At 59.6% G+C, this 56,492-nt stretch carries 59 protein-coding genes and 1 pseudogene (2 of these 60 cut by a window edge); 12 read left to right on the plus strand and 48 right to left on the minus strand.

What is annotated here, in order from left to right:
- Positions 1-256 carry the 5' portion of an alkaline phosphatase family protein gene (locus tag WKF55_07545; GenBank protein MEJ7759434.1) on the minus strand. The gene continues 1,229 nt to the left of window position 1, outside the view, so 256 of the gene's 1,485 nt are visible here — the first part of the coding sequence; the start codon lies at positions 254-256; its stop codon lies off the left edge, out of view.
- Positions 257-564: 308 nt separating this feature from the next.
- Here WKF55_07545 and WKF55_07550 point away from each other — a divergent pair, with 308 nt between their 5' ends.
- A complete protein-coding gene (locus tag WKF55_07550) occupies positions 565-1,671 on the plus strand; it encodes a hypothetical protein (protein ID MEJ7759435.1) in 1,107 nt (368 codons plus the stop codon).
- Between the two features lie 151 nt (positions 1,672-1,822).
- Positions 1,823-3,676: a M2 family metallopeptidase gene (locus WKF55_07555; protein ID MEJ7759436.1), complete on the plus strand. Its 1,854-nt coding sequence runs from the start codon at positions 1,823-1,825 to the stop codon at positions 3,674-3,676.
- Here WKF55_07555 and WKF55_07560 read toward each other — a convergent pair.
- Both WKF55_07560 and WKF55_07565 read right to left on the minus strand, forming a co-directional pair.
- Positions 3,630-4,481 carry a hypothetical protein gene (locus WKF55_07560; protein MEJ7759437.1) on the minus strand — a complete coding sequence of 284 codons (852 nt, stop codon included), beginning with the start codon at positions 4,479-4,481 and terminating at the stop codon, positions 3,630-3,632. The genes WKF55_07555 and WKF55_07560 overlap by 47 nt on opposite strands.
- Positions 4,482-4,539: 58 nt before the next feature.
- Positions 4,540-5,478: an energy transducer TonB gene (locus WKF55_07565; GenBank protein ID MEJ7759438.1), complete on the minus strand. Its 939-nt coding sequence runs from the start codon at positions 5,476-5,478 to the stop codon at positions 4,540-4,542.
- 388 nt (positions 5,479-5,866) lie between these two features.
- On the opposite strand from WKF55_07565, the gene WKF55_07570 reads away from it, so the two are divergent.
- Positions 5,867-6,226, plus strand: a complete 360-nt coding sequence (locus tag WKF55_07570; protein ID MEJ7759439.1) for a hypothetical protein — start codon at positions 5,867-5,869, stop codon at positions 6,224-6,226.
- Positions 6,227-6,287: 61 nt separating this feature from the next.
- Here the strand turns inward: WKF55_07570 and WKF55_07575 are convergent, their stop codons facing one another.
- From WKF55_07575 to WKF55_07625, 11 genes are all read right to left on the minus strand, one after another.
- Positions 6,288-7,997 carry a D-aminoacylase gene (locus tag WKF55_07575; protein MEJ7759440.1) on the minus strand — a complete coding sequence of 570 codons (1,710 nt, stop codon included), beginning with the start codon at positions 7,995-7,997 and terminating at the stop codon, positions 6,288-6,290.
- Complete coding sequence (locus WKF55_07580) at positions 7,994-8,647, minus strand: class I SAM-dependent methyltransferase (protein MEJ7759441.1); 654 nt, start codon at positions 8,645-8,647, stop codon at positions 7,994-7,996. The genes WKF55_07575 and WKF55_07580 overlap by 4 nt, the downstream gene beginning before the upstream one ends.
- Positions 8,644-9,843 (minus strand): MFS transporter, encoded by a 1,200-nt coding sequence (locus WKF55_07585; protein ID MEJ7759442.1) that lies wholly within the window; start codon positions 9,841-9,843, stop codon positions 8,644-8,646. Before WKF55_07585 ends, WKF55_07580 begins: the two co-directional genes overlap by 4 nt.
- Positions 9,828-10,820: a sugar phosphate nucleotidyltransferase gene (locus WKF55_07590; GenBank protein MEJ7759443.1), complete on the minus strand. Its 993-nt coding sequence runs from the start codon at positions 10,818-10,820 to the stop codon at positions 9,828-9,830. Before WKF55_07590 ends, WKF55_07585 begins: the two co-directional genes overlap by 16 nt.
- Positions 10,817-11,236, minus strand: a complete 420-nt coding sequence (locus WKF55_07595) for a cupin domain-containing protein (GenBank protein ID MEJ7759444.1) — start codon at positions 11,234-11,236, stop codon at positions 10,817-10,819. Before WKF55_07595 ends, WKF55_07590 begins: the two co-directional genes overlap by 4 nt.
- A 50-nt stretch (positions 11,237-11,286) precedes the next feature.
- Positions 11,287-11,832 (minus strand): F0F1 ATP synthase subunit delta, encoded by a 546-nt coding sequence (locus WKF55_07600; GenBank protein MEJ7759445.1) that lies wholly within the window; start codon positions 11,830-11,832, stop codon positions 11,287-11,289.
- Entirely contained in the window at positions 11,832-12,419 is a 588-nt protein-coding gene (gene atpF, locus WKF55_07605) for a F0F1 ATP synthase subunit B (protein MEJ7759446.1), read from the minus strand. Before atpF ends, WKF55_07600 begins: the two co-directional genes overlap by 1 nt.
- Positions 12,420-12,479: 60 nt before the next feature.
- Positions 12,480-12,800: an ATP synthase F0 subunit C gene (gene atpE, locus WKF55_07610; GenBank protein ID MEJ7759447.1), complete on the minus strand. Its 321-nt coding sequence runs from the start codon at positions 12,798-12,800 to the stop codon at positions 12,480-12,482.
- Between the two features lie 94 nt (positions 12,801-12,894).
- Entirely contained in the window at positions 12,895-13,743 is an 849-nt protein-coding gene (gene atpB, locus WKF55_07615) for a F0F1 ATP synthase subunit A (protein MEJ7759448.1), read from the minus strand.
- Positions 13,733-14,086 carry a hypothetical protein gene (locus WKF55_07620; protein ID MEJ7759449.1) on the minus strand — a complete coding sequence of 118 codons (354 nt, stop codon included), beginning with the start codon at positions 14,084-14,086 and terminating at the stop codon, positions 13,733-13,735. The genes atpB and WKF55_07620 overlap by 11 nt, the downstream gene beginning before the upstream one ends.
- 7 nt (positions 14,087-14,093) lie before the next feature.
- The gene (locus tag WKF55_07625) at positions 14,094-14,363 is read right to left on the minus strand and encodes an AtpZ/AtpI family protein (protein ID MEJ7759450.1); all 270 of its coding nucleotides are present in this window, start codon (positions 14,361-14,363) and stop codon (positions 14,094-14,096) included.
- 222 nt (positions 14,364-14,585) lie between these two features.
- Here WKF55_07625 and WKF55_07630 point away from each other — a divergent pair, with 222 nt between their 5' ends.
- Together WKF55_07630 and WKF55_07635 are read left to right on the plus strand one after the other, a co-directional pair.
- Complete coding sequence (locus WKF55_07630) at positions 14,586-15,041, plus strand: BsuPI-related putative proteinase inhibitor (protein ID MEJ7759451.1); 456 nt, start codon at positions 14,586-14,588, stop codon at positions 15,039-15,041.
- A 170-nt stretch (positions 15,042-15,211) separates the two neighbouring features.
- Positions 15,212-18,409, plus strand: a complete 3,198-nt coding sequence (locus tag WKF55_07635) for an AAA family ATPase (GenBank protein MEJ7759452.1) — start codon at positions 15,212-15,214, stop codon at positions 18,407-18,409.
- A 150-nt stretch (positions 18,410-18,559) separates the two neighbouring features.
- Here the strand turns inward: WKF55_07635 and WKF55_07640 are convergent, their stop codons facing one another.
- Positions 18,560-19,054, minus strand: coding sequence for an HD domain-containing phosphohydrolase (locus WKF55_07640; GenBank protein ID MEJ7759453.1), 495 nt, complete (start codon positions 19,052-19,054; stop codon positions 18,560-18,562).
- A gap of 39 nt (positions 19,055-19,093) precedes the next feature.
- Between WKF55_07640 and WKF55_07645 the strand changes: the two genes are divergently transcribed.
- The 3 genes and pseudogenes from WKF55_07645 to WKF55_07655 all read left to right on the plus strand — a co-directional run bounded on the left by WKF55_07645 (position 19,094) and on the right by WKF55_07655 (position 20,307).
- Positions 19,094-19,252, plus strand: coding sequence for a transposase (locus WKF55_07645; protein ID MEJ7759454.1), 159 nt, complete (start codon positions 19,094-19,096; stop codon positions 19,250-19,252).
- Between the two features lie 370 nt (positions 19,253-19,622).
- Positions 19,623-20,009, plus strand: a pseudogene (locus WKF55_07650) (IS3 family transposase).
- Between the two features lie 37 nt (positions 20,010-20,046).
- Positions 20,047-20,307: an integrase core domain-containing protein gene (locus tag WKF55_07655; protein MEJ7759455.1), complete on the plus strand. Its 261-nt coding sequence runs from the start codon at positions 20,047-20,049 to the stop codon at positions 20,305-20,307.
- A gap of 395 nt (positions 20,308-20,702) precedes the next feature.
- Here the strand turns inward: WKF55_07655 and WKF55_07660 are convergent, their stop codons facing one another.
- From WKF55_07660 to hslV, 11 genes are all read right to left on the minus strand, one after another.
- Positions 20,703-21,428: a hypothetical protein gene (locus WKF55_07660; GenBank protein ID MEJ7759456.1), complete on the minus strand. Its 726-nt coding sequence runs from the start codon at positions 21,426-21,428 to the stop codon at positions 20,703-20,705.
- An 85-nt stretch (positions 21,429-21,513) separates the two neighbouring features.
- The gene (locus WKF55_07665; GenBank protein MEJ7759457.1) at positions 21,514-23,103 is read right to left on the minus strand and encodes a sigma-54 dependent transcriptional regulator; all 1,590 of its coding nucleotides are present in this window, start codon (positions 23,101-23,103) and stop codon (positions 21,514-21,516) included.
- The gene (locus tag WKF55_07670) at positions 23,100-23,615 is read right to left on the minus strand and encodes a MogA/MoaB family molybdenum cofactor biosynthesis protein (protein ID MEJ7759458.1); all 516 of its coding nucleotides are present in this window, start codon (positions 23,613-23,615) and stop codon (positions 23,100-23,102) included. Before WKF55_07670 ends, WKF55_07665 begins: the two co-directional genes overlap by 4 nt.
- Positions 23,616-23,618: 3 nt before the next feature.
- Positions 23,619-24,734 carry a glycine cleavage system aminomethyltransferase GcvT gene (gene gcvT / locus WKF55_07675; GenBank protein MEJ7759459.1) on the minus strand — a complete coding sequence of 372 codons (1,116 nt, stop codon included), beginning with the start codon at positions 24,732-24,734 and terminating at the stop codon, positions 23,619-23,621.
- Positions 24,735-24,857: 123 nt separating this feature from the next.
- Positions 24,858-25,931, minus strand: coding sequence for a hypothetical protein (locus tag WKF55_07680; protein ID MEJ7759460.1), 1,074 nt, complete (start codon positions 25,929-25,931; stop codon positions 24,858-24,860).
- 448 nt (positions 25,932-26,379) lie between these two features.
- Positions 26,380-26,937, minus strand: a complete 558-nt coding sequence (locus WKF55_07685) for a hypothetical protein (GenBank protein ID MEJ7759461.1) — start codon at positions 26,935-26,937, stop codon at positions 26,380-26,382.
- Positions 26,938-26,940: 3 nt separating this feature from the next.
- The gene (locus WKF55_07690) at positions 26,941-27,456 is read right to left on the minus strand and encodes a helix-turn-helix domain-containing protein (GenBank protein MEJ7759462.1); all 516 of its coding nucleotides are present in this window, start codon (positions 27,454-27,456) and stop codon (positions 26,941-26,943) included.
- Positions 27,457-28,071: 615 nt separating this feature from the next.
- Positions 28,072-28,623, minus strand: coding sequence for a pyridoxamine 5'-phosphate oxidase family protein (locus WKF55_07695; protein MEJ7759463.1), 552 nt, complete (start codon positions 28,621-28,623; stop codon positions 28,072-28,074).
- A gap of 14 nt (positions 28,624-28,637) precedes the next feature.
- Positions 28,638-29,558 (minus strand): ornithine carbamoyltransferase, encoded by a 921-nt coding sequence (gene argF / locus WKF55_07700; protein ID MEJ7759464.1) that lies wholly within the window; start codon positions 29,556-29,558, stop codon positions 28,638-28,640.
- 1 nt (position 29,559) lies between these two features.
- On the minus strand, positions 29,560-31,011 hold the full coding sequence (gene hslU / locus WKF55_07705) for an ATP-dependent protease ATPase subunit HslU (GenBank protein ID MEJ7759465.1): 1,452 nt from the start codon (positions 31,009-31,011) through the stop codon (positions 29,560-29,562).
- Positions 31,008-31,559 (minus strand): ATP-dependent protease subunit HslV, encoded by a 552-nt coding sequence (gene hslV, locus WKF55_07710; protein ID MEJ7759466.1) that lies wholly within the window; start codon positions 31,557-31,559, stop codon positions 31,008-31,010. The genes hslU and hslV overlap by 4 nt, the downstream gene beginning before the upstream one ends.
- Positions 31,560-31,583: 24 nt before the next feature.
- Here hslV and WKF55_07715 point away from each other — a divergent pair, with 24 nt between their 5' ends.
- A complete protein-coding gene (locus tag WKF55_07715) occupies positions 31,584-31,970 on the plus strand; it encodes a hypothetical protein (GenBank protein ID MEJ7759467.1) in 387 nt (128 codons plus the stop codon).
- A gap of 30 nt (positions 31,971-32,000) precedes the next feature.
- Here WKF55_07715 and WKF55_07720 read toward each other — a convergent pair whose 3' ends face one another.
- The gene (locus WKF55_07720; protein ID MEJ7759468.1) at positions 32,001-32,234 is read right to left on the minus strand and encodes a hypothetical protein; all 234 of its coding nucleotides are present in this window, start codon (positions 32,232-32,234) and stop codon (positions 32,001-32,003) included.
- A gap of 207 nt (positions 32,235-32,441) precedes the next feature.
- Between WKF55_07720 and WKF55_07725 the strand changes: the two genes are divergently transcribed.
- Positions 32,442-33,278, plus strand: a complete 837-nt coding sequence (locus tag WKF55_07725; protein ID MEJ7759469.1) for an alpha/beta hydrolase — start codon at positions 32,442-32,444, stop codon at positions 33,276-33,278.
- Between the two features lie 71 nt (positions 33,279-33,349).
- On the opposite strand, the gene WKF55_07730 is transcribed toward WKF55_07725, so the two are convergent.
- From WKF55_07730 to WKF55_07820, 19 genes are all read right to left on the minus strand, one after another.
- The gene (locus tag WKF55_07730) at positions 33,350-33,505 is read right to left on the minus strand and encodes a hypothetical protein (GenBank protein MEJ7759470.1); all 156 of its coding nucleotides are present in this window, start codon (positions 33,503-33,505) and stop codon (positions 33,350-33,352) included.
- A 15-nt stretch (positions 33,506-33,520) separates the two neighbouring features.
- Entirely contained in the window at positions 33,521-34,060 is a 540-nt protein-coding gene (locus WKF55_07735; GenBank protein ID MEJ7759471.1) for a molybdopterin-dependent oxidoreductase, read from the minus strand.
- Positions 34,057-34,920 carry a cytochrome b/b6 domain-containing protein gene (locus WKF55_07740; protein MEJ7759472.1) on the minus strand — a complete coding sequence of 288 codons (864 nt, stop codon included), beginning with the start codon at positions 34,918-34,920 and terminating at the stop codon, positions 34,057-34,059. The genes WKF55_07735 and WKF55_07740 overlap by 4 nt, the downstream gene beginning before the upstream one ends.
- Positions 34,921-35,005: 85 nt before the next feature.
- Complete coding sequence (locus WKF55_07745) at positions 35,006-35,965, minus strand: tyrosine recombinase XerC (GenBank protein ID MEJ7759473.1); 960 nt, start codon at positions 35,963-35,965, stop codon at positions 35,006-35,008.
- Between the two features lie 10 nt (positions 35,966-35,975).
- On the minus strand, positions 35,976-37,328 hold the full coding sequence (trmFO, locus tag WKF55_07750) for a methylenetetrahydrofolate--tRNA-(uracil(54)-C(5))-methyltransferase (FADH(2)-oxidizing) TrmFO (protein ID MEJ7759474.1): 1,353 nt from the start codon (positions 37,326-37,328) through the stop codon (positions 35,976-35,978).
- Positions 37,325-39,772: a type I DNA topoisomerase gene (topA, locus tag WKF55_07755; GenBank protein ID MEJ7759475.1), complete on the minus strand. Its 2,448-nt coding sequence runs from the start codon at positions 39,770-39,772 to the stop codon at positions 37,325-37,327. The genes trmFO and topA overlap by 4 nt, the downstream gene beginning before the upstream one ends.
- 3 nt (positions 39,773-39,775) lie before the next feature.
- Entirely contained in the window at positions 39,776-40,036 is a 261-nt protein-coding gene (locus tag WKF55_07760) for a DUF494 family protein (GenBank protein ID MEJ7759476.1), read from the minus strand.
- Between the two features lie 40 nt (positions 40,037-40,076).
- A complete protein-coding gene (locus tag WKF55_07765) occupies positions 40,077-40,610 on the minus strand; it encodes a shikimate kinase (protein MEJ7759477.1) in 534 nt (177 codons plus the stop codon).
- On the minus strand, positions 40,600-41,787 hold the full coding sequence (gene aroC / locus WKF55_07770; protein ID MEJ7759478.1) for a chorismate synthase: 1,188 nt from the start codon (positions 41,785-41,787) through the stop codon (positions 40,600-40,602). The genes WKF55_07765 and aroC overlap by 11 nt, the downstream gene beginning before the upstream one ends.
- 93 nt (positions 41,788-41,880) lie before the next feature.
- Positions 41,881-44,298 (minus strand): hypothetical protein, encoded by a 2,418-nt coding sequence (locus WKF55_07775; protein MEJ7759479.1) that lies wholly within the window; start codon positions 44,296-44,298, stop codon positions 41,881-41,883.
- Positions 44,299-44,301: 3 nt separating this feature from the next.
- Entirely contained in the window at positions 44,302-46,335 is a 2,034-nt protein-coding gene (locus tag WKF55_07780; GenBank protein ID MEJ7759480.1) for an AMIN domain-containing protein, read from the minus strand.
- Complete coding sequence (locus WKF55_07785; GenBank protein MEJ7759481.1) at positions 46,332-46,907, minus strand: hypothetical protein; 576 nt, start codon at positions 46,905-46,907, stop codon at positions 46,332-46,334. Before WKF55_07785 ends, WKF55_07780 begins: the two co-directional genes overlap by 4 nt.
- Positions 46,907-47,533 carry a type 4a pilus biogenesis protein PilO gene (pilO, locus tag WKF55_07790; protein MEJ7759482.1) on the minus strand — a complete coding sequence of 209 codons (627 nt, stop codon included), beginning with the start codon at positions 47,531-47,533 and terminating at the stop codon, positions 46,907-46,909. Before pilO ends, WKF55_07785 begins: the two co-directional genes overlap by 1 nt.
- Before the next feature lies 1 nt (position 47,534).
- Complete coding sequence (locus tag WKF55_07795) at positions 47,535-48,311, minus strand: PilN domain-containing protein (protein ID MEJ7759483.1); 777 nt, start codon at positions 48,309-48,311, stop codon at positions 47,535-47,537.
- A gap of 21 nt (positions 48,312-48,332) precedes the next feature.
- Positions 48,333-49,364: a type IV pilus assembly protein PilM gene (gene pilM / locus WKF55_07800; GenBank protein MEJ7759484.1), complete on the minus strand. Its 1,032-nt coding sequence runs from the start codon at positions 49,362-49,364 to the stop codon at positions 48,333-48,335.
- A gap of 83 nt (positions 49,365-49,447) precedes the next feature.
- On the minus strand, positions 49,448-49,891 hold the full coding sequence (locus tag WKF55_07805; GenBank protein ID MEJ7759485.1) for a hypothetical protein: 444 nt from the start codon (positions 49,889-49,891) through the stop codon (positions 49,448-49,450).
- Positions 49,888-50,856 carry a type II secretion system protein gene (locus WKF55_07810; GenBank protein MEJ7759486.1) on the minus strand — a complete coding sequence of 323 codons (969 nt, stop codon included), beginning with the start codon at positions 50,854-50,856 and terminating at the stop codon, positions 49,888-49,890. The genes WKF55_07805 and WKF55_07810 overlap by 4 nt, the downstream gene beginning before the upstream one ends.
- On the minus strand, positions 50,847-51,221 hold the full coding sequence (locus WKF55_07815; GenBank protein MEJ7759487.1) for a prepilin-type N-terminal cleavage/methylation domain-containing protein: 375 nt from the start codon (positions 51,219-51,221) through the stop codon (positions 50,847-50,849). The genes WKF55_07810 and WKF55_07815 overlap by 10 nt, the downstream gene beginning before the upstream one ends.
- A 200-nt stretch (positions 51,222-51,421) precedes the next feature.
- The gene (locus WKF55_07820; GenBank protein MEJ7759488.1) at positions 51,422-51,784 is read right to left on the minus strand and encodes a prepilin-type N-terminal cleavage/methylation domain-containing protein; all 363 of its coding nucleotides are present in this window, start codon (positions 51,782-51,784) and stop codon (positions 51,422-51,424) included.
- A gap of 228 nt (positions 51,785-52,012) precedes the next feature.
- Between WKF55_07820 and WKF55_07825 the strand changes: the two genes are divergently transcribed.
- The gene (locus WKF55_07825) at positions 52,013-53,398 is read left to right on the plus strand and encodes a hemolysin family protein (GenBank protein ID MEJ7759489.1); all 1,386 of its coding nucleotides are present in this window, start codon (positions 52,013-52,015) and stop codon (positions 53,396-53,398) included.
- Here the strand turns inward: WKF55_07825 and WKF55_07830 are convergent.
- Entirely contained in the window at positions 53,395-54,096 is a 702-nt protein-coding gene (locus WKF55_07830) for a hypothetical protein (GenBank protein ID MEJ7759490.1), read from the minus strand. The two genes, WKF55_07825 and WKF55_07830, sit on opposite strands and share 4 nt — an antisense overlap.
- A 101-nt stretch (positions 54,097-54,197) precedes the next feature.
- Here WKF55_07830 and WKF55_07835 point away from each other — a divergent pair, with 101 nt between their 5' ends.
- Positions 54,198-55,049 carry a M48 family metallopeptidase gene (locus tag WKF55_07835; GenBank protein MEJ7759491.1) on the plus strand — a complete coding sequence of 284 codons (852 nt, stop codon included), beginning with the start codon at positions 54,198-54,200 and terminating at the stop codon, positions 55,047-55,049.
- 45 nt (positions 55,050-55,094) lie between these two features.
- Here WKF55_07835 and WKF55_07840 read toward each other — a convergent pair whose 3' ends face one another.
- A protein-coding gene (locus WKF55_07840; GenBank protein ID MEJ7759492.1) for a zinc-dependent metalloprotease crosses the window boundary here: on the minus strand, positions 55,095-56,492 show its 3' portion. 1,068 nt of this gene lie beyond the right edge of the window; only the last 1,398 of its 2,466 coding nucleotides appear in the window; the start codon falls outside the window, past its right edge; its stop codon occupies positions 55,095-55,097.

A 56,492-nucleotide genomic window follows, 5' to 3' on the forward strand; every position in this document is an offset into this window, starting at 1 on the left:
GATCTGCGCTGCCAAGGGTGCGCGCGGTGTTGTCGAAGACCCCGGCCCGGTTCGCGGTGATGCCAGTGCTCCGGGGAAAGCGACCCGCCAGAAGGGTCGCGTGGCCCGGCGCGGTTTCGGTTATCGCGTGATCGTGATGCGCATTCGTGAACCACGCACCGCCGCGCGACAATCGAGCGAGTCCGCCGCGCAATTGCGGTCCGAACCGGTCGATGTAATCACCGCGAAGCTGATCGACTGTTATCAGAACGACCAATGAGGGAGGGGCAAGGGGCGTCGGCGACGGCGCATTACGCGCAGGTCGCGGCTGCGCACAGGCCATAGTTGCGGTGAATGCGCCCAACGAGAAAATCACGGGAATTGGATGCATACTGCAATATCCGCCCGGTCCGTGAATGCGGCAACCACTCCCTAAAGTCCATTGGCAACGCGATATTAGCGTCGCCGCCGCCGAAACTTTCGGCCTCTTGCGCCCGACAGTGAACTGCCGGTTCGCGGGTTCGGAGGCGCGGGCTGTCCGGCGCCGAACTGTTCTGGAGTGCTCCCATAACCTGGAGAGACGCCATGAAAGTCCAGTCAGAGAAACGACTTCGAACGTTGGTCGCAGCGACGGCGGTTCTCACCGTGACGGTCATCGCGCCGGTCGGTTCGCCCGCCCAGGACAAACCGGTCGGCTCCGTGCCTCCGGATAAACAGAAAGCCCCTCAGCAGGTGTCCGCGTTCTTCGATTTCGAGAAGCCGCTGGACCTGATATTCACGACCAATCTTCGACAGCTTCGGGGCGATCGGGGAACGGTCCCTCCGTGGCGCGTTGCGACGCTCGGGTACACCGGCGCGGATGGGAAACCGGTCGTGGTGCCCCTGAGGGTGCGGACCCGCGGCATCTGGCGGCTGAAGAACTGCAACTTTCCGCCATTGAGACTCAACTTTGCGGCCGTCAACACCAAAGGGACGATTTTCGAAGGACTCGACAAGCCGAAGCTCACCAGCTACTGCCAGGACAACTCCCGCTATGAGGAGTACGTGCTGCAGGAACTTCAGTTGTACCGCGTATACAGGCTGCTCACGCCGATCAGTCATCGCGCGCGTCTGACGCGCGTCACTTACACCGACAGTGCGACCGGGCGGGAAGCAACTATCCGCTCTGCTTTCATCATGGAAGACCTTTCCGTCGTCGCGGCCCGCGCTGGCGGCACCGGACTCGAGACGAAGGGTGCGCAATCCGGAGATCTCGATCCATATCACGATGCGCTGATGGGGGTGTTCGAATACTTCATCGGCAATACCGATTTTTCCATCGGCGGTCTTCACAATGCCGAGCTCGTTCAACACGCTGACGGCCGGGTTTTTCCAGTTGCATACGACTTCGATTTTTCAGGCGCGGTTAACGCACGCTATGCAACCGTCGATCCGTCGCTCAACTCCGACCGTGTGCGGGACCGTCTGTTTCGTGGCTTCTGTGTCGACGTTGCCGAATTCAGGAAGGTGTTTGCACTCTTCAATGAGAAGAAGGCCGCCATTTACGCGCTTTACGAGGATGAAGTCGGGGCGCGCCTGCCTCGGCGGGTCGCCAGCGAAACGCTGAAATACTTCGACGAATTCTATCGGACGATCAACGACCCCCGCGCCGCAAAACGGGAGATTACCGACGCATGCAGACGGCGGGCATGAAGATGGCGCCGGAGAGGCGGGCATCGGTCGTCGGTCATGGCTCACGAGGGCACCGGTAGCAGCGTCCCGGGGTAGTAACTTACTCCGACCGAAAACCTCCGTACCCTGGCATCACGGCCCGCATCGTCAGCCGATCAAAAGGAAGAACCGAATGTATTTTCGATCAGGAAAGCTATTTGCCCGGAATGGCGCCCGCGCGTTGCCCCTGGCGGGGATCGCGATCCTCGGCGCCTGCGCTACGGGGGCGAACCGGCCTGTAACATCGTCTGGCACAGTCACACAGGCGGCCGCACAGGCATACGTGGACTCGTACGCTCGCGAGTACCAGCGGCTCTATACGCAATCATCGAATGCCGAGTGGGCATCGAACACCCGCATCGTTGCCGGTGATTCTACCAATGCTACCCGGACGAGAGCCGCCAACGAGGCTTTGACACGGTTCGTGGGGAGCACTCAGAACATCACCACCATCCGGGCGTTTCTCGCGCAGCCACAGGTTCTCACCCAGCTTCAGAAGCGTTCACTGGAGGCAATGCTCTACAGTGCGGGCAACGGACCGCAAACTGTCGCGGACGTGGTGAATCGGCGCATCGCTGCCGACGCAGCGCAGACGGAAAAGCTGTACGGGTATACGTTCACCGTCGCGGGAAAGCCCATCGTACCCAATCAGATTGACTCGGTGCTTCGGGCAAGCAACAACCTCGCCGAACGACGCGCGTTCTGGGAATCATCGAAGGCGATTGGACCCACCCTGAAATCCGGGATCGTGAATCTGCGCACGCTGCGCAATCAGACCGTTCAGGCGCTCGGGTATCCGGACTTCTTTTCGTATCAGGTGTCCGAGTACGGTCTCTCCGCCGACGACATGCTGCGCCTCACTGACAGCATGAACCGCGAGCTCAGGCCTTTGTATCGTGAGCTCCACACCTGGGCGCGCCACGAGCTTGCGAAAAAGTACAAGCAGCCGGTTCCCGATCTCATCCCCGCTGACTGGCTGCCGAACCGCTGGGGTCAGTCGTGGGCAGACCTCGTGACCGTCAAGGGATTGAATCTTGATTCTGCGTTCACAGGCAAATCCCCCGAGTGGATCGTCCGGCAGGGCGAAGAATTTTTCAAGAGCCTCGGTTTCGATGCATTGCCCGCAAGCTTCTGGGAGAAGTCGTCGTTATATGAGCTTCCGGCAAAGTCGTCTTTCAAGAAGAACACGCATGCTTCAGCGTGGCATCTCGATCTCGACAGGGACGTTCGTTCGCTGATGAGCGTCGTTCCCGATGCGGACTGGTACGGCACTTCCCACCACGAGCTGGGGCATATCTACTATTACATGAGCTACACCCAGCCCTCCGTCCCGCTCGTTCTGCGCGGCGGCGCAAACCGTGCCTACCACGAAGGCATCGGGACACTTTTGGAGCTTGCGTCGTCGCAACGGAAATATCTGGTGAACCGCGGCGTAATATCCGGATCCTCGGCGCCTGATCCGATGCAGCAGATGCTCAAGGAAGCCCTCCAGTACGTCGTCTTCATGCCGTTTTCGACCGGCACCATGACTCGATTCGAGCATGAGCTGTACTCGAAAAATCTTCCCGCGGGGCAGTTCAACGCAAAGTGGTGGGAGCTCGCGCGAAAGTACCAGGGCATCGTTCCGCCATCGCCGCGCGGTGAACAGTTTGCGGACGCTCTCACAAAGACGCACATCAACGACGATCCGGGCCAGTACTACGACTATGCACTTTCCCAGGCGCTTCTATTTCAACTGCATAACCACATCGCAACCAACATCCTTAAACAGGATCCGCACGACACCGATTACTTCGGCAACAGGCAGGTGGGAGACTTCCTGAAAACGTTGATGGCTCCGGGCGCCAGCCGCCCCTGGCGCGACGTGCTCAAGGAAACCACCGGCCAGGAGCTGAACGCTCAGGCGATGGTCTCGTATTTTGCGCCGCTTTACACCTGGCTCAGGGAACAGAACAAAGGCAGAAGTTACACGCTGCCGGAGATTTGAACCCGGCGGCGACGCCATAGTCGAAGGATTCGGCCGGAGAGTTGTCGGTATACCGGCAACCCTCGCCTGATCTGCTGGTGCTCTTCGGGTCACGTTCCTGCGCGAGTGATAGTTTTCGCCAGATGTCCTGCCGCTGTGCAGACACCCTCGAGGTGATCCCAAGCTGGACGTGGGCAACATCCAGCGGCGTCAGTCGCATTATGCGACTCGTTGACGGATTCATTATCGACGCCCACGCCGTCGTATGGCCGAAGCCGAGTGCGTGCACCATTTCGTGAGCTACAATTCTTGGATCGTGCAACGTTTTCTGACTTCGCAGGAAAACACGGGCGTCATACACATCGCCGCCGGAGGTCCATGTGATCAAAGTCACGCCTTCATCGCCAGCGGTCGCCTTCAGGGCAACGATGATTGCATCCACGGGATCATCGTTCGGGCCAAGGGTGGCGGGAACGAACAATCGCATTCCGATGTCGGCTTCCATCTGACCCAGCGTCGACCAGAACGCCGCTGAGTCGCCGGCGGTGATTGCTTCGCCCTGAGCGTGTTTCAACGCCACCGGAATGGGAAACCGTGACGGATTCCATCCCACCAGGCGGCCGCGGAACGCTGGACCCGCAGTGCGAAGAAAGCTTCCGGCAGCCCGCTTGCCGGCGCGAGCCCGCTCCAATTCTATGGGAACCCTTATACCTGCGTAAACGCCGGCGCCGATCGTCCACGCAGTGTCGCGCCCGGCCGGGTGCCCCGGGGTGGCGCTATGCTGGGGATCCGTGCCTGGCTGCGCCTCCACAACCGCCGCCCCCAACACGCAGATTGCTCCCAGCGGCCAACAGAGGCGCGCCAGGAATGTTGGAGGACGCACGTTACCGGCGGGAAAATGGCAACGCCGCGCCATGATCCAGCTTGAACTGGAACGATTGCCGGACAATCTGCTTCACCGGACATCCGCGAATCCTGGCCGGAGCGAACTGCGCCCTCGGCAGCACTTCGAGAGCTGACCGCGCGAATTCCTGGTCGGAAAATTTGATGACCCGGATACTCTCCCCGACAGCGCGACCGCGCTCATCGACTACGAATTGGAACGATGCCTCGCCCTCTACCCCGCGGTTCCGAAGATCCAGCGGATACTTCGGCGCCGCACCATTGGGGACCTGAGAGGCGATGTTATTCAGCAGGAAGACCGGGAGCGTCAGACGGAACAGCTCGTGCGAACCAGCGGGCGTTCGACTTACGAGATCCACATCGATATAGACACTGAGCTCCTGACCGGCGACTTCAGCGTTGCGAGTTGGAAACGCGCGGGCGGAGTCAGCAGCAAGAATGGCATGAATGACTGCCTTGTCCAGCGCCGGCGAAAGCGAACTTTGCGCGAGTCCCACTTTCTTCAGGGATCCGTCTCGCTTCCATGCAATCATTACCTCGAGGCCGAAGCTCAGGTGGGCAGTCAGCGGCTTCGATGACTGTACGTTCGCGAACGATTCGGAGCCCGTTCCACCGTAAGCGGCAAGCTGAAACGGCTGTGGGAGAGTCAGACGGTCTGCAATCGCGCCCATCGACAGGGCGGCGAAGCCGGTCGGCAATTTCGATGATTCCCGCCCGTCCACCCGATGCATGCGGCCAACAAAGATAAGAGTGTCTGTTCCAACCGGAGATCCCGCCGAAGCGGGACACATTGCCACCGTGTCAACCGCCGGTGACGGCATGTCGACTCGCATCGTCTGAAGCACACCAGGCACCGTGACGCCCGTCGCAGCGAACGTCAGAACGACGCCAGTGAGCACCAACGCGAGATTGGGCATCATGTTGAGGATTCTCCCTTCAGACCACTGCTGCAATACATCGTGCCACCTCGATATCCGATTCGCAATCTAGACCTCGCGCATTGCCGATCAAGCGAGGATTATCGGCGGCGTGATTCCGGAATTTCCGCATCTGACATGGATCGGATCTCGGCATGACGTGTATAATATTCAGTACCGATGTCTGCTCGACTCCGCTGCGGTCAGCGTGGAGGATGTCATTTTCGAAAGGAATCCCATGCTTATTCGGACACTGCAACGCATATCGATTTGGTCAGGCCGAAACAGGCTGACGGCCGCCCTTGTAGCCGCTTGCCTTTTTGCGATCGCCACCTCGCCACAATCAGCGTCGGCGCAATCCGCGCAAATCAGCGGCGCCGGGCTGAGCAAGGTGGGAAAGGATACCCGGAAGCTTACTGCCAATGCCCGTGCGACCACCGGTGCGTCGAGTGCAACCGGAGAGCTGCAGTTCATTCACAACAGCCCCGCCGGATTCTCGCGCTTTCGCGGTACCGTGAGCTGCCTCAGCACCAACGGCGGCGTCGTTCAGATCAGCGGTACAGTTGACAAGGGTGAAACCGCCGCGGGCGCGCCGCTCGATGGAAAATCCTTTGCGTTCACGATCCAGGCAGCAACCTCACCCCAGTCCTTTTCTCTGCCCAATTTCGGTGACGCTGGGTCGCTCGGCGCGTGCAGCGGCGGCAGGGGTGAAACAGTTCCGGTCACGGAGATGGGCTTCCGCACGCAGTAGTCACAGCTCAGCCAGGAGTTGACCTTCGCCTGACTGATCTGTGGATTCCAGACAAGCAGCTTCAACGCTTCCCTTTCCACCCGGGGCCGCGCACTACGCGGCCCGGTGTCGCGCCCGTGTGCGCACCGTTCCTGAGCACGGGCACCCCATTGACCATTACGTGGACCATTCCCGTCGCGTACTGGTGAGGCCGCTCGAACGTCGCATGGTCCTGAACGCGCCTTGGATCGAACACCGCTACGTCGGCGTAAAATCCCCTGCGCAGCTCACCTCGCCGTACAATCTTCAGGTTTTTTGCGGGAAGTGTGGTGAGGCGCCGGATGGCTTCTTCGAGCGGAATCAGTTTTTCGTCGCGCACGTATCGCCCAAGGAGGCGGGCCATGTTGCCGTAGGCTCTCGGGTGCGGGTTCGATTTGAGAAACGCACCTTCCGCGGCGGGCGCGCTGCCATCAGAGCCGAAGCTGATCCACGGGATTGCGATCTGGCGGCGAACATTTTCCTCGGACATCAGGAAATACACAGTGCCCACCCGGCTTCCGTCCTCTATCACGAGATCCATTGCGGTCTCTTCCGCCGACTTGCGCCGCATTCGCGCAACCTCGCCAAGAGTCTTTCCCGTCAACGGCTTGAGCGAATCGTTTCGGAACCCGACCAGCACGATTTTCTCAGGTGATTCCACCGCATTGAAGAAATTCTCCCATTTGTCCGTCGGCGTGCGCATCTCGACCGCCACCCGTGCGCGGACCGCTGGATCAGCGAGCCGCTTCGCCCAGGCCTTGTAACCACCTTCCTGAACCCAGGGAGGCATCGCCGCGTCGAGGCCTGTTGCGCCGGCGGTATACGTGTACATGTTGGCGCGGACGGCCTGGCCCGCTGCGCGCGCCGAATCCACTTTTGCAATCACTGCCTGGAGCTTTCCCCAGTTCGCCGTACCCGCCGCTTTCAGATGGTAGATCTCAGCGGCGACGCCGCCCTCGCGGCCAATGGTGAGAAGCTCGTCGACGGCCTGCAGAAGCCGCGCGCCCTCGCTCCTCATGTGCGAGATGTAACTCCCGCCGTACGGTGCGGCCGCGCGGGCGAGCGCGATCAACTCAGGAGTCTTTGCATAAAACGCGGGGGCATAGATGAGCGAGGATCCAACACCGAGTGCACCTTCTTCCATCGCCTGTCGGACGAGCGCCCTCATTCGCTCCAGCTCCGCGGGAGTGGGTTCTCGATCGGCATACCCGATTTCATGGACGCGCACCGTTGTTGCCCCGACGAACGACGCAACGTTGGGCGAAACTCCCCGTTTAGTGAGTGATTCGAGGTACTCGCCCAGCGTTGTCCAGGTAACATCGAACTTGAAGTCGCCCTGTTCCTCTACCATCTCTTTCTTCATCGCGTCGTTGAGCGGCCCCATCGAAGATCCCTCGCCGAAAACCTCGAGCGTCACTCCCTGCCGGATGTCGCTCTGCGCATGCGGATCGATGATCAGCGATTCGGTTGCCCAGCTCAGCATGTTGATGAATCCAGGTGCTACCGCGAGCCCGCGCGCGTCGATCTCCGTTCTTGCGCGACTTTGCGAGAGATCGCCCATCGCAGCGATGGTGTCACCGCTGACTGCAACGTCTGACACCCGAGGCACCACGCCAGTGCCGTCGTATACCATGCCGCCGCGGATGATGATGTCGTAGGAAGCGAGCGGCACTGGCGCCGACGGCCCTCCGCTGACGGAAGGCGTGCACGATACGAGCGAAATGATCAACAGCGCTTTTGCAGGCACTCTCATTGACGTCGCCTCACTTCCAGCGTGAAATACGCGAAATCCTTGAACCGCTTCGAAACGAACAATCCCATCCCGCAATCGATGAAGCCAGACCCGAGCAGTCGATCGCGGTAAAACCAGGTGGTTCGGAACATCCCTTCCATGTCGCTCGCGTCTTCGTCAATGTCATCGTCGCTTGTGATGGCATGAACGTATAGGACGCCGCGACACTTTTTCGCCAGTCGCAAAAGCGCTTCGTCAATATCGGAATCGCCAACGTATCGCAGCACGTCCCGGCAGACCACGAGGTCGGACTGCCGGCCCGCAAGTTTGTTGATCGGCAGACACCGGTGCCCGTAGCCAATGCAGGCAGCCGGACTCGAATCAAACGTCTCGATCGAATCGCACGATGGGTACTGTCTGGCGAACTCCCGCGCCCACCATCCGGTACCGGCTCCAACATCGGAAAAGCGCTCGATCTTCAAACCAATGTAATTACTGAATGCAATTACGAACCCCACTTCGCGCGTCGCACCGTCGGCATCCACGATCGCCGTCTCGGCATCCTCATAGAACCGCCGGTAATAGTCCGCGTCGAAATGGCTATTGGATTCATGCGTGTACGGCTTCACGTTCGATTGATGCGAACCCGCGCCGGCAGCCGGCTTGGTCACGTGGCAACCGCCGTGCGCCCTGGCCGTCCGGGGGCGACCACCGCCATCGCGAGAGCCGCTATCATCGCCAGCGCCGCGCCGAAAAGGAATGCAGCGTCGGGGCTGACCCTGTCCCAGATGGCTCCAAATATCAGAGACGCCGGCAATGCTCCGAGACCGATCGCAAGATTGTACCAACCGTAAGCCGCACCCCGCTTTGCGCGGGGCACAATATCAGCCACGAGTGCCTTTTCGGTTCCTTCAGTGAGCGCATAGAACAACCCGTAAACCGCGAACAGCGCCCACGCGTGCCACGCTTCGGTCGCGCGAGAGAAACCGACATACACGGCAGCGTAAAGAATCCAGCCGCAGACGATGAGGGGTTTGCGGCCAAGCCGGTCGGAGAGCGCTCCGCCAAGGGTACCAGCCGATGCCTTCACGAAGTTGAGCATCGCCCATAATATGGGAGCCAATACAATTGCGACCCCGAGTTGGTTGGCCCTCAAGAGCAGAAACGCATCGGTCGAATTGCCGAGTGTGAAGAGCAACACGACGCCCAGGTACGCCCAGAAGCGCTTGCCCATCGTTTCGGCGGGTGCGATATGCGGGGCAGTGTCGCTCTCCAAGCCTGCCGACGCGGATTCACGCGGCACCTCGCGAACTGCTACGACAAGGACAATTAATGCGAGCAGCCCAGGCACGGCCGCAAGCCAGAACACGCTGCGAAGCGAGAGATCGAAATATCGCAGCAGGGCAAACGCTATCAGCGGGCCAAGTACCGCTCCGGCATTGTCTGCAGATGCATGGAACCCGAACGCGCGACCACGAGCGTTCGGGTCTGCGGAGTCTGCCAGAAGGGCGTCGCGTGGCGCGCCTCTGATTCCCTTCCCGACCCGGTCCGCCACGCGGATCGCCAGCACCGCCCCCGCGCTCGTTGCCATTGCGACAAACGGCCGGACGAACGTTGCGATGCCGTATCCGAGGACAATCAGGGGCTTCCGCCGCTTTACTTTGTCCGACCACCAGCCACTCGCAAGCTTCAGCAGCGAAGCCGTGGACTCGGCGGCTCCTTCAATCGCGCCGATAAAGCTTGCATTGGCACCGAGCACGCTGCTGAGAAACAGCGGCAGCAGCGGGTAAATCATTTCCGTAGCTACGTCAGTGAGGAAGCTGACCCCACTCAGCGCAACTACATTGCGACCTAACTTTCCGGCGATGCTCTCACCTCGGAGTGATCGCCGACGGTGACCTCACCGTTGATCCCTTCGAGCCACGCACCATCGCCAACGAGTGAATTCGCGAGCCGCGATCGTTTCACGGTTGCGCCCGCTCCAACAATCGTGTGGCTGATTTCCGAGTTCTCGATAACCGATCCCTTGCCGATCGACACATTTGGGCCTACGGTCGATCCGCTGAGCGAAACTTCTTCTTCGATGTATACGGGATCGATGATTGTGCAGCCATCTACTTCGTCAGGCCGCTGAGCGCGGCCCTTCGTGAGCATCGTCTCATTGGTCTCGAGCATCGTCTCGATCTTGCCGGCGTCGTACCAGCCTTCGACATCGATCACCTGGATCTTTGCGCCCCTGTCGATCATGTACTGGAACGCATCTGTCAGATAGTACTCGCCCATATTCGGCGGCGACGCCAGCACGTGTTCCACTCCCTCGAACAGCAGCTTCCAGTTTCTGATGTAGTAAAGCCCGATGTTGGCGCGCTTCGAAATCGGTGTTTTTGGCTTCTCGACAATCTGCGTCATGTTGCCATCGTCGTCCGTCACCACCACGCCGAAGCGTTGATAGTCCTCTACTTCCTTGGTCCAGATAATTCCGTCGGCATCGGTTCGGTTCACCACTGACAGATCAGCATCGAAAATTGTATCGACGAAGATGATCAGCACCGGCTGGTCGACATACTCTTTTGCCAGCGCGATCGCGCCCGCCGTTCCATCCTGCACCTTCTGCTCGATGAAAACCGACGGCACGTCGAGACTCTGCCTGGCGAACTCTTCGACCTTCTCCTTGAGATGCCCGGTGATGTAGATGATTTGATCGATGCCGCCGAGATCCCGAAGCTCGTCCAGCACGTATGACATCACCGGTTTCCCGGCGACTTTCATCATCGGTTTCGGCGTTACGTGCGTATGCGGCCTGAGCCGCGTGCCTTTCCCGGCCAGCGGAATAATGACTTTCATGGTGCGCTCGTCCCCTGTCGTCCGTATCGATCGGAAAGCCGCACCACGTCGTCGAGGTCGTTAGTCGACGCCTCGAGCACGTCACAATCGGTGATTGCTTCCATCTGGTGAATTGTGCCGGGCGTTATGCGAAACGACGCGCCCTGCGTGAGATGCATGTCATCGAGGCTCTCGCCGTGCTGTACGCGATAAACCAGTTCGCCCGAAAGAAGGTGGACGGTCTCGTCTTTTCTGTTGTGATATTGAATCGAGAGTGCGTGGCCGGCTTTGATATGCAGGATTTTTCCGACGTAGTGGTCGGTGTGCGCCCAGATGGTTTCGTGTCCCCATGGTTTCGGCACCGTTATCACGTCAACCGGGCCCGAGGGCGCGGTCGTGCTACTGCCCGGTGAGGGTGCATTTGTCTGGCCGGTCATTCGTAAATATCTCCTCTACCGCCGACGGGAAGCTATCACGAGGGACGCGGCTAGCTGGCGCCCGTCATCATGCGTCCGCGAAGCGTAGCAAGGCGGCGTCGGACCGATCCGTCCATCACTGTATCACCAACCTTCACGACAACTCCACCGAGAATTTCCGGATTCACGGTCATGTGAGTGACAACGCGCCTGCCGAGCACGCGGGAGAGATGATCGGCAATCCCCGACTCGTCCGCTTCGGACATGGTGCGCGCGACAGTCACATTCGCGTGAACGGTGTTGGCTGCGTCATCGACGAGATTCTGATACTCGGCCGCGATGGCCGGAATCAGCATCTGGCGTCGCTTGCGGACCAGCGCCTGGAGGAAACGCAGGAAGTGCCGGGGCACGCGGTCGCCGAGAGCGTTCGACAGTAAATCGCTCTTCTGCGCCTCGCTGATTTTTGGCGATTCGAGGAAGCGCGTCAGAGTCAGGTTCTGACGCATTCCCAGAGCTACATCATCGATCAGCTTCCCCCAGCCAGCGGTGTCTTCAGCGCGCCGCGCGAGCTCGAGCAGGGCCTCGGCGTAATTACGGGCGATGGTCGAATCGCGCATCAGCTCCGTGCCGGCGCAGGCGGAATCGAGGCGAGAAAGTCTTCGACGATGCGACGATTGGCGTTATCGTCGAGATTTGCGCCGATGACCTTGCTCGCGCCGGCAATGGCCAGGTCAACCGCCTCGTGCCGCAGCTCCGCGATCGCACGGTTTTTCTCGGCGTCGATCTCGCGGCGGGCGCGTTCGAGCATGTCCTGCTGCTGCGCGCGGGTCTCTTCGATCATCCCTGTGCGCACGGAGTCGCCCACAACACGGCTCTCGGCGATAATCTTCTGCGCCTCGTCACGGGCGGCTTCGATCTTCGATCGATGCTCGGCGAGCAAACGGGTGGATTCGTCGCGGTCGGCTTTTGCGCCGGCAATCGCATCCTCAAGAGATTTTTCGCGCGCAGCGACGGCAGCAGTGATGGGTTTGAACGCATACCGCGAGAGAATGAACGCCAGGATCACGAAGATGATCAGCGTCCAGAACATCAGACCGCCGCTGGGCGACAGCAGGCCGACTTTTGCTGCTCCTTCAGCCGCCGCTTCCGCGGAAGGACCATGGCCCTGCAGCAGAAGAAGAAGCGGGAAATTAATGGGCATCATATTGGGAACGTGGCAGTAAGCGGAGTGGGCTCGCGCGCTGGGCGCGAGCCATCCGGGAATTTAGAACTTGTTTTGAATCAGAAACGACACGACGATTGCGAACAGGGCAGCGCCTTCGATAAGCGCTGCAAAAATAATTGCACCGGTCTGAATGCGGCCGGCCATCTCTGGCTGGCGCGCCATGCCGTCCATCGCCTGGCCGGCAAGACGGCCAATTCCAACACCCGCGCCAAGCACGGCGATTCCGGCGCCAATGCCCGCACCCATCTGTGCCCATGCGGCGGAGTATTCAGCGTTATAAACGGCGGCCTGCAGTAAAGGATAAAACGACATCTTGAGGTTGCTCCGTATTTCTTCGAATTGAGGTGGGTGTGGCGCCACCTGCGCTGTCCGTCAGTGAGACCTCAGTCTCAACGGACTTCCCCGGCCACTCAGCCGGGTACAACGGGCATAGAGCCCATTCTGGATCGAGCCGTCAGTGGGCGCCCTCGCGGATGAGCCCGATGAAAACGCTGGCGAGCAGTGCAAAGACGTATGCCTGAAGAAACGCAATGAACACTTCGAGGACCATGATTGCCAGAGCCATGAGCAACGGCAATGGCGCCAGTCGAAAGCTGCCAAAAGTGAAGATCAGGCTGATCAGCGCCAGAACGACGATATGTCCCGCCGTCATGTTCGCGAAAAGCCGGATCGCGAGCGCAAAGGGTTTCGTGAACTTGCCGATCAACTCGATCGGCGTCATAAGCGGCGTCAGCATTGCCTTCATAATGAAAGGCTGGTCACTGGGCCAGTAGACAATCGTCTTGATGTAACCCTTGCCCAAGGTTCGGATGCCGGCAAACTCGACGACGAAAAAAGTGATGATCGCCAACATGCCGGTGACGGCAATATTGCCAGTGGCTGTCGAGCCATATGGAATAAGGCCGAGCAGATTCGTGAAGAGAATGAAGAAGAAGAGGGTCAATACGAACGGCACGTACGCGTTGCCATGATGTCCGACGTTGGGAAGGATAACTTCCTGGCGTATGTACAACACGAGTGCTTCGATGCCGTTGGCGAATCCCTTGGGCTTGCCGGCGGCGAGATGCTGTCTGCTGTGGGCACGGGCCGCAAGCAGGAGCGTCACGAGACAGAGCGTGGCGGCTATGAGGAGCATGACGACATGTTTGGTTGGCGACATGTCGATGACGAGACCTCCGAGATGTATGGGGTCCCATCTGGGGAGCTCGTAGTGGCAGGCATAACCCGGCTCGAAGCACGGATATTCGAGTGCGTGCGAGTCGGTGATGTGCGGTGTGATGATGTCTTGCGATTCAACGATCATATGCGAGCAGCAGGGATTCCAGTAACATCGAGACAAAGAGAAAAACGGCGAATCCGACGAGTGCCGCGGCAAGCGGCAAACCAAGCATCTGGGCGAAAATAAACCCATATACCAAAAGGACAGTACCTCTCAGAATGGCACCCAGTCCCCACCCCACCAAAGCGTTTTCGCGCCCGAACCACTCAATCATGCTGAACGCAGCCAACTGAACCATTGCGGCCAGAGCCGCACTGACCGCGAGTGCCCGTCGTTCTTCACTTGTATTGAAACCGAGTGAGAGCAGCCAGAACGTGACTCCCAGCAGCGACGCGGTAATCGCGGCAAACCGGGCGACACGTTTCACAGCCTGCTCATTTCGTGCGCCGCCGGGCGTCGTCCGCTTTCTGCGCCGCGACGAGCCGTCGGTACATGCTGTAGAACGCGGCCCCGCCGCCAATGAACACCCCGGCCAACACGAATACGGGACTTGTGCCGAATCTCTGGTCGAGCCATTGTCCGCCCAGCAGGAAAATGACCAGCGATGCCGCGAATTGCAGTCCAACGCCGGCGAATGAGCGCACCTCCAGACTGTCCGACTGCTCGGCACCCATCTCCGCTTTATGCGGTTTTTTATCCGTCATTCATCGCTGAATTTAGGAGCTTGTGAAATTTTTCGCAAGCAAACGGCCCAGATGTTCCCGAAGATTTCCCGAAAACGCTAGCAGACGCGCAAGTGCTGATTTGGATTGAACTTAGGCGTTACTTTCCCATTGACCAAGCGTCTGATAGTTGATATAGTTGACGCTGGCCAACATGGGGCCCCGCCGGCTCCCATGTCAGGACTCGCCGAACAACCATAAGTAATGCCAAATCGTCTCATCATTCCGTTGCTGTTTGCTGCATCCGTCGCGTTTGTCCGCGGTTCTTCGGGGCACAAGGAATCCGTGACCCCAGTCTCGGACAATCAACATCAGAAGGAAGGCCCGATTGCTTCTTCGTTTTCAGTTGGAGTGCGGGATGGACTAAGGCTCGAGCTCAGCGTTGCCAACAACACGAAAAAAATGATCGAGTTGCGGTTTGCGAACGGGCAAACTCACGATTTTGCCGTGCTGGACGACAAGGGCAACGAAGTGTGGCGTTGGAGCGATGGGCGAATGTTCACACAGTCGTTTCAGAACAAACTGGTAAAGGCGCGCGATACTGCGGTTTACGCGAGCAACTGGGACGCGAGCAAGATGCACGGCAGGTTTACGGCGATTGCGACGTTGATGAGTGACAATCATCCGATTGAGCAACGGGTCGAGTTTGCTCTGAAGTAGGTATATCGGGCCGATCGGGAGGGCCCAATAATGAGGAACGCGAATGACCCATTCGCGACAGCAGCCCGCGTAAGCGGGTTTTTTGTTTCAGGGAAGGGCCAGGCTCGTTTCGCCGACAATTTCCCTTCGGAATGACGCCGCGCTGACGCTCCGGACGTATCTTGGTGGCGATGACGAGAGCTGACATCCTGCCGACGGTGCGGCTAGCCGCCCTCGGCGACTGCGCGATCCACGTACCCCGGGGGAAGATAGAGCCGACGGCGACGGTTGTGTTCACGACCGCGCTGTATCTGCTGCTCGAGCGGAGCGAGGCGACACAACGGAAGATGCTCGAGTCGATGCTGTGGCCGTCGGCTCCGGTCGCGACTGCGTCACACCGGCTCAGGCAGACGCTCCTCAAGCTCAAGCAGCTCGGATTTCCGGTCGAGACGGTGAGCAAGACCAGCCTTTCGGTTGGTAACGCTGTAGTCAGCATCGACTTTGAGGAGTTCCTGGTCTCGCGCAAGGGGATAGACCGGACCGGGGATGAGTCGCTAGTTCTGTTTCCCGGGTACGAGCCGACGTTCTCCGCGCCGGCGATGGAGTGGCTCGACGCGAAGAAAGCCGAAATCAACTCATCGATAACGCGGTTGATGCTGGGAATTGTAGCGGGGCACCGGGTCAAGGCGCAGTGGACGGAAGTTGAGCGGACTGCCCGAAAGCTGCTCGGCATTTCCCCCTACAATGAAGAGGCGACGCTGGCGCTTGCCGAAGCTTATGCCATGCGGGGATCGAAGCTCGAGGGGATGCGGATTCTCGACAAGTATCTGAGTGAGGTTGGCCGGGGTCCAAGCGATCTGCGGGTGCCGGCGACGATAATGCGAAAGCGGATCGCCAACCGGATTCCGCCGCGCGCCCATCTGTTCGCCGCCAGCACGCCGCTGGTGGGACGCGGAGCATCGATGGAGGAGCTTGGAGTTCTGCTCGACCGGGCACGCGCGAGGCAAGGCCAGGCGTGTCTGATCTGGGGGGATGCCGGGATCGGCAAGAGCCGGCTGCTGGCTGAGTTCAGTACTTTCGCCGCGCTTCAGGGAGTTCGTACGCAGCGCGTGCAGTGCCGTGCGAGCGATCCGCACCGTCCGCTGTCGGTGTTTGTCGACATGGTTCCGTTGTTGAGAGGGATGCGGGGGGCGATCGGGTGCTCGCCCGAGACCATGAGCTACCTCGACCGGTTGACGAAGCACAAGCCGACGCCGATCGAGGTGCGGGTCGAAGAGGGCGACTCGGAGTTTGTTTACGCGCGGGTGCAGATGGCGCTGTTCGATCTGATCGATGCCGTTGCGGAAGAGACACCGCTGATGCTTGTCGTCGAGGATGTGCACTGGCTCGATTCGACATCGGCGAAGGTACTGACGGATCTGATGGCGTGGATGGTTGACCGCCGCATTTTCTTTGTCTTCACGGGCCGCGAGCGTCCGGAACAATGGTCGCCGGGATCGGCCGCGAAGCTTGTGGAGATTCATCTGCCGCCACTCGAGCCCGAGCCGTCTGCGGATGTGCTGCTGGGAATTCTCCGTCAGCAAGGCAGGGAGATTTCTGCAGTTTACCTCAAGTGGTGTGTGAACGTCGCGGAGGGAAATCCGTATTTTCTCGAAGAACTCGCCAATCACTGGATCGAGACCGGGGCCGAACATGATGTGCCGCCGTCGCTGACGGCGATGCTCGACCAGCGGGTATCGCGGCTCACGCCGGATGCGCTGCAGCTGCTACAGACGTGTGCGATTCTCGAGAAGAATTCGACGCTAGAGCGGATCGAGCGGGTGCTGGAGTACCAGTCGCATCAGCTGCTCGGATGCATCAACACGCTGGGTGCGGCGGGGATGGTAGTGACGGAGGCTGCGGAGAATCCGGAGCAAGGGCCAGACCGCATTGTGAGCAGGCACGATTTGTTGTCGAACGCGGCGATTGTCCTGTTGCCCGCGCCGGCGCGCGCATTTCTACATCGACGAGTGGGATTGGTGCTCGAAGCCGAGATAGATGAGGACCGGTCGGCGGCCGTATTGTGGGACTGTGCGAAGCACTGGCAGTTGTCGGGGAATGCGGCGCGGGCGTTTTCGCTCGCGACCTCGTGTGCAACGCATTTGATGAAGGTGGGGTTGCCGAGTGCAGCGGCAGAGGCGTATGAGAAGTGCCTGGCGTTTTGTAGCAATGACGAGGAGAGGCTTCAGATTCTCACCGAACAAGCTCACGCGTACGAGGACAGCAGTGCGTGGCTTAATGCTCTTGGGACCATCTCAAACGCGAAGTCCATACTCGGAACCATCAGGCCCCAGCAGTCCAAGCATGACGACCTCGAACTAATTAACTCGCGGGCCAGATGGCGCAGTGGCGACGCGCGTGGCGGCTTAACAAATTGCCTGGCATGCGTGAATTGTGAGTCTGCCACCGCCGATCACCGGGCGAGGGCAGGTGTAATGAGTCTTATGCTTCTCGACTCCACAGGTGCACACGATCAAATGCCCTCGATATTCGCGATGATTCAGCGGCTGGCAGCATCAACCGGCGTCGACCCGTTCTCGCTGACCGAAGCCAACATGGTCTTCCACTCGATTTGTGGCGACTTGGACATCGCAGTCCAGAGCGCAGACTCTTTAATCTCGAACGAGAGAAGCAAATCTGAGCGAAATTACTTATTTCGGGTGCTGTGCAATGGAGCTGTAGTCTACCGCACTGCGGGCCTGTTCCAAAAAGCCAAAGAGTCATTGATGGAGGCCGTTGTCCTGGCGGAAGCTCACGTGCTCCCGAGATCGCTTTTTCGGGTCTTGTCCATGTTAGCTCACTCGGCACTTGAACGTGGCCAGATTGGCGAAGCAAGAGCGTGGTATTCCAAATTACTTGCCCAGGTTCGACCACAGGATGATGTGTATGTGGCGTTGGATATGGGTTCGATAGGCGCGCGCCTCGCGCTAATCGATCGAGACGCCGCCGCGGCGGCGAAGCACTACTCTCTTTCTTTTCAACATATTAACTCCGATCAACTCGGCCAAGGTCGCACGTACGGCCTAGCAGTCCACGTTGCGATAATCCTTGCTCGGGGCAAACGCCTTACCCAGAAGACGGTTGAAGCGCTAGAAAACGCGCACGTCAAATCCCGCAGGTCGCCCTGCGAAGCGTATCCTGCTTACGTCACGTATCGCGCGCTGCAGGCCGTTGGCCGAGTTGATCGAGCCGAAGAACTCATACATGAATACGAGACGCTGTATCGACGCGAGCGCGTGCCGGCAGGAAACCATCTCCTAGAAAGCATTTATGTCCGCAACGTCTCAGCCCACGAGCAGCGGGGACGGAGCCAGCTTTCGCCGATCCTGAGTCGCAAGCGCGGGAGTTAAAGGCACGTCTTGGTCGAAAAGCTTCGAGTAGATCGGGACTTGCGAGGAGCTTGTCGCAGATTGCTGGATCAAACTGTCTTCCGCGGAGCCTAACGAACTCGCTTCGTACCTCCGTCGCGGTTAATGCTGAACGGTAAGGCCGATCAGTCGTCATTGCGTCAATCGTATCAGCGAACATGATAATTCGACTGGCAATCGGAATTCGTTCGCCCACAAGACCATCGGATAGCCGGTGCCGTCCCAATTTTCATGGTGATTGCGAACTGGGAAAACCACGTCGCTAGGTTGAGAAACCATCATCACTAGCTCTTCACTCTTTATCGGGTGAGTTTGCATCACGGCGTTTTCTTCGGCAATCAATAGTCCCGGCTTGCTCAGTATTGGCGCGAAAGTCCCATGAATCTTGCCTACGTCGTGAAGCAAAGCTGCGACAGTTACGCGATCAATCTGCTTGTCCTTCAGCCCAAGAGCCTGTGCGATCAACCGCGCATTTCTCGACACCCTCCGCGAATGTCCTGATGTGTACGGATCTCTGGCCTCAATGGCGGCGACCATTAATTCCAGTAGTTCCTGGTTCGTTTGTTGGAGTTGCCAGTTAACCTTATAAAGTTCTCGGATGATCTTACCCCGGGTTTGTGGACACATCGATCGGCCTCGATAATTTGAGGAAGGAGGTGTCCAGTGATGGGAAAGAAAAGACGTATCCGGCGCGAGTTCACGGCTGAGTTCCGGACCGAGGCGGTGCAGTTGATGATGGATCGATTGCGGGAAGGAACGAGTCTCACAGAGATCGGCCGGGGCATCGACGTTGAGCCGTACCTGCTTCGCCGGTGGGCCAGATAGCTGGGGCATTGGCCTTTGGAAGGCGAGGCGAGGAGTGTCAGGGCTCATCCGGTGTAGGTCCCTGGGGTGGATCCCGAGGTCGAGTTAAAGCGCTTGAGGCGAGAGGTCGAGGTACTTCGCCAGGAGCGGGATTTCCTAAAAAAAGCAACGGCGTTCTTCGCGAAAGAGTCGCAGTGAGGTACGCCTGTATCGCTCGCCATCTGGGCGAGTTCCCGGTGCGACTCATGTGCAGAGTGCTGGAACTGGCACCCTCCGGGTTTTACGCCTGGAGAAAGCGTGGAAGGAGTGTCCGTGAGAGAACCGATGAGCGGCTCAGGCTTCATGTGCGGGCCGTGCACCAGGCGAGCAAGTCGCGCGCGCTCCCACGGTCCACGCCGAGCTCAAGGCACAGGGCATCTTGTGCGGACACAATCGCGTTGCGCGACTGATGCGCGAAGAAGATCTCATAGCGAAACGTGTGCGTCGCTTTCGAGTCACCACCAACTCTGAGCACTGCTATCCCCTGGTGAGGAACCAGCTGGGGCGGCGGTTTGACATCAGCGTGAATAGAGAGACTGACAGAGTATGGGCGGCCGATATCACCTATTTGCCGACCGGTGAAGGCTGGCTCTATCTGGCAGTCGTGATCGATATCGCCAGCCGTCGCGTAGTTGGCTGGATGCCTCGACCGGCTGCTTCACCGCGAGCTGCCGTTGCGGGCGCTGCGAATGGCCCTGATCCATCGCCGGCCTCGGCCGGGTGTTCTCCACCACTCTGATCGAGGGTCTCAGTACGCGAGTCTTGAGTATCAGAGCGTGCTCTCGAAGCAGCACTTCATTTCGAGCATGAGCCGAGCCGGTGACTGCTGGGACAATGCGGTGGTTGAGTCATTCTTTGCGACACTGAAGACGGAGCTCGTCAGCGATGCCCAGTGGCAGACGCGTCACCAGGCCACCAAGTCTGTGGTCGAGTTCATCGAGGTGTGGTATAATCGCAAGCGCCGTCATCAGACGCTTGGCTACCGCACCCCCGCGGAGTACGAAAGAGAAGTGCTCAAGCGAGCAAAAGCAGCCTAACCCCAGTGTCCACGAAATCGGGGCAAATCCAAGACCCATACAGCCGTGACCACAGCGAGGAAAGAGAGCGAACTCACGTACAACCGCACGTAGTTTGACATAACTAGAGAACCCCCACGCCTCAGATCAAGTCCAGCTTCCCGTATCCGCCAACGACAGGATCGCATTAATCAGAGCAGCAAGAAAATGCCATTTCGCGTCACCTCCCAAAAATCTTGTCGTATCCAGCATCCGCTGCGTTACGCAAATCGGTTGGCTCAGCTCATAACGCTTTGTCTCGCCCGCTCAACTCCGCTCATTATCTGAGGGAGGGGGTTTTTTTGAGTTTCCTCTCAAATAAGAAAGGTGGAACTACCCGCACTCCAGGCGATCAATAACCGCTATCTGTAATTCCTCTAGTTGTGTTCAATCCACCTGTTCGTCGCATCGAGCACCGCGAGCACTCCCGCAGACTCCTGGCTCTCACGCAGCTCCACGCTTCCAGTCAATACCTTATTCTCCCGCCCCGACCGCACACTCACCGCCACAAACACAAACGTCCGGTCGAACGCGTCGAACACTTTCACGCCCTGCACTCCCAGCTGTCCTTCCCTGTCGTCCGCATCAGCAATCGCCAGCAGCGTCGCGCGCGCAGCAAGCTCCACCCGCGACCGATCACCCTCGATTCCGAGAGCTTCCCCGATAAATAACGAGGTACCCTTCCGCAACGTCACCCGGCACGACAACCCCTTCGAACGCGATCCCTTTACCTCCACATCCTCGAAATAAAGCCGCCGCGCAAACGGACCCGTGCGTAGGGATTGAGAAGGCGTGTGCTGCGTTTCCGCCACCGCAGGCACCGGTTTCGCTTCGGGCTCCATCAACTTCGGCTTCGTCTCACTCGTCGTCGCCACCGATATCTTGCGATGATCGATCCGCATCGCGAGATGCGCGATCAGCGCACTCTCGATATTCCTCACCATATGCTTCGGCATAAGCTCCGAAGTGGTCAGCACATGTATCTGATCTATCGCGCCACTGTCACCCGTTATGATACGGGCTGAGATGACACCAGGGAGAGTCAGAATAAGCTCCTCCGCACGCTTAATCGGGAAAACGCTACCCGCTATCGATGACGTCAAGTGAACCCTTTATGGTTATGGCTGCACCGAACCTTTGCGAAACGGGCTCCAATATGGGATTGGCTTCGGACTAAATCAAGAAAAATCAGGATGCGATGATGCCGTAATCCCGAAGCTTCCGATACATCGTACGCTCGCCGATGCCGAGCATCTCCGCCGCCCTGCGGCGATTGCCGTGGGTTTCAGCCAGCGCAGCCTGAATGGCGGTGCGCTCGATCTCGGCCATAGTCATTCCGGGCGTAATCGTCACCACGTTAGAAGGTGCATTCTGATCTGAAGGCTCGATCGCGGCGGCGGGAACGGCCGACGGGCCCGCTCGAATCACTTCACCCCCGTTCCCCGCAATCATGCGACCGGTATCGAATCCCACATGCCTCCCATCCTCACGGCTTCCGTCGCGCATCTCGTCAGCAACCTGTATTCGCGACCTCAACTCCTCGATCTGCAGCTTCAACTCGACGAGACTTCGGACGATGAACTCAAGCTCGCGTCCATCCGCGCCGCGCGAACCGCGAACGACGGGGCCGATGTGCACGGGAAGAAACCGGGAGACTCCGCCCTCCCTGATTTCGCGCGGAATGTCGCTGGCGCCAACCTCTCGCCCCGGCGCCAGCACCACCATGCTCTCAATCAGGTTGCGGAGCTCTCTCACGTTCCCGGGCCAGGGATATCCCATAAGGAGCTGCATCGCCTCCGCGGAAATACCATGAAAAGGCCGGTCATGCCGTGCCGAGTATTCGCGCACGAACCGGCGTACGAGAATGGGGATGTCGTCGGGTCGTTCGCGCAGCGGCGGCAGATACATGCTGAGAACATTGAGGCGGTAGTATAGATCCGACCTGAACAGTCCCTGCTCCACCCGTTCGCGGAGTGGCTGGTTCGTAGCGGCAACGACGCGGACATCGATGGCGATCGGCGCGACACCACCGACCCGCGTCACCTCTCGTTCCTCGAGCACCCTCAGCAGCCGCACCTGGGTTGACGGCGGCACTTCCCCAATCTCATCCAGGAATATCGTCCCGCCGTTTGCGAGCTCGAATCGGCCAAGGCGTCGTTCCGCAGCGCCGGTGAATGCGCCTTTCTCATGGCCGAACAATTCGCTCTCGATCAGCGACTCAGCGAGAGCGCCGACGTTGACCGCAATAAACGGCTTGTTCCGCCGCGGGCTCAACCGGTGAATCGCCCGCGCGACCAGCTCCTTGCCGGTTCCGCTTTCGCCTTCGATCATCACCGTGCTCGATACCGGCGCAATCTGCTCGATCTTCACAAGTAGCTCTCGAATCGCATTCGACTGGCCGATGAGACCCGTCACTTCCACCAACCGCTGTCGATCGAGCGCCCGGCGCACCAGCGCGAGCAGATCATCAGCCGACACGGGTTTCGCATGAACGTCAACAAAGCCGATCGCGCGAAGGCGCTCGATTAGATCCGGATCTGCGACATCGGCGAGCCCGATCACACCGACACCTTCCCACAGCTGTTCGCGAACAATCTGGATGTTGCCGGCATCGGCAATCGCGCCGGTAAGAACGATGAGATCCGGCTTTGCGCGCCGGATCTCGCTTCTCATGTCGTCAAGCGGTGAGACTACGGCGGTATCGATACCATTCGCCTCGAGCAGCGCATTGAGGTGCACGGCAGGTTCGACATCAGTGAGGGTGATGAGAACTTTCATCGCGGATCGATACTCGTCGGCGTATCAGTCGAATCGTGCTGCGTGATGCGGCCGCTCAGCACGTCACATGCGTGGGACACAATCGGATCGAGTGCCGCGAGGGCGTCTCTCACTCCAGTCGTCGATCCCGGCAGATTCACGATCAACGTCGAACCGCGCACGCCCGCCACACCCCGCGAAAGCGCCGCACGCGGAAAACTCTCGACGCAGCTCAGACGGATCCGTTCAGAAATCCCAGGCACGTCTCGCTCGATTACAGCGCGCGTTGCTTCAGGCGTAAGGTCGCGCGGCGCGAGTCCGGTACCACCGGTCGTGAGTATGAGATCGAGGTTCGCCGAATCGCACCATGCGACGAGCCGTTGAGTGATATCGGAAGTCTCGTCGCCCAGGGTTTCGCGCATGACGACGGCGTCTCCGCGGCCCACGCACCACTCGGCGACAGCATCGCCGGATGTGTCATCGCGAATGCCGCGAGTGACCGAATCTGAAACTGTGAGAATTGCAACGCGCATCGACTATAGGTGCGATCCGTCTTTGTAGAATGGCATCTTCTGCACTATCGCGGCGACGCGCTTTCCGCGGATCTCGATCTCCATTTCAGAGCCCGGTGAAGAGGATGCCGTCGGGACGTAAGCCGTTCCGATCGGGATGTCGAGCGTGGGGCTAACCGTTCCGCTTCTCACTTCGCCACTTGGTTCGCCACCGGCAAATACGGGATATCCGTGTCGCGGGAAACATCGCTCACTGGTCGTGAAGCCAACCAACTTGCGAGACAGCCCCTGGTCCTTCTGGCGAGCGAGCGCATCGCGTCCAACGAAGTCTCCTTTCTTCAGCTTGACGAGCCAGCCGAGGTTGGCTTCCAGAGGTGTTGTCGTATCGTCGATGTCATTGCCGTACAGAGCCATTCCCATCTCGAGGCGCAGGCTGTCGCGGCAGCCAAGGCCGGTGGGAGTGACTTCTTCAGATTCAGTGAGCGCGTTCCACACGGCGACAGCATTCTCGTTGGGGAAGTAGAGCTCGAATCCGTCTTCGCCGGTGTAGCCGGTGCGTGAGATGATGATCCCTGAAATTCCGGCAACGGCGCCGGTGGCAAAATGGTAGTAGTCGATTCCCGAAAGGTCGGTTTCGGTAAACTCCTGGAGAATGCGCGCGGCATGGGGGCCCTGGAGCGCGAGGAGTGCAGTTGAATCGCTGACGTCTTCGATCGTGCAGTCGAAGCGTCCGATTTCATTGCCGACGTGCGCGAGATCTTTCGCGGCGTTGGATGCGTTGACGACCATCATGATCTGGTCATTGGAGCGATAGACCAGGCAGTCGTCTTCGATGGTGCCTCGCTCGTTCAGGATGGTCGAGTAATGCGCCTGACCAATGTCGAGCGCGGCGACGTCGTTTGTGGTGACGTAGTTCACGAACTCCACCGCCCCAGGCCCGCGCACGATGAATTCGCCCATGTGACTCACGTCGAAGAGCCCGCATTTTTCGCGAACCGCACGATGCTCGGCGGTGATGCCGGTGGCGTACTGAATTGGCATGACGTAGCCGGCAAAAGGCACGAGCTTGGCGCCGAGCGCGGCGTGGGTTTCGGTGAGCGGGGTCCGTTTAAGTGATTCGGGTATTCCAGGTTGCGTCATTGAGACCGATGGTTGGCGGAACGCGGGCGTGATGCCCACTGACCGTCAATATGGCGCTGGCGGGTGGAGGACGGGAGGTGGGGAACTCGTTGCGGCGCGGATGCAACGAATGATGCGCGGAGATCACCCGGAATTCGCCGCGTTCCGAATCTTCAACTCCTGAAGCCACCGCGTCACCCGCTGCGGCACAAACATGTTGTCCGAGATAGCAGCGATCTCCTCGGCTTCCCGCCACGCGCCTTCGAGCGACATAAGTTCACCCTCCACGGCACGTCGTTCGGTATCCTCGTGCGCGACCATTTCGAGCGCAAGCAGGCGTTCGGTTGAGAGATTTGTGATCGATCCCCGCTGCTGGGGTTCATCCCACATTTTCACAGCGAGACTTGCCGCGCGAGCGAAGCTCCGCGCCGTGTCAGGATCGGTCTCGACAATTGCGACGGCCTCCCTTACCTGTTTTGCAGGTGCGCCGGCGCGGTTCAGCAGCGGAAGGAGCCGCATCGCTGCCCGCAACGCGAGCTCGCCCCGAATCTCGGTCGTCTGCTTTCGCGGATCGTAGTGAAACCACGGCTTCCCCGGTGCGATGCCGCGCCGACTCGTCAACGTCAGTCCCCACGGCTCGGTGTCCGTCGGAGCAAGGAGCCTGGCGGTCTCGACCTCGTAATTCGTGATCGCTTCAACCCCGTCCGGCCCGACCAGCCGACTGATCCTTTGCGGCCACCGCCTCCGTTTTTGTCTCGCCCCCTCGGGATCAAGCGAATTGACGTACTGGCTAGCCAGAGTGGTGAGGATAGACACCCCGACGATTGGGACGAGAAGTACAAGCCCAACCGCTGCCACCCCGTTACGAATCACTGCCCGGCGCCGTCTATGCGCGAACTGATCGCCGTACCGCCACGACGCGAACTCCGGCCGCTGGGGATCTCCGATCCGCACGAGCTCCAAGCCCTCTGACAGGCGGGCCAGGCCTATCTGATCCGTTGATGCCCGCAGCTTCGTACCACGAAACCGGCGCTCGCAATCTTCGATCGCTTCCCAGCGTTCCTCGACCGGTGTCAGATTCCACCGGTTACAGTGCTGGCAGACGACCCAGAGCCTGCCCTTTGCCGAATCGAACGCTATACGGCGACCGACAGCGAATTGCTCGATGACGTCGTTGGCACCGAGGTTACGGTGGCAGAACAGGCAGGTTGAGTACAATTGCTGTCGGTGTTAGAGAGGCCCAACTCAACCTCAAAACAGGCGCGAAAGCCCTTTTGTCGGAGTGCAGTGCTGTCCTTCCTTGTGCACGGAGAACATGCACGCACAGAACACTGCACTTGCGATCTCAGATTGTCATGAACATACCGCGATACGCACCGTGCGCCTGAGCCACTCGTAAGCGCCCCAACCTAAACACGGTGCGTCAGTGTACCGTCAGTGCAGAGGGAATAATCTGTAAACCCAGGCTCAGGCCGGTCAGCGATACAGGGTGTCTCAGTACAGCGTAAGCGCAGAGGGAAACACGAGCTCGGAACGGGCGGGTTCGCAAAGCACTGGCGGAGACCAGGCTGTCGACCGTGCCGGCTTGGTCGTAAGTGCCGTGCGGAGCAGAGCGCGCGCAGCAATGGTTCTGATGAAACCCTTTTCGGAGCGCGTTCCCGACCGTCTACTCCTTACCCCCACGCCGCGGTTGACGCTTGCCAGCCTTCGCGGTGACACCCTTTGTCCGCACGAGCGCTGAAGATTGATTCGCCGGAGTGACTCCACGCGCGAGGCGCCGAAGATCGTCTTTGTCCCGCTGACGGCCGGTGGCGGCCTTGTTCGTCCGCAGCTCGTTGAGTCCGATGACGAGCATGCGGTTCCCACTCAGCTTCGCTACAACCGCTCCCGCTCGGACGTCGGCAAAAGAAACACCGGAGATCCCCGCAAGCAGATCGATCCGCAGCGGAGCGTTGCCAATCTGGGTCACGGCATCTGACGAAAGCATGAAATCGGGATCAATCAGATTCTCCGGAGCCCCGAACGCCCTCATCGCCGCGCAGAGCCGCTCGACATTGTCCTCCGTTCGCTCGTAGAGAAAGTCGATATCGCCCGTGGCTCTTACGACGCCGTGCCAGCCGACCGCGTAGCCGCCGACCAGAACAAAAAGCACATCATTGTTATCAAGACACTGGATGAAGTCACGGAAATCGGTGGCGAGCTGATCGTTTCTCTGACGCAGCACGTGTCAGCGTCGCCGGCCGGCCGACTGCCGCGACGGCGTAGCTCCTGACTTCCGGCTCGGCGCCCGGGCGACTGGCAGCAATGCCATTCTTGTTTCTGCTGATGGCCGGCTGCGCGCGACGGTGAAGGCCTGCTCTGAGACCAGCGCGACTGCGTCTACGCCGTCTGGGCCACGCGGGGACGGCGGCTCATCCGCGCCGTCCTGGTCAAGTCGCAACTGTCTCCCGTGCCATGTTGCCCTTCGGATCGCAGCCCGCGCGAGCCGGCCAACGGCAGCCGTGTCAGGGTCACGAAGTTCGCGGGTAGTGCCCGACGCGTCGGTCATTCGAATGCTGATACCAACATGGCCCAACATTCGGAGGGCGGTCAGAAGACTCACATTTGGGCGTTCTCCCCGCTCGACTTCGGCCCAGAGCCGCGTGCTGACTCCGGCACGGCTCGCAACTTCCTTCTGGGTGAATCCGAGAGCTTTGCGATTCGTTTTTAGAAGCTCAGCAATCTGGCTCGAAAGCATTGGCATCACCGTGCGCTGGGGACCGAGGAGCGCTAACCAAAGCTAGTCCGCTACACGGGGGGCTTGCAACCCCTTTACGTATCTTTTCCATCGGCGACCAACACGCCTCCAATGTTGATCGCGCCTCCGTGGGTCATCGTAGCATACACGCGATACAGCCCAGACTTGGATTATTGACTCGCCCATAGTTTCCGAACCTGCCGCCATTGCCTAGCGCGTGAACTGAACCCTTGAGCTGATATGGGAGCGGGAATCGTGGGCGGTTTGCTTTTTGTCTGGCGGCCGCCCGCGAAACTCACTCGTCCGCCCGCTTGGCTCGGCTCCTCAGCTTCAGTCAGCGGGTATCACTGTTGGTTTACCGCGACGCCAGCGCAGGCTCAGCGGAGCATGCAACCGCCGAGGCGGGGTCAGCGTGATTGATTGCTAACGCAGTCACCGAATCCGAATCTACTGTCCGCCGATCTGCCTTGGCCACAGTCAGGAACGGACTCCCCGCTTGACGATGCATCGCCGTCTCCATATCCCAGCTCTCGTGAAATCCGTCGTCGAACGATTCAAAGTCCACGAACTCCGCGCCAGCCTCAGGTCGCGGCTGACCGTGAACGCTCATAGCAGCCCGACTTAATCCATCAGTTCCCCGCCGCTGATATGCCGAACCTCCCCCGCATTCGGCTTCGTCCCCGCTACGATCCCCTTCAATACCTCAAACAGAATCACCGGCCGCGGTTTGTTGTTTTTCATATAGACCACCGAATCCGCATCGACAAATATCAGCATGATCCGCGGATCGTCAGGGCCACCATCCCGCTTCCCGCCCTCGTCGCCGAACCACGCCTTCCAGTCCGGCTTGTACAGCTTGTGAATCTGCTTCCTGTCGCGAACCGCCCGCGCAACGCCGCTCACCGAAACCCACTCGCGGCTCTTGTAATTGTAGTACGCGCAGTTGACGTGGTGGTCCATGTCCAGCTCGTCGAGCTTGTTGGTATCGACATCGGTGACGAACCATAGATCGGCTTCGTTGATCCGCTTCTGCGTCGCCATCGGCCGCGATACCAGATGGCCATCATGACGGCGAGTGGTGAACATCGCGGTCTCGATTCCTTCAATAAGCTCGTCGAGCTCCTGTAACTTCTTTTCAGTGGTAGGCATGCCCGTTCCAATCGCAGAACGCATGCCCGCGCCGCCAGCTACAGCTCGACCCCACCCATGAGGTTGGCCATGATCGCTTTCTGGACATGCAACCGGTTCTCCGCCTCATCCCACACCACACTCTGCGGCCCATCAATTACATCCGCGCTCACTTCCTCTCCCCGATGCGCCGGCAAACAATGCATGAAGATCGCGCCGGGTTTCGCACGGGCCATGAGCGCGCGATCCACCATGTATCCCGAAAAGGCCTTTTCACGAATGGCTTGACTCTCCTCCTGACCCATGGATGCCCATACATCTGTATTGATCACATCGGCCCCGTCAGCGGCTTCAGCCGGATCACGAACGACGCGTACTTTGGCCGCTCCCTGCGCACGCTCAAGAATCGCCGCATCAGGGTCGTAACCCTCCGGACACGCCAGCGTCAGTTCAAAGCCAAGCACATACGCAGCATTGATCCACGAGTTCGCCATGTTGTTACCATCACCGATCCATGCGATTCGCCGTCCGTCGATGCCGCCAAGATGCTGCCGGATCGTCAACAGGTCGGCAAGAATCTGACAGGGATGCAGCAGGTCGGTGAGTCCGTTGATCACCGGCACCGATGCGAAGCGCGCCAGCTCTTCTACCTCCGAGTGCGCAAAGGTTCGGATCATGATGCCGTCGACGTATCGTGACAGCACCCGCGCCGTATCGGCGATCGGCTCACCACGGCCAAGCTGCACATCACGCGGCGACAGAAACAATGCGTGCCCGCCAAGCTGCCACGCACCAACCTCGAACGACACCCGCGTCCGCGTTGACGCCTTCATGAAAATCATCGCCAGCGATTTGCCGGCCAGCGGCTTGTCGGTGTACGACCCATCGCGCATCCGCGTCGCCAGTTCGAACAGCGAGTGCAGCTCGGCGCGCGAATAATCGGGGATAGCGAGAAAGTCTTTCTCAGCCTGTGTCTTCATCCTACAAAATGTATCTCCGCAGGTCCTCATCCTCGACGATATCCTTCAACCGCTCCACCACCATCGCACGGTCCACGACAACATCACCCGCGCCCCGATCGGGAAGGTCGAACATCACTTCCTCGAGGAGCGTCGTCATTACCGTGTGAAGCCGCCGTGCTCCAATGTTTTCCATCCGGTCATTCACATGCGCCGCAATCTTCGCAATCTCGGCGATACCATCTTCGGTAAAGGTCAGTTTGGCGCCATCCGCCTCTACAAGCGCCGAGTACTGGCGGGTGAGAGCGTTCTCCGGCTCGGTCATGATGCGGACGAAGTCGGCCTCGGTGAGGGGCTTCAACTCGACACGAATCGGGAACCGTCCCTGAAGCTCGGGAATCAGATCACTCGGCTTCGATACGTGAAATGCGCCCGCGGCAACGAACAACACGTGATCGGTCTTCACCATTCCATGCTTCGTCTGCACGTTGGAGCCTTCGACAATCGGCAGCAGATCGCGCTGAACCCCCTCGCGCGAGACATCGGGCCCGCCACCCTGACTTCGCTGCCCCGCGATCTTGTCGATCTCGTCGAGGAAGATGATACCCATCGTCTCGACCCGCTCGAGAGCGTCTCCGACGACATCCTCGTCGTCGATCAGCTTGTCGAGCTCCTGCTCGAGAAGAATCCGCCGCGCTTCAGACACCTTCACCGTGCGCTTCTTTGTGCGCTTCGGCATCATCTCCTGGAGCATGTCGGAAAAATTGCCCATTCCTTCGGGCGCACCCTGAGGAACCATCATGTCGAACATCATCGGAGAGCTCTGCGTCACCTCGATCTCCACTTCCCTGCTCTCGAGCTGGCCGTCGACGAGCAACTGTCGGAGCTTGTCACGGGTGCGCCGGTAGCGCTCCTGATCGACGTCCATTTCGGGGGAAACATTGCCACTTGACGAAACCAGAAAAATCGGCGCGTCGTTCGCACCCGCGGCATCCGTGGAAGGCGCGGATTTTTTGTCGGCCGGCACCGGCAGCAACAGATCGAGCAGACGGTTCTCGACTTTGTCGTGCGCCAGATCTTCGACCTCGGTTTCACGCTCCGTGCGCACCATGTTCACTGCGCTCTCGACAAGATCCCGCACCATCGACTCCACATCCCGGCCGACGTAGCCAACTTCAGTAAATTTCGACGCCTCCACCTTGATGAACGGTGCGCCAGCAAGCTTGGCCAGCCTCCGCGCAATCTCCGTTTTGCCAACACCCGTGGGGCCGACAAGAATGATGTTGTTGGGAGATATCTCTTCGCGAATCGCCTCCGGCGTTCGCTGGCGGCGCCACCTGTTTCGCAGCGCGATCGCCACCGACTTTTTCGCCTCAGCCTGGCCGACGATGTAGCGATCGAGCTCGGCAACAATGAGCCCGGGAGTAAGATCGGCGAGGCGGGCGAGCGCGTTCTGGGTGCGTGGCGACGTCACGACGACGGCTCCAGCACGGTGATGTTCGCGTTGGTATAAATGCAGATGCCGGCGGCGATCGCCAGTCCCCGCTGCACGATCTCCCGCGGCGGCAGCTCCGTATTCTCGGCAAGTGCTCTCGCCGCGGCCAGCGCGTAAGAGCCGCCCGAACCGATTGCCAGGATTCCGTCATCCGGTTCGATAATGTCCCCAGTGCCGGAAATGATGAACCCTCTCTCGCTGTCGGTGACAGCGAGCAGCGCCTCCAGGCGCCTCAATATCCGGTCGCTCCTCCAATCCTTGGCCAGTTCCACCGCCGCACGGGAAAGGTTGCCTGGATGCCGTTCGAGCTTCTCCTCGAACTTCTCAAAGAGCGTGAACGCATCCGCCGCCGCGCCCGCAAACCCCGCGAGTAGCTTGCCACCGCGCAATGAGCGTACTTTTTGCGCGTTGGATTTCATCACCGTGTCGCCAACCGTGACCTGGCCGTCGCCGCCGAGAGCGACGCGGCCTTCGCGGCGGACGGCGAGAATTGTCGTCGAGCGAACGCGGGCTGGAGTGCTGTTCATGGTTCAAACCTAACAGGGGCGCCAATGCGATTGGAGCACATACCCGTAGTGCTGGGAGTACTCGTCTGCATCGTTGCGGCAGGCCTGCTCTACGATGCTTTCAGGCCTGATGATCTGAGGCCACATCGCGAACGCCGGCGTCGGCGCCGCGCAGTACCACATCGTGCCGGTGAAGCGCTGGTGGGGGCCGGGACACTGTGCATGGGTGCATCGCTCATCGGGCAGGACGAGTGGCGCTGGGGGACGATCGTGGTCTTTGTCGGGGTCGCGCTACTGGTGATCGGGGCCGTGCTCAACCGCGTTTATCTCAAGGAGATGCTGCTGTTCCGGGGCGCCGCGCGGCGCGGCGAAGGGGATGACCCCGATTTGCCGCGGGACGATAAACAGAAACCGCCAATGCGTATTCGCTGAGCAGATGCTTCCGGGCTGACCGGGGCTGAGTCAGGCCATCAGCCCCATCACTGTGGCGCCGGTGGCATCTCGCTCGCCCTCTATCGCGATCTGCACCCGTACCGACTCGGACGCTTCGGACTCAACCCCATATTTCAGGTTCACTGCGACGATCTGTCGTACGAGCTCGTCGAAGCTGGATTCCGGAATTCCCTGGCAAACCGGCCTCAGCCTGTCAGCGATGTTTCGCTGCAAGTCGGCGATCTGTTCCTGCCCGCTGGTCATCGGAATTCCTGAGAAGTTGTATCGGCATAGCCGGTCAGCCGGAGTTGCTTAGTGACGTACACTCGCAATGTCCAGATGTTCAATCCTGGTTACACCCGGTTCTTGCTGCGGTTTCAATTAGTTTCGCGGCAACACGGATGGAAACGAGCACGATGGCACATTCTTTCCGTGATTTTTTCACTCGACAAACAATCTCAGGAGACAACGATGGGTATGCTGGCGGTGGGAGAGACCGGAAAGAACACAACCGATTTGTACTACGAAGATCACGGAAAGGGCAAGCCGGTGGTGCTCATCCATGGATGGCCGCTAAGCGGACGCGCGTGGGAAGCGCAGCTGCCGGCCCTCGTCAAGGCGGGACATCGGGTGATCACCTATGACCGTCGCGGTTTCGGCAAATCATCTCAGCCATGGGACGGGTACGATTACGATACTTTTGCCGCCGACCTTGCCGCTTTGATAGAACACCTCGACCTGAATGATGCCGCACTCGTCGGGTTCTCGATGGGGGGCGGCGAAGTAGTCCGCTACATCGGCACCTACGGCAGCGACCGGGTCAGCAAAGCTGTCCTTGCGTCCGCCGTTCCACCCTACCTCTACAAGTCCGATGACAACCCGGACGGCGGGCTGGACGATGCCACCATCAAACAATTCGAGACCGGTGTGAAAAGCGACCGCCTCGCGTTCCTCGATGGATTCACGACCAAGTTCTTCCAGGCTGGAGATAAAACCGATCTCATCAGCGAGCCGCAGCGCAGCTACGCCCGCGAAATCGCGGCTTTCGCTTCACCCAAGGGCACTCTGGACTGTATCACTGCGTTCGGCAAGACAGATTTCCGCGACGACCTGACTCGCATGACTGTTCCGACCCTGGTGATCCACGGTGACTCCGACGGAATCGTGCCGTTCGAAGTCAGCGGCAAACGGTCACACGAATCGATCGATGGCAGCCAACTCGTCCTGATCAAGGGTGGGCCTCATGGCGTGAACGCCACGCACGCCGACGAGTTCAACAGTGCGTTGACGAGGTTTCTTGCCAGCTGACCTCGACGCGCAAATCAATCATTCCGAATTAATCTTTCACCGTTGCGATGGCCAAACGGAGAGCGTTCGACTCACACGCCGCCGTACCACTCGTACCCCATGTCGCTCCAGTAACCGCCCGTATTGTTCGGGAGAAATACAATGCGGGTGAGATACTTGGTGTTCTTGTAACCGAGCTTGGCGGGTGAATAGACTCGGGCCCGCGCCCCAAGCGCCGGCCCCAGCATGTGTCCAACGATCCCCTAGGCCACCACCCATTTGCGAATCATCGCCGTCGACATGTCCCAGCTTTCGTGAAAGCCGTTATCGAACGATTCGAAGTCAACGAACTTCGCGTCTTTCCTCACGCCAGCAAGACGCGCAAGCTCGCTGACACGTACGCCTGTCCATTGCTCCAATGCAGTCCATCCTTCGACGCAGTAATGGTTCACCCGTTCAGTAACACGGGGCAGCGTCTGGAGTTGAGCGAGCGTGAGCTTCATCGGCCGATCGACCAATCCCGCCAACTCAAGCGTCCACGGTCCGCGTTGCTGTTCATTCCACATCGGCACGGTTTTCGAGATGAAATAGCTCGGAAGCGCAGCACCGGCGAGCTTCCCGCTATCCGGAGTATCCATTGAAGTATGCTGAAACAGGGCGCGTTCCAACACGAGATTCTTGCGTTCAGCGTAGCGCAACACCCGCTCCGCCCCCTTCGGACCCCGCGAATCGCACGCAGCAAGCAGTGCTGCGGAAATCGCGGAGCCCGTCACGCCGATGAACTTGCGGCGATCGATTGTCATTGCTGTTTTTCCTCGGATGATGCCCCTGTGGGTCCATCAATCATCGGGCTATCGCTACGCGAAGCAGACTCGCCCGTTTCCGAAGTGGGCGCATCGACGGTCGCCGGCTGCCAATCGTCGTCCGAGCCTGACTCTCGCGCAGTTCCATCACGTCCACTTCGCATTCGATTTGGCAACAGGTGATAAAACGGCCGTGCATTTCGCGCTTCAGGGGAGTTACCCTCGTTGTATCCGCCAGTCAGAATGGACCTGAGCGAGTACGGGTCGGTCGCGAACACCATGAACACATGGATCACGCTGAGAGCGACGAGCAGCGACATCGCGACGAAGTGCCAGTAACGGGCCCACACGTAACCCCCCAGAATATCAGCGAGTGGCGCGAGCTGCACCGGTTTCCAGATTGCGACGCCGCTTGTCACCGCGAGTATCCCAATCAACGGCAACGAGAAATACGTCGCCCGCTGAAGCGCATTGTACTTCCCTTGCAGCGGATGCCGCTTGCGAACGAAGAGATAGAATTTGATCATCTCGGCTGCGTTGCGAAAAAAACCGCGGCGGGGAACTACATCTCTCCATTCCCCATGGGTGTAGATAAAGCCGAGGTACACAAGGCCGTTGGCGACGAGCACCCACATCATGGCGAAATGCCAATGTCGCGCACCGCCCAGCCATCCCCCGAAAGTGAACGCCGAGGGAATGGACTGCCCCTCGAAAGGATAACAACAGAATGTTTCGCCTTTGCGCGCGAATGCGGGATAGGCGTTGAAGATCCGCAGTCCGCTGCCAACCATGATCGTGAGCGCAATAGCGTTAATCCAGTGGGTGACCCGTACCACCCAGTGATGCCGCGGTTTCTCCATCAAATCTCCTCGGTTCACTTTTTCGATTACCAACTCGTCAGCACTCATTACCATTGAAAACCTTCACCACCCGGCACGTTTCGCCTCATGCCCGCGGATGCGCTTTTTCGTAGACTTTTTTCAGGCGCTCCACACTCGTGTGGGTGTAGATCTGGGTCGTCGAAATCGATACATGTCCGAGCAGCTCCTGGACTGCCCGCAGATCGGCGCCGGCGTCGAGGAGGTGGGTGGCGAAGGTATGACGAAGCGAATGCGTCGACAGTCCTGCGTCCTCATCGATTGCGTCGAGAAATCCTGTCACCGCGTTCTGAAGCGCCCGAACCGAGATACGCTTGCCCCGGTTACTCAGAAAGAACGCTGTTCGATCGGCCCCGGCTACGGTGTTACGAATCAGCTCGTCCCGCTTCACTTCGTAATTGCGAATCGCAAGCTGCGCATGGTCGCCGACGGGGATGATTCTCTCTTTCCGACCCTTGCCTCTCACTTTTACCTGCTGTGACAGTAGATCAATATCGCCGCGATTGATTCCCCGCAGTTCCGACAAACGCATCCCGGTCGAATAAAACAGTTCCAGGATCGCGCAGTTCCGGACATCCGGAAAGCGGCCTTCCTGCGCCTTCAACTCCGCGCTCTGGAACAGCAATTCGATCTGTTGGCGATCGAGATATCCAGGCAGATGTCGTTCGAGCTTTGGACTGCTGACGCTCCGCGCCGGATTGGCCTCGACCATTTCGTTTCCATGCATGAAGGAGTAAAAGCTGCGCACCGCGGACAGCGCCCTCGAAATCGTTCGGCGGCTGAGTTTCCTGCGCGTCATGTGGGCCAGAAATCCGCGGATCGCCAGCCTGTCGATGCCCTGCCAGGTCCAGTTCCGGTCTCCGTAATAATCCGTCAGATAGGCGAGAAGTTCCCCGAGGTCACGGCGATACGCGTTGAGCGTGTGCGGTGAGAGGTCGCGCTCTTTCTCGAGATGAGTCAGAAATTCTTCGACTTCGGGCGATTTCGTTTTGCTGAATGATCCAGCATCATCGTCAGGAGTGATCATACCCGCCTGGTCAGGCAACCAGGTCAAGATCTCCCGCATGCAATGCCGACCACGCCGTCATTTCCGTCAGGCTCCGTTCGGCGATCAATTCCCGCTTCCGCTTCTTGTCTCGCACAACCTCAGGAAGCTCATCGACCAGCCCGAAGTTCGCATTCATCGGCTGAAAGTGCGCCGGATCGGCTTCGCGCAAATATCTGTAAAGAGCGCCAAGCATCGTCACAGGAGGAGGAATCTCAGGAGAATGCCCCGAAAGAATTCTCGACAAATTGCGGCCGGCCAGCAGACCCGTGGCAACGCTCTCGGTGTAACCCTCGACGCCGGTTATCTGGCCCGCGAACAGGATTGCGCTATTATCGCGGGCGGATAAATGAGGCGACAAGGCGGCAGGGGAGTTCACATAGGAATTTCTGTGGATCGACCCATACCGAAGAAACTCCGCGCCGGCGAGCCCGGGAATCATGCGTAACACCCGCTGCTGTTCCGGAATGCGAAGCCGGGTCTGGAAGCCGACAATATTCCACATCCGGCCATGCCGATCCTCGCGTCGGAGCTGTATTACGGCCCAGGGTCGCCGGCCCGTGCGCGGGTCTATCAGACCAACCGGCTTCAATGGACCAAAACGGAGGGTATCGGCCCCCCTCAACGCGGCAACCTCCACCGGCATGCAGCCCTCAAAGTATGGGACAGCATCGAATTCATGCCCATGGAACTGATCTGCAGACACCAGCGCAGCGATGAAACCCTCGTACTCCGCACGGGACATGGGACAGTTGAGATACGATCCCTCGCTGCCCACACCCTCCATCGTCTCCCGATCGTACCGTGACGCAGTGAATGCAATCGATTCGTCGATTGATTCCCGCGAAACGATAGGGGCAATAGCGTCGTAGAAAGCCAGCGACCCAACGCCCAGTCGCTCCTGCACCCACTTCGCGAACGAATCCGACGTCAAGGGCCCCGTCGCAATGACGCAGGGAGATTCCATTGTGGTGACCTCTCCCCTCTGAACTTCGATATTCGGATGGGACTGGATGCGCGCTGAAACAGCAGCGGCAAAGATTTCGCGGTCGACAGCCAGGGCACTGCCGGCGGGAACGCGGGCATCATCGGCGCATTGAAGAATCATCGATCCAAGCACACGCATCTCCGCCTTCAGCAGTCCGTGCGCGTTGGTTGTCTCCGTGCTCTTGAACGTGTTCGAACAGACGAGCTCAGCGAAATGTCCGGTGCGATGAGCAGCCGTTGATTTGAGTGGCCGCATCTCGTGGAGAATTACACGATGCCCCCGTTCAGCCAGCTGCCACGCAGCCTCCGAACCGGCAAGCCCGCCTCCTACAATCTGAACACTCGCAGCGTTGGTCACACAGCCACCGCCTCGGGCCCAGGCTCCGACGACCGATCCGCCTCCGCCGGCTCCCATTCGTTCGCGCAACTTATGCAACGCCGGTATTCGCCGCGGGTCTTGTTCGACTTCATCTCGGCGCCCGCATAGCCGCATTCCGGGCAAACCTCAGCGACTGGTTTGTCCCAGATGACAAAATCACAGGCCGGGTAATTCGCGCATCCGTAGAACGCTTTACCTCGTTTCTTCGATCGGCGTACAGCGATGTCACCGCCATCCTTGGGACACTTTACTCCCGTCGGCATGGAACGGGTGCCACGGCATTTCGGAAACTTGCTGCAGCCTAGAAAATCGCCTGACCTGCCGTGGCGAATCACCATTGCCTCGCCACATTCATGGCACATCTGATCGGTAAGCTGCGCCGGCTTCCGCTCTCCGCTGAGGGGACGAGTGTACTTGCATTCCTTCGGGTGGTTTTCACACGCAATGAAGGGCCCGAAGAATCCACCGCGCGCGACAAGCCGGCCGCCGTCCACCGGGCAGCGATCGGTTTCAAGCGCGGAGAGATCGTGCGCCTCGGCGATCAGCGCATCGATATCTGCACCGGCTACCGACGTTGCAAACGGCCCGTAAAAATCCTTCAGCATAATGCGCCAGTTCACGTTGCCCTCTTCGACCCGATCGAGATCGGTTTCCATATGAGAAGTAAATGTGACGTTGAAGATGTCAGGAAAACTTTTCACCATGACGCGCTCGACCTGATCGCCGAGCTTCGTCGGGAAGAAACGCCGCTGTTCGAGCTGCGCGTAGCGGCGGTCGACGAGAGTCGAGATGATCGATGCATATGTTGACGGGCGCCCGATGCCCAGCCTCTCCAGCTCCTTTACAAGACTCGCTTCGGAAAAGCGCGGTGGCGGCTCGGTGAAATGCTGGCTGGGGGTGATGCTCCGCACAGGCACGTTCTCACCGACCTCGACTGGCGGCAGCGGCTGCTCGTCCTCGAGCGCGCGCCCATGCCCGTCACCCTGTTCCCGGGTCTCCTTGTACACTTTCTGATACCCATCGAACTTCATCACACTTCCGGTGGCACGAAACAGGTACGGAAGCGGGGCAGCCGTACCATTGCCTGGCGCCGATAAATCGAAATCAACCGTCGTTGTATCGAAGCGGGCAGGCGCAAGCTGTGAAGCGATGAACCGCTGCCAGATGAGCTGATACAGCTTGAACTGATCGGGTTTCAGATACCGCTCGATGTGCTCCGGCCGACGGGAGGGATCGGTTGGCCGCACAGCCTCGTGCGCGTCCTGTGTGTTCTTCGCCTTGGCATCGCCGTAAAGCTGCATCGCCGACGACAGATAGTTCTTGCCGTAGAGCATCTCAGCGTAGTCGCGCGCCTGCATCGCCGATGTCTCGGAAATACGAGTCGAGTCTGTTCGCATATATGTGATGAGACCGACTGCTCCCTCGGCACCGATATCGATGCCTTCATAGAGATCCTGCGCCAGTCGCATCGTCCGCTTCGATCCATAACCCAGCTTCTTTGCGGCTTCCTGCTGAAGCGTACTTGTCGTGAACGGAGGCGCCGGGTTTTTCCTCCGCTCCCTTCGCTTCACATCGGTCACCCCGAACGTCTCCCGCCCGCGGAGATTCGCCAGAATTTCAGCAGCGGACCGTTCGTCGGGAATGGTGGCTTTTTTCGAGTCGATGTGGTGGAGCTTGGCGGAAAACTCCTGACCGTCTTTCGACAGCGTCGCAAGAATCGTCCAATACTCGACCGCCGTGAACGCGTTGATCTCCCGCTCTCGCTCGACAAGGAGGCGCAGCGCCACAGTTTGTACGCGCCCGGCAGAAATACCCTTTTTTACAGTTTTCCAGAGAACCGGGCTCGCCTTGTACCCAACGAGCCTGTCGAGCACCCGACGCGCCTGCTGCGCCTCAACCTTGCGCTCATCGATATCGCCCGCACGGGCAATTGCCGCATGCACTGCCTCTTTGGTGATCTCATGGAAGAGAACCCGTTTGATGGGCGCACCATTCTTCCGGCGCATCTGCCCGGCGACATGCCAGCCAATCGCCTCGCCTTCGCGGTCAGGATCGGTGGCGATCAGGATCTCGCGGCTGTCCCTTGCTGCGACCTTGAGATCGGCAAGGGCTTTTTCCTTCCCCGGAATCGTGACGTACTCTGGTTCGAAGCCGTTCTCGATATCGATTCCAATCTTTTTCTCGGGGAGGTCGCGAATATGTCCGACCGTTGCCCTGACGCGATACCCCCGGCCCAGATACTTGCCGATGGTCTTCGCTTTAGCAGGCGATTCGACGATGACGAGTGAGGTGGTCCCGGGCTCGGGGGCCGGACCTTCATCCGCCGGTGGCAGCTTGGCAACCCGCGGCTTGGCAATCCGCGGTTTTGCCGCCGTCTTCCGGCCGGTGGTTTTCTTTGCGGAATTTTTTCGTGTGCTGGCCATTGCTCAGTGCACCGACTGGCTTTCGCCCGGACCGCCGGTGTCCTCGAGCCCCGAGCCTTCGAGCATCCCGCGAAGATCATCGAGCGCGATTCGCCCGTCGATCTGCACCAGTGCCCGTTCAATGATGTGCTCCAGCTCCACAGGGTTGATCGCACCTGACCCTGCCAGCGAGAGCAGGTGACCCCACGCATCGGGAGCAAATCTGCCTCGCTCGTGCGGGCCCATCACTCTGAACGTCATCAAAACCGGTAAACGGTCATCCATTTTCAATAACCTATTTCTGTGTCAATGGTGCGGCAAGGAATCAATCGACTTGTCCGATTGACTCTGCGTACAACCGCACCTGATCTATAACTTCTTTTCTGTCAACGACTTCAGCGTCGATCGTGACATCGGCAGTTTCATACAGATGTTGCCGTTCACGGTACAGGTCTGCAAGCGCAATGTAGGGATCCGGCACATCCAGCAGCGGCCGCCGATAGCGCGATCTCACCAGCCGATCGATAACCTGCCCGGGTGCCACTCTAAGGTATATGATACGCGAGGTCGAACGCAAAAGTGCCACCGAATCGGCATTCGTTATCCATCCCCCTCCGGCAGACATCATCGTTCTCCTGCAACTCGTCAGCTCTGCCGAAAGCGACTTCTCGAGCCCGCGGAAGTACGCCTCGCCCTTTGTGGCAAAAATCGCGGCAATCGAAGCATGCTCCCGATGCTCGATCTCCGTATCGAAATCGATGAAGGGCCAGTTGAGCAGCCTTGCCGCGGCGCGTCCCACCGTGGTCTTGCCCGCGCCAGGCAGCCCGACGAGGATGACATTGGGAGTATCAGCGCCCACGCCGCTCCGCGATCCTCGCCAGATACCCATCAAGGTTGCGGTGCAGCTCGCTCAGGGAATCGCCGCCGAATTTCTCGATCAACGCCTGAGCCAGCACGAAAGCGAGCATCGCCTCGGCAATAACGCCCATTGCGGGAACCGCGGTGACATCGCTGCGCTCGGCAACCGCAGCCGCCGGTGCGCCCGTCTCCATCTCTATAGTGGCGAGCGGTCGCATCAATGTGCTGATCGGCTTCATGGCAACCCGCACGACCAGGGCCTCGCCGGTCGTCATTCCGCCCTCGAGACCCCCTGCACGATTGGTATGCCTCGTGGTATCACCGGCCCGGGCATTGTCGGGGCTTGCATGTATCTCGTCGTGGACCTGAGACCCGCGACGCCTCGCCGCTTCGAACCCCAGACCTATCTCCACCCCTTTGACAGCAGGAATCGACATCATTGCCGCTCCGATACGCCCGTCCAGTTTTCTGTCCCAGGATATATGGGACCCCATACCTATCGGAAGGCCACGGCACACCACCTCGCACACTCCGCCCAGGGTGTCCCCGGACTCTCGGGCGGCGTCGATGCCCGCGATCATTTCCGCTTCCGCGTTGCTGTCGAGAGTGCGGAGAGGCGATCGAGCGGCGACACCGTTGATGTCCGCGGGGAGCTCTACAGGTACCGCCGACCTGACGCCGCCGAGCTCAACCAGGTGGCTTCCGATCGTGACACCTACCTCGGCCAGAAGCTTCCTGCAGACCGCGCCCGCGGCGACCCGTGCGGTAGTTTCCCGCGCCGAGGCACGCTCCAGAATGTCGCGCGCATCGTCGCGGTCGTACTTGAGCATTCCGGCGAGATCAGCATGGCCTGGCCGCGGGCGGGTGATCGCACGCTTGCGCGGAGCATCGGTTGGGTCTGGAGCCGCATCCATGATCGAGCTCCAGTTGGCCCAGTCGCGATTCCGAATGAGCATGGCAACCGGAGAACCGATGGTATGTCCCGCCCGGATACCTGACAGGAATTCGACCGCGTCACGTTCGATCTGCATGCGGCGTCCGCGGCCGTAGCCCTGCTGACGACGAGCGAGGTCGGCGTCGACGTCGGACGCAAGCAGCGGAATGCCCGAAGGCGCGCCTTCGAGTATTGAGATCAGCGCTGGTCCGTGGGATTCGCCCGCGGTCGTAAAACGCAGCATCACCCTCCAACGAAAACGAGCCCGGGATGACCGGGCTCGCATTCAACATTCCATGAAGCTGTGTCGCGCAGCAGTCGCTGCCCTTTCACACCGTCAACAGGTCGTTGTAAAAGTATTCGGCAGAGTAACTATCACAACCCCGCCCCTGGTCGAGCCGACGAGCACAATCTGGCCCGTCGAGGGACGAAGCGCTGCTTTGATTGGACCAATGATCGGCTCGCGGATGGGAACGCTTCCAACCCGCTTGTAGCAGTAGCTGTCAAAAATCTCGATCACCGGCTCGGCCGACGCTGCGAAGGCCAGTCGTGTGGAGAGTGGAAAGGAATTCGGACCGCTGTTGAGCGGATGAAAATCAAGACCGGCATTGCTCTGAGTGGTTCCGAAGATTCCCTGCAGCCGCAGTGCCGGATTGAGAAGATAGGTCGAGTCGGCCCTGATTCCCGAGAGTGAGCCATCGAAATTCGTGGCGACACCCTGCACCTTGGCAAAGGTATTGGCGATGAAGTCCCCCACATCGAACGAGGGCGAAATTCCCCGATCGATCGCTGGAACTGGAAGTTTACCGATGCTTCCATCGGAGAATACCATCGTCGAGTCGAAGCCGCGGTTGGCATCGTAGGTCATCGCTCGTGCGCCTCCTGCCGCGCCTCCTTCACCAAATACCGAGCGCCGGAAGTTCCCGGAGTTTCGGACGAAAGTGGTATCACGGAAGCCGATCTCGCGAGCCCGTACAACAACCGAATAGTTGGATTTCCGGCCGTTCGAAGATGTGACCTCCTGCATGTAGGGGACCAGCGCCGTTACGTCGCCGCCGTTGGCGTCATATCGGAGGATTTCAAGAGTGTCCGAGCTGTTCAGCCCTTGTCCCATCGCCTGTTCAAAAAAGAAGTGCGAGGAACTCCTGCTGAGGTTCTCCCAGCGCAGAGTGCCATTCCTGCTCTCGAAGGGAGTGCTCTGGCCTGGAGTAGGCGTGGTGGAGTACGTGACGATGATATCACCGCACGCCGTCCCGCCGCCGTTGCAGGTCGCTGCAACGAACTGAGGACGATCGCTGAAGTCATATTTGGTGCGCTGCTGAATTAGCAGGCCTGCGTTTGTCCGTGTTGATGTGACAGTGAACGCAACGATATTTGGCAATGCGTACCTGAACACTTCGCGGCCGCTGCTCCCTGCATTCAGATTCACGTAGCTGAGGTCGGTGCCGCCGGAATTGGCGACAATCAGTGTATCGCCCATGACATCATTGTGGTCACGCGGCCATGCCGTCAATCCCCACGGCCGCGAGCCCACCACGATGGGTGATTTGAACGACGAGTCGGCGAGACTGAACACTTCAAGCTGATTCCTCGTGATATTGGTGAGGTAAAGCCGGTCCGTGCGTGAGTGATAGAGTGCGTCAGCCGCCAAGCCGCCGCTTGGCAGCGGCCGCGTGGAGCCAGCGACAACCATCACTGTATCGATGCGGTCCATGCCACCGGGCAGCTTGGCGTACGCGCGGGTTCCGTTTGAGTTCCTTGCGAAGGCCTGGATATACACCGTCGTTGGGAACGTGGAGTACGGAAGACGGAGCTCGAAGGTCTTGAGCTGGGACGTGATGCTTCCATTCGAGACGATGGAATCTTTCGCGTCAATCGCTCCGCCGATTGTTCGGCGCACCTCGCAGCCGAGCGTGGTGATGCCTGTCTGATCGGTGGCTTCGACGTGCAGAGTGTCGCCCACTTCGATGCGTGGTGAGTGGCTGAACGTCACTACCGGAGTCGAGCTGATCGCCGAGAGTGGCTGGATGTTGAGGACAATCGCCGGGCCCACCGTTCGTTGGCCGAGTGAATCGATGACGAAGGGAGAAATGGTGAGGGGCCCGAGGGGCGCGCTAGCCGGAATCGCAACGGTATCGATAACGTTCACGGAATCGCGGAGCGGGCTGGAGTATGCGGTAGAATCGGCGATCACCAGGCCGCCGGTGGTGCGGAAGCCCACGGCCCTCACCTTGACCGCTGACCGGGCCGAGAGCGAGATGATAATCGATTTGCCAACCACGGCGGTGGTGCCACTCGCCGGACTGGTGATGCGCACCTCTGCCGGCGGGACGTTGCCGACTGTCAGCTGAAGCGAATCGACCCTCGATTTGTTCGATGCTCCGTCGATTGCCGATGCAAGCACCATTACCGGCGTACCCGGCGCGATGCTTCGCGGCACCGAGAGATTGAAAGGGATGGAAGTTTCCGTGACCGCGCTTGTAAACGTAGTATCAAACTGGAATGTCAAACCACCGCTTACCATCACCTTTACCGACTTGATGCCCAGGTTGTCCTTCACATCCACCTGGAATGTGATCACCGTATCTGGCGCGGACCCGCCTTTGGACAAATTGACCGCGGGCGGTGACTTGTCTCCGAAGGTGTTGCCGCCAGACGACAATGAATCCGAACAGGCACCAGCGGCCACGATTGAAGCGGCGGCGAGGATCGCCCGGGCGTGAGACGGGCGCATGAGGATCATATTGAGAGTCATGTTCTACTGTCTGTTGCCGGGAGCCGTGCGAGGCGAGAGCGTACGCTCTCCCTCGTCGATGATGTGCGGGGTAACGAGTATCAACAGGTCGCGCTTCTGCTCCGACGTGCGAGTAGTGCCGAATAACCTTCCGATTATGGGAAGATCCACGAGCAGCGGTATTCCAGATTTCGAGCTGGTCACCTGTGTGACGGTCAGACCTCCGATTACGGCTGTCTCGCCGTCGCCGACAAGAAGCTGATTGTCCGCGCGTTGTTTCCCGAAGATGAACCCGACGTCGGACGATGCCAGCTGCGCGTCGGAGTTCTCGGCATGAAGCTTCAGGAAAATCTGGCGGTTATTCGTGATGTGCGGCGTCACGCTCAAAATGATGCCGACTTCTTTCAGCTGCACAGTGGCGCGAGGCACTTGATTGTTATTCTGACCGCCCTGTTGACCGCCTTGTGTACCTACATCCAGCACGCGAATCGGGATTTCCTGGCCGACGAGAATCTCGGCTTTCCGGTTGTCGAGGGTGACGATGCTCGGCTCTGCCTGAAGATCCGCCAGTCTCACTTCCTGAAGCGCATCCAGGAACGTCGTGAGTTGGAACTTGCCTAGTGCGGCCGAAAAGATGAGGCGTAGCGCCGGGTTTACGACTCGGGCGTTGGCGTTCGCTAGAGCGGAGAGTGCATTTCCGCCAAGCAGCACTCGGTCGCCGGTGACGGGACTGCCGCCGCCAAAGGAGTCAGGAACGCCATCTCCGTTGGTGTCGACGGGTTTGGTGGTGGTGGGATCGACACGCTGAACGAGCTGGCTGAAGAACTGATCGTTGCCCGTACCGAAATCGTAGGAAAGACCGAGCTCCTCGATATCAGTGCGGTTGACAAAGATGATCTTCGCTTTGATCGCGACCTGCGGCGTACGGACGTCGAGATTGCGCACATATGAGAGAAGGTCCGCCATCCGTGATGGCGTCTCAGTGATGAGAAGCGTGTTGGTGGCAGTATCCGCGGCGACCGCACCACGTGCAAAGCAGCTGGTTCTGGTGTTCTGCTGAGCCTCGGGCACTCCGCCGGGCGCACATTCTCGCGCCAACAGGCCGCTGAGAGTCTGAACGAGTGAGGCGGCGCTTGCGTAATTGACAGCGACAAGCTGAGTCGTCAAAGGCTCCGATGCCTGCTTTGCCGCAATGTTGCGATAGCTGTCGACAGTGACGATGCCCGACAGCGCATCCTCCGCCGCCGCCAGTCCCTGCGCCTGCAGGATTGCGCGAAGCGCTACATCCCACGGCTGATTCTTGATCTCTGCAGTGATCGAGCCTGCGACTTCCCTGCCGACTACGATCGTGCGGCCAGAGAAGGCGGCAAACGCGGCGATGACATCGCCGATGTCGGCGTCCTGATATGTCACGGTGATTCGGGGCTGCTCGGAGATCACCGCCGGCGGTGACATCCGATGCGAGCCGGGCTCGGGAGTGCTGGTTCGCGCACTGCGATCAGAAGGCTGTTCGCGACTGATGTTCGCGTCCGGCGTTACCGATGCGGCCAGCGCAGCCACCGCGCCGGCTGAATTCGAGACGGCATAGCGAGCGGCCATCTCCGGTGACGAATGCCAGGCACTGAATGACGCAGCGCCGCCCGAAACCGAGACGTGAACCTGTCCATCCTTGCGGACGACTTCGTACTGATGCGCGGCGGTCATTTCGATGACTACCCGTACAACGTTTGGCTTGAACTGAGCAGCCCTTACATTGACGACACCACCCCGGGCAAGCCGGTCGTAGCGCGGTGCCATGCTCAGCGTTGCACCCTTGAGATCGACGACGACGCGATGCGGCGACTCAAGGGCGAAGTCCTCGACCTCGACCGAGGCATCGACGCCGATGACAATCTCGGCGCGACCTGCCGAGGGTACGACACTTACCGATCGCACTGTCGGACCCCTGGGGTCTGCATGGCTTGCGGCCAGCATTCGCGCGCCTGTTGCAGCCGCCTGCAGACTTCCGGCTGCGGGGATAAACGCGAGAGCGGCGCAAGCCGCGAGAAACTGCCTCATTGAGTCCTCACTTTGGTTGAATCATTCATTGCCAGCGATTCCTGCCGGCTGAAACCAAACTCCTCGATTCCAAACACCACGTTCTTCTCGTTGATGGCAACAACGCGCATGCGGCCAATCTCCTGGCCCACTTTTACGCGATACTGTTCCTTCGTGCTCAGATCGCGGAGAACCGCGACCGAGTTTCTACCGGTGGCGTCGAACGCAATCGCCACCAGCTTCAGGTCCGCAAGCAGCGGACGCAATTCTTCGGTGTTCAGCAGCGACACAAACGGGTCGCGGCGGCCACGACCGGGGTAGTTGTATGTCTCCCGGTTGATGACCAGATCGCGGGCGCTGTCGCGTGCAGCCGCTGCAACGGCCGGTGTTGCAGTTGTGGTTGGTGCTCCATTTGCCGGCGAAGTCGAGGTTCCAGGCACGCGGGCGACAGGCGCGCCACGATTGGAACTGGTGGACGACACCTGCACCACGCGGGGAGGCGTCGGCTTTTGCGCTCTCGCTACAAAAGCGAATGCCGCTCCCGCCAGAACAACGGCCGCGCAGCTGATCGCAATACTCCGATTCAATGTCATCAGTTCTTCTCCTCGACAGCCTGCGCTTCCGCCAGAGTGGGGACATGCGCGATGTAGGTCTGGATCTGGAAGTCAGTCGCGAGCATCGACTCTCCATCCCTGCTCCGTGATTTTTTCTTCTCGGCTACGGGAACGTGCTTGAGATTGAGTGCCACCGGCGCGACGATCCGATTAAGCGAGCCGACGTTGGCCAGAAAACCGGCGACGTTGTGGTAACCTCCTTTGACCGACACCTTGTATCTATAGGTATCGAACTGCTCCCCAACCAGAACGGGCATCGGCTCAACTGATGCGAGGTCGAGACCCACTCGGCGAGCGGCAGTAGACACATTTTCCAGGAGCGCAGGAACTTCATTTGTGGTTGGAACCAGCTGGCGCATCACCTTGAGGCTCGCGTCATACTCGACTGCCTGCTGTTGCAGTCGCGCAATGCTGCCGTTGGCGACGTCGGCTTTCGCCTGAGCGTTTTTCTTGTCGAGAACTTCGACATGCTGCTGAATCGCGGCGAGTTGCTCGCGCTTCGGTATGTAGAGGAAGTACGCGTACGCTGCGGCAATTACGATTGCAACCACCGTAACTGAGATGAGCGACTGTTCCCGCCGGGAAAGATTTGCCCCGATTGCCATGTTAGTTACCTCCTGGTGACATCGCGACGGTTTTCAGCAGGAACGGCGGCGCTTTCTGCGACTCAGCTTCCAGGTGAAACTCGGTCACTTCTTTACCCTCGAAGAGCACCATATTCGAACGGGTGAGCTGCACGTTCTGAATGAACGGTGACGCTTCGAGGGTTTTCATGAAAAGCGTCAGCGCCTGGATGTCGACCGTGTGACCCACAACGCGAAACTTTGTTGACCGGGACGCGGCGGCCAGAACGGAATCGGCGCGCGCCTTCCTGGCCGGTGCTTCCTGTTCACTGGCTTTGTCCCCGCTTTCCGCCGCAAGCTTCACTGCTTTCTGGGCACTATCGGAGGCTGCAGAGCTCGGTGGTGCACTCGTCTGAGTGATCACCGTCAGCCAGGTGTACTGCGGCAGCGCATTGCTGATCTCTTCGAGCAAGTGGGGCCAGAGATATCGGCTGTCGTCGATTGACCGTATGATCGCCACCTGGTGATAAAGCGAATCCCGGGTTGCCTCGGCCTTGGCTTTTGTGGCGAGTACGACGTTGTATCTTGTCGAGTCCTCTACTGCACGGACCTCGCGTTCCACCAGTGAACGCTCGCGCGTGGCCTGGCCAAGATAGAGAAACCCGATAGCGAGCACGACTGTGCTCAAGGTACCCACGGCAGAGAGGAGGAACTTGTCCTTGATGCCAGCCGTTACCGACGACAGAGTGGAACCAATGTCGAAGCCCGCGCGCCCCTGTGACTTCGCACTCGAACCAGGGAGGAGATTTACCTGTATCATTTCAGATTTCCGTGAGGCCGCTTACTGGCGGAGAGCGAGGCCGATGGGGAGCATGAGGAGCGGCGCGATATCGTCGGTCACGAACGAATCGAGTGCTCCATCGCGAATGTTCAGCCGCGCGAGCGGATTGGCGTGTTCCACCGGCATCTTGATACGGGCAGCGAGAATGTCGGACAGTCCCGGTGTTCCCGATCCTCCGCCACAGACATATGCTGCCCGCAGCTGCGCCGTATTTCTCGAGCCGGAGAGAGAAGCTGCCGCCCGTTCGACGCCAACGGCAATTTCGTCTGTCCGCGTCTCGAGCACCGCGTCCAGCTGGGGTGAGCGATCGTAGCCGCGGATGAGATTCTCCGCATCGCGAGCAGTCACGCCGTGCTGCCGCTGCAGGTCCTCAATGAAACGCCGGGTTCCGAGTGGCAGATCCCGTGTGAGGATTGGAACCCCGTTATCCATGATATTTACGTTCGTGATTTCATGGCCGATATTCACCAGCGCGACAATGCCCTTCATGGCGTCGGGATAGCTAACCTCGAACGCGTTGTGAAGCGCGAACGCATCGACGTCGACGATGGTGGCTGTGACGCCGGCGTCAGCAAGCAAACGCAGCTTCGCATCGACCAGGTCACGTTTTGCGGCAACAAGAAGCACGCTCATTTCAGCAGCGCTTCGCTCGGAGTCGAGGATCTCGAAGTCAAGCTCCACTGAGCCGACGTCGGGGACATGCTGTTCAGCTTCCCATCGAATCAGCTCGCGCGCCTGCTTTGCCGTGACACGTTCCGTCTGAATCTTCTTGACGATCACGTCGCGTCCGCCAACTGCAGTCACGATGCGTTTTGATTTGACCTCCGCGGCAGTCAGCGATGCGCGAATGGCATCGGTCACCATCTCGGGATCCATTACCTCTCCTTCGACGATGGCGTCCGGTTGAATGCGCGTGATGGCGACCTTCACCAACTCGGGTGCTCCCTTGCCATGATCGATGACTGCGACCTTGATGAGGCCGGAGCCGATGTCGAGTCCTACTGTCGTTTTCCTGCGGCCGAAAAGCGCCATTGTTTCCTGTGGGTAGGGGACTGCTGCCAATTGCACGCCAGACACGATTCACATGGCGGCGAGGTAACAGCGGCGCATCACGGTCAATACAAAGCCGTCCACGACAGATTATCGATTGGCACGACCCGTTCGACGCCGAGCGAATCGCGCGTTGCACGCACGTTGATTCCGACGCGTCTGCGCAGTCGTATTGCGTCGGCCGCACCGCTCCTTGACTCGGCAACGATGAGAAACAGTGCGCTGTCGAGCTTCGTTATGAAGACGGTGCTCTCCATCAGATCGTCACGCGGCAGCCGGTATATGGACACATAACCGGCGGATGCGTCCGACATTGTGGCGGGGTTGAATGACGACACTGCACGACTGGCTGCAAGCTCAGCGTAGGCAAATATCTGCTGATCGAGAACCGACGATCTCGATGCGCGCGTCTCCTGGCCAGCAGCGAACAGAACACTTGTTATGAGCACTGCGATCAGAACAATCGCCGCAAGCGCAGCAGCGAGCGCAAAGCCCGGCTTGCGTGTCATCGGACTCTGTTCCTTGGGGAGACACTCACGATTGTCGAATCGCGATATGTCTTCTGCCTATCGCCGGTAAGGCTCACATCTTTCGCTGTTGAGCCGCGCAACACCACGTCGATGCGTGCGACCCCAACTCCTGCTGAACCCCGGGCTATCCCGACGCCGGTCGAATCGAGATAGCGAAACGACAGCCCGCTGGTGCCACTGCTTGAGTAGCCGTTGTAGGGCCCGCTCACTGGCTGCACTCCTGCGCAGACATATGGCGCCGATGTGGCACATCGTCTATAGCCGAGATACCATCTGGAATCACCTGACCGGTATAGGCTGTATCGGACACGCCGGAGGAAGCGCACCGGTGCGCCCTTGCGTACAGCGAGCGTCGGCGAGGCGGAGAGTGTGACCGAGTATCCCTGCGCTAATGAGGCCGCATCTGCCTCGGTCGTGAACCCCATTGACGCCGGACACGACAAAGCGAGTGAGCGCGACGAAAAGGACACGATGCCAATCGATTCCCACCGACCGACGCTGTTCGAATTCGATGGCGCTCCAAACAGCATGGCTACATCTCCCGCTTCCGGCTCGGCAAGTATCGACGTGAGCGTGTTGCCATTCGCTATCTTCGACGGCGGCAGCCTCAGCGTCGCGCCTGACGGCGTATCGCACAGCACGGACGATGCGATGACAGTGACCATTTCGATCGCGGAATCGGTCATCAGCGGGATTCCATACGAAGCTACTGCCGCGCTCCGGATATCCGACAAGAGGACATCGGCCGCGTCCCGCAGCTGGGCCCGCACGCCAAGCATCTCGGTGGCTGCGACATGGAACCGCTGCTGGCGAACAAGCGTTGCAATCACTGCTCCGCCCAGCAACCCCGCGATCGCCGTTGCCACGATCACTTCGATCAACGTAAACCCACGAGCTGAAGATGAACGCGCAGCGCTTAGCTCGTGACGGCGAGTCACTCGCATGGTCTACCCGATAGGAACCTGTCCGCGCGCGGGCCCAACGCAGTTTGCCTCGTTATCCGCTGATCCTGCTCGGCCGACCATCTGCTCTTTTCGACCGTCCACTCGGATCGCAAGCCACCCGCCTGTTCGGTGCCGCTGGCAGTGATCCCGCATCCGGAAGCGTGGAAGCGTTCGGACCGCGCGCCAGCAGTCGACGCGGCATTGGCTCGCTGATCACTCGATCCCATCTGTCGAACGATCGAGGCCGATGCTGCCGCCAATCCCAGAGCGCCGATGGTGAAGATCATCATCGCAATCAGAACTTCGATGAGAGTGACGCCGAAAGGGCAGCGAGCCTTGCGGCGCAATCCTGGCGGTCGTTGCATCCGCTGACGATACGCACCCGGCGCTGCTCTTCGTCCATCATCTACAGCACGGGCGCATCGATTGATTGCAGCAGTAATGCACGTGGGGGGCTTACAAAAAAAAACGGCCAGGCGGCCGCCTCTTATCCCAACATCACCCGAGCCAACTCGCGGCGGCACTGTGCCGCCGCGAGCTGGTCAAGATCTCCCTGGCTCGTGGATCAGGTGCAGGTGATCAGGCCGAGCGCCGATGACGCGCAGGTCTTGCTGGTCAGCGTGTGGCTCGCGGTCGCGCTCCATGAAGCGTTCGGGGCGCCAATCGCCGTTGCAGTAACGGTAACGTTTGCTGAAGGCTGGAAACCCTGGGCTGAACCGTTGCCCGAGAAATACACGCCGTTGCTGTCAGCAGCAAAGCTCTCTTCGTACGTCGCGAGGTTACGCAGATCTGCCTTCATCGATGCGACATACGCCTTTTCCTTCGTCTGCGCAAACTTCGGAATCGCGATCGCGGCCAGAATGCCGATGATGACGACGACGATCAAAAGCTCGATCAGTGTAAAGCCCTTCTTCTTGCTGGCGACCATTCGTTGCTCCTGAGAGAGTAGAGAGAGTGTAGAAAGTCTGCGTTACTACGGGGGGGAAGACGACGCACACCGGAGAAAAGCAACGCGCGCGCCAAAGTGTTTTGCAATCGCTAACATGTTGCAGCATAATGCCTTATACGATTCGTCGCTGTTGTCAGGGAGCGTGCAAGTTGGAGCGGAGGCCTCGCTCCGTCAATTCAAGGTCAGTACTAGGTAGATTTGGAGGATATGAACGTTCTGGCGCTACAGGCAGCGGCTGTCCCGCACCTCGACTCGGGGGATATCGCGACCCGGCTCGGCATTGTCCTGTTCCTCGTGGCGCTGAACGGATTCTTTGTCGCTTCCGAATTCGGGCTGGTTGCTGTAAGACGAAGCCGGATCGACGAGATGGCGGCAAATGGCGACGGTGGCGCGCGCGTTGTGCAGAAAGCGCTGACTCATCTCGATCGTTATATCGCCGGCACGCAGCTTGGAATTACCTTCGCTTCGCTGGCACTGGGGTGGGTTGGTGAGCCAGCGCTGGGGGCAATTCTCGATGGCATGCTCTCGTCGATCGGCATGGAACTGCCTGACGACAGGACAACCCACAGCGCGCTTTCGCTCGGACTCGGGTTTTTTATCCTGACCTTTCTGCACATCGTTCTCGGCGAGCTCGCCCCCAAATCGCTGGCGCTTGTGAATCCGGAGGGTGTCGCGAAGTTCGTGGCGCGTCCGCTGATTATTTTTTCGCGCCTGATGACTCCGTTCATCTGGTTGTTCAACGGAGCGGCGAACTGGATTCTGCGTTTGTTTGGTATCAATCCGGTATCTGAAGAGCAAAGTCACTCTGCGGATGAACTTCGTCTGCTGGTGATGCAGGCCCGGGCGCATGGCACGCTGGACGAATCGGACAGTGCAATGCTCGCCGGCGTCTTCGACTTTCATGAGAAGAAGGCGCGCGACGTGATGCGCCCGCGAACGGATGTCGTCGCGCTTGATATCGACGCCACTGAAGACGAAGTGTGGGCCGTGGTGCGCGAAGAGCGGTATTCGCGATATCCGGTCTATCGCGAATCTCTCGATGACGTAGTCGGGGTTTTCCTCGCAAAGGATCTGTGGCTACGAGTCGAAGGCTCCGATTTTTCGCTCGCAAGCATGCTGCGTGATCCGCTGTATGTGCCAGACAGCCGGCCCGCCGAGCGCGTGCTGGATGATCTGAGAAAGACGCGGGCCCACCTGGCAGTCGTTCTCGACGAATATGGAGGCACCGCCGGCATCCTTACGATGGAAGATCTCATCGAAGAAGTGATGGGCGACATCTCGGACGAATACGACATGGCCGCGCGAAGGTCGATCGAGGCAAATGGCATTCTCGAGCTGGACGGTACCATGTCTCTGATCGATGTTCGTTCCGATCACCGGGTACAGATTCCCGAGGGCGACTGGTCGACGCTCGGCGGGTACGCGTTTGCCCGGCTGGGCCGGCTCCCGCGTATTGGCGATCGGGTGCCATCACCCGGCGGTGAGCTGGAAGTGATCGCGATGGATGGGCGCAGGATAGCGGCATTACGAGTGCACCGCGCGCCCGGAGGAACAGGCGCGAAGGCTGGTGACGGGGGCCAGACATCGGCCTAACCACGCCGCGCCAGCTGCTGCAACGTACTGCGATCCATTCGATGGCCCCCAACGAACGTCGTGAGCCGGTAGGGAATGTCATTGGCTGCCAGCACCCGCTGATAATCCGCGATCATGCCGCTATCGGCAAATTTGTCGCGAGTGCCATAGACAATCTCCAGCTCGACACTGCGGAAAAAGGTGGCGGCGCGGGCCAGATCCGCATCGCTCGCCAGCAGGCAACCCCACATGATCAGTCTGTCTGCGCAGGCGTGTCCGCTTGTGATCCACCGATTCGCCGTTGCGCCGCCCTGCGAAAAACCAAGCACCGTGACAGTTGTGAGGCTGCGATCGACGGCGTCGAAGACCTTGTCGTACAATGCATCGAGATAGGCGATGTAGTCGCTGATCTCCTCTTTCCTGTCTTCGCGAGTCATCCATGTCGCGCCGACCGGCGCATCGGCGCCGTGAAATCCATCGGCCGTCGTGAGGTAGAATCTGGATAGCGCTTCGGGGGCGACGATGAGACGATCGTCAGCCGCGATCGGCATGAACTCCTGCAGGAAGTCTCCGGCCAGTTGCCCGTAACCATGGCAGACAAACCAGACGTCGCGGATCCCTGGCCCTGGTTGCCCCAGCGTGTGGAAACGGGCGGTACGGCGAACGGCGATATGATTTTCAGTGGGCGTTGCGGCGGAAATTCGGGAAACCTGTTGCATTATGGCATCCTCCCGGGAGAGTGGCGCGCACGGAATTCCTCAAATGATACCGAGGCCCGAGGCCGTGTACATCTGGAACACGTCTTGCCCTTCCTGTCGGCATGCGAACGATCGTGTTTCATGATGTCGTGCGGCTGGGCCTTTTAGCAGCGCTCGTATCGACGATGGCTGCCTGCGAAGTGTCGCAGGAACAGGAAGTAGCGCTCGGTGATCAGACCGCGCAGGAAGTGAGCGCACAGCTGCCGATTGTGGAAGATCCTTACATTGCCGGGTACATCGCGGAGCTCGGGGATACGATCGCCAAGCTTACCCGGCGGAACGACCTCCAGTGGCACTTCTACGTCGTCAACTCCCACCAGGTAAATGCGTTTGCGCTGCCGGGTGGCTACATCTATATCAACCGCGGGCTGATTGAAGCTACAGACCAGATGTACGAGCTGGCGGGAGTTCTCGGGCATGAGATTGGACATATCATCCAGCGGCACTCGGTGAAGCAGATGCAGAACCAGCAGAAGATCGGGGTCGTCGCAACTCTGGCGTGTACCCTGACCAGCTTCTGCGATAACGGGTTAGGCCAGGCCGCGATCAACATCGGAGGTTCCGCGGTGGTGGCCAGACACAGCCGTCAGGACGAATTCCAGGCTGACTCCGAAGCGGTGGTCAACGTGCTGAGAGCGAAGATCGATCCTGCCGGCATACCGGTTTTCTTCGAAACGCTCATGCAGGAAAGGCGCACCCAGCCAACCGCAGTAGAGGGTTGGTTTGCGTCCCATCCGCTCGAGGAATCACGGGTGCGGAATTCGCGGCAGTTAATCGAAGCGACCGGCGCGGACCAGATGCGGGGACTGGTTCGCGATATTCAGAGCTACAGGGAATTCAAGAGGAGAGTCGCAAGTCTTCCGGAACCTCCGCGACCTCGAAGGGCACCGGGTCCGGTCGACCAGCCGCGGTAACCGCAAACAGGTCGCGCTTCAGGCGCCTCAACCCTCCCGTACATGCTACCGATCCGAGCCGAACGGATCTCCCGGTGGCGCGCGTAGAGCTGGCGTCGGTGTCGGTAGCTCCTGCCTCTCGATCCACCGCGCGAAATCACCAGCAATTGACAGCCAGTGCGCACGCTCAGCTTCACTACCGGCAGCGCCGAGGCTACGACCGCGTTTTCTCAGCGCGTCCATCTTCAGCTCCGTAATTGCGCGCACCTCGGGCGCAGCCTCCTTGTCGGAGGCGAGCATCAACATTCTGTCGGCTACTGCACGTTGAGCCACGCGACGCAGCGCCTTCATCTTCTGCGACTCATTCCGCTCAGCATTACTCCAATCGGCGGTAAGGGCATCGATCGTCTGGCCGAAGGTCAGCTGAGAACTGCCGCGGGTCGCAAACTGAATCAGCCGTGCTGCGCGCTCTCGCTGCAGCACCGCGTCGGCCACCATCTGTGCAAGCGTGCGGGCAGCACCCAACTCGTCAAACGCGGGCCGGGTGCGGCTGTTGAAAAGCTCCACGTAGGGCCCGTATGAAAAGGGACGTGGGCCGAGTAGTGTCAGAACGGTATCGGGAATAGCAAGCTCCGTCGGCCGAAGTGCAGCGACGAGCGCATTCAATGCCGTGCGCTGAGCAGCACCTTCGATCGGACGCGTAGCCTGCATTCCATCGCCGCGTATGGCGTTGCTGTACTCCATCCCGCCGACAGTCTTGGCGAGCGAATTGATGGCGAAGCGGTGCATCAGGTAGACCGGAGCAAAGCGTTCCTGAAGCAGCGCGATTGGCTCTCCAACCCGGATATTTCGCTCTCCGAACCGGGACATCGCCACCCGTCGAACAGCCATCTGATGGCGAAGGAATTCAGAAGCATTGGCAGCGTCGTCCCACAGATTGGTGCGCGGGTCCGACGCGAAATCCGGGCGCGCGTCGGCATCGGACAGGAACAACATTCCGCGCTTCAGCCCGTCAGCAACTATGCTCCGAAGCGAGTCCCGCTCGGTGTCCACAGGGAAGATGCCATATCCCCAGCGGAGCGCGAAAATGTCATATGCGCCAGCCCCGACGCCGTAAGCGGTCGAGATGTCGATGTTGCCACCTTTCGTCAGCCGCACCCGCGGCGGCGGATAGTCCATGACTGATGCGCGCTCATTGGTCGACGCGATGTAGTTGTGCGCAATGCCGAGCGTGTGACCGATTTCGTGGGCCGTCACCTGGCGGATGCGCGCAAGCACAAAAGCGGTGTCGGCCGCCGCCGCGTCAGCTCCCATCAGACCTGCGTAGAGGTTGTAATCAGTGCGTGCCCGATGACTGTCCATGCGGGCCTGGGCCTTCAGGATTTCTCCCGTGCGCGGATCTCCCATCGACCCGCCGATCGACCAGCCGCGCTCGTTGCGATTCTCCCACTGGACAACGTTGTA

The organism is Gemmatimonadaceae bacterium (assembly GCA_037721215.1).
GTDB lineage: Bacteria > Gemmatimonadota > Gemmatimonadetes > Gemmatimonadales > Gemmatimonadaceae > UBA4720.

What these genes read in the sequence shown, in the direction of transcription:
- WKF55_07775 (MEJ7759479.1), bottom strand. Translation starts at nt 44,298, where the DNA reads ATGACTCTCAATATGATCCTCATGCGCCCGTCTCACGCCCGGGCGATC.
- WKF55_07550 (MEJ7759435.1), top strand. Translation starts at nt 565, where the DNA reads ATGAAAGTCCAGTCAGAGAAACGACTTCGAACGTTGGTCGCAGCGACG.
- WKF55_07745 (MEJ7759473.1), bottom strand. Translation starts at nt 35,965, where the DNA reads ATGATCACTCCTGACGATGATGCTGGATCATTCAGCAAAACGAAATCG.
- aroC (MEJ7759478.1), bottom strand. Translation starts at nt 41,787, where the DNA reads ATGCTGCGTTTTACGACCGCGGGCGAATCCCACGGACCAGCGCTGATC.
- WKF55_07565 (MEJ7759438.1), bottom strand. Translation starts at nt 5,478, where the DNA reads ATGATGCCCAATCTCGCGTTGGTGCTCACTGGCGTCGTTCTGACGTTC.
- gcvT (MEJ7759459.1), bottom strand. Translation starts at nt 24,734, where the DNA reads ATGACGCAACCTGGAATACCCGAATCACTTAAACGGACCCCGCTCACC.
- WKF55_07555 (MEJ7759436.1), top strand. Translation starts at nt 1,823, where the DNA reads ATGTATTTTCGATCAGGAAAGCTATTTGCCCGGAATGGCGCCCGCGCG.
- WKF55_07590 (MEJ7759443.1), bottom strand. Translation starts at nt 10,820, where the DNA reads ATGAAAGTCATTATTCCGCTGGCCGGGAAAGGCACGCGGCTCAGGCCG.
- WKF55_07665 (MEJ7759457.1), bottom strand. Translation starts at nt 23,103, where the DNA reads ATGAAAGTTCTCATCACCCTCACTGATGTCGAACCTGCCGTGCACCTC.
- atpB (MEJ7759448.1), bottom strand. Translation starts at nt 13,743, where the DNA reads ATGATCGTTGAATCGCAAGACATCATCACACCGCACATCACCGACTCG.
- WKF55_07695 (MEJ7759463.1), bottom strand. Translation starts at nt 28,623, where the DNA reads ATGCGTTCTGCGATTGGAACGGGCATGCCTACCACTGAAAAGAAGTTA.
- atpF (MEJ7759446.1), bottom strand. Translation starts at nt 12,419, where the DNA reads ATGATGCCCATTAATTTCCCGCTTCTTCTTCTGCTGCAGGGCCATGGT.
- WKF55_07725 (MEJ7759469.1), top strand. Translation starts at nt 32,442, where the DNA reads ATGGGTATGCTGGCGGTGGGAGAGACCGGAAAGAACACAACCGATTTG.
- WKF55_07825 (MEJ7759489.1), top strand. Translation starts at nt 52,013, where the DNA reads ATGAACGTTCTGGCGCTACAGGCAGCGGCTGTCCCGCACCTCGACTCG.
- WKF55_07635 (MEJ7759452.1), top strand. Translation starts at nt 15,212, where the DNA reads ATGACGAGAGCTGACATCCTGCCGACGGTGCGGCTAGCCGCCCTCGGC.
- WKF55_07785 (MEJ7759481.1), bottom strand. Translation starts at nt 46,907, where the DNA reads ATGACATTGAATCGGAGTATTGCGATCAGCTGCGCGGCCGTTGTTCTG.
- WKF55_07795 (MEJ7759483.1), bottom strand. Translation starts at nt 48,311, where the DNA reads ATGATACAGGTAAATCTCCTCCCTGGTTCGAGTGCGAAGTCACAGGGG.
- WKF55_07810 (MEJ7759486.1), bottom strand. Translation starts at nt 50,856, where the DNA reads ATGCGAGTGACTCGCCGTCACGAGCTAAGCGCTGCGCGTTCATCTTCA.
- WKF55_07670 (MEJ7759458.1), bottom strand. Translation starts at nt 23,615, where the DNA reads ATGCGCGTTGCAATTCTCACAGTTTCAGATTCGGTCACTCGCGGCATT.
- WKF55_07575 (MEJ7759440.1), bottom strand. Translation starts at nt 7,997, where the DNA reads ATGAGAGTGCCTGCAAAAGCGCTGTTGATCATTTCGCTCGTATCGTGC.
- WKF55_07830 (MEJ7759490.1), bottom strand. Translation starts at nt 54,096, where the DNA reads ATGCAACAGGTTTCCCGAATTTCCGCCGCAACGCCCACTGAAAATCAT.
- WKF55_07805 (MEJ7759485.1), bottom strand. Translation starts at nt 49,891, where the DNA reads ATGACACGCAAGCCGGGCTTTGCGCTCGCTGCTGCGCTTGCGGCGATT.
- WKF55_07715 (MEJ7759467.1), top strand. Translation starts at nt 31,584, where the DNA reads ATGCGATTGGAGCACATACCCGTAGTGCTGGGAGTACTCGTCTGCATC.
- pilM (MEJ7759484.1), bottom strand. Translation starts at nt 49,364, where the DNA reads ATGGCGCTTTTCGGCCGCAGGAAAACGACAGTAGGACTCGACATCGGC.
- WKF55_07835 (MEJ7759491.1), top strand. Translation starts at nt 54,198, where the DNA reads ATGCGAACGATCGTGTTTCATGATGTCGTGCGGCTGGGCCTTTTAGCA.
- WKF55_07625 (MEJ7759450.1), bottom strand. Translation starts at nt 14,363, where the DNA reads ATGACGGATAAAAAACCGCATAAAGCGGAGATGGGTGCCGAGCAGTCG.
- WKF55_07645 (MEJ7759454.1), top strand. Translation starts at nt 19,094, where the DNA reads ATGGGAAAGAAAAGACGTATCCGGCGCGAGTTCACGGCTGAGTTCCGG.
- WKF55_07690 (MEJ7759462.1), bottom strand. Translation starts at nt 27,456, where the DNA reads ATGCCAATGCTTTCGAGCCAGATTGCTGAGCTTCTAAAAACGAATCGC.
- WKF55_07740 (MEJ7759472.1), bottom strand. Translation starts at nt 34,920, where the DNA reads ATGGAGAAACCGCGGCATCACTGGGTGGTACGGGTCACCCACTGGATT.
- WKF55_07730 (MEJ7759470.1), bottom strand. Translation starts at nt 33,505, where the DNA reads ATGCTGGGGCCGGCGCTTGGGGCGCGGGCCCGAGTCTATTCACCCGCC.
- WKF55_07760 (MEJ7759476.1), bottom strand. Translation starts at nt 40,036, where the DNA reads ATGGATGACCGTTTACCGGTTTTGATGACGTTCAGAGTGATGGGCCCG.
- WKF55_07780 (MEJ7759480.1), bottom strand. Translation starts at nt 46,335, where the DNA reads ATGAGGCAGTTTCTCGCGGCTTGCGCCGCTCTCGCGTTTATCCCCGCA.
- WKF55_07630 (MEJ7759451.1), top strand. Translation starts at nt 14,586, where the DNA reads ATGCCAAATCGTCTCATCATTCCGTTGCTGTTTGCTGCATCCGTCGCG.
- WKF55_07815 (MEJ7759487.1), bottom strand. Translation starts at nt 51,221, where the DNA reads ATGCAACGACCGCCAGGATTGCGCCGCAAGGCTCGCTGCCCTTTCGGC.
- argF (MEJ7759464.1), bottom strand. Translation starts at nt 29,558, where the DNA reads ATGAAGACACAGGCTGAGAAAGACTTTCTCGCTATCCCCGATTATTCG.
- WKF55_07600 (MEJ7759445.1), bottom strand. Translation starts at nt 11,832, where the DNA reads ATGCGCGATTCGACCATCGCCCGTAATTACGCCGAGGCCCTGCTCGAG.
- pilO (MEJ7759482.1), bottom strand. Translation starts at nt 47,533, where the DNA reads ATGGCAATCGGGGCAAATCTTTCCCGGCGGGAACAGTCGCTCATCTCA.
- WKF55_07820 (MEJ7759488.1), bottom strand. Translation starts at nt 51,784, where the DNA reads ATGGTCGCCAGCAAGAAGAAGGGCTTTACACTGATCGAGCTTTTGATC.
- hslV (MEJ7759466.1), bottom strand. Translation starts at nt 31,559, where the DNA reads ATGAACAGCACTCCAGCCCGCGTTCGCTCGACGACAATTCTCGCCGTC.
- WKF55_07720 (MEJ7759468.1), bottom strand. Translation starts at nt 32,234, where the DNA reads ATGACCAGCGGGCAGGAACAGATCGCCGACTTGCAGCGAAACATCGCT.
- topA (MEJ7759475.1), bottom strand. Translation starts at nt 39,772, where the DNA reads ATGGCCAGCACACGAAAAAATTCCGCAAAGAAAACCACCGGCCGGAAG.
- WKF55_07735 (MEJ7759471.1), bottom strand. Translation starts at nt 34,060, where the DNA reads ATGACAATCGATCGCCGCAAGTTCATCGGCGTGACGGGCTCCGCGATT.
- WKF55_07595 (MEJ7759444.1), bottom strand. Translation starts at nt 11,236, where the DNA reads ATGACCGGCCAGACAAATGCACCCTCACCGGGCAGTAGCACGACCGCG.
- WKF55_07640 (MEJ7759453.1), bottom strand. Translation starts at nt 19,054, where the DNA reads ATGTGTCCACAAACCCGGGGTAAGATCATCCGAGAACTTTATAAGGTT.